A 57,079-nucleotide genomic window follows, 5' to 3' on the forward strand; every position below is an offset into this window, starting at 1 on the left:
TTGCGCGGCGGCGACAATGCCTACGTCCATTTCGAGGTTCGTAAAGGGTTCGAATCTGTCGATCCGGAACCCTATCTGCGGTGAACTGCATCAGACCGGTGTCAGGCGTGAGGGTCGTAATCGCTCAGGCGTTTGCCGGGTTCGTCAGCAAAAACCTCGGGCAGGGGTGATATCGCCTCGATTAGGTCAATGCGAAAAACGCGGAATCCCTGACGCAGTTCGCACCATGATGTCAGCGTCCAGACGCGCCCCCAGTATTCCATATGCAGGGGGCGTACGACCCGTTCGGTCAGAACACCGTCGATCCGGCGATAAGACAGTCGCAGCTTTTGCCGCGATTTGATGGCAGCTCGGATCGGCGCCATATGTGCCAGGCCACGCGCTGCATCGGCAAAAGGGTATACCGCGAACTTCCAACTGTCAGCTTCAGCCACAACCTGCGTTGGCAGCACGGCATCGATCTTGTCGGCAAGAGATTCGGCCGCGGATTTAAGGTCTGGGTCGGCGGCTTCGGCCACGATGGCCATACCAAGGTTCAGGGCCTCAAGCTCGGCCGGGGTCAGGTTCAGCGGGGGCAGGGTGATCTGCTCGCGTACCATGTATCCCACGCCGCGTTCGCCTTCGACCGGGACGCCCGAGGCAACCAGCGTATCCATGTCGCGATAGATCGTACGGACCGACACCTCAAGCCGGTCCGCAATGTCCTGCGCGCGATGCAGTTTACCGTCGCGCAGGATCTGGATGATATCGAATAGCCGGTCACTGCGGCGCATGGGATGTCCTGTGTGTCATGACGCTCCGATGGTCCAATGGATCGCATCATGCCGCATTGTTACGGTGTCCGGCGCGATTGCAGCCATGACCGCGGGAGCGAAATCCTGTTTTGGGAAGGCATCGGCGGCGGCCTGGGCACAATCCATGTCGGCCCAGATGACTGTATCGGTCCAAAGCCCGTCGCCACCTGAACTTAGGCGGCGGAAGACAAAGCCATCTGCGTTCCGAACAAAGGATTCTGTGCCTTTCATGATGTTCACGAAATCCTCTTCTGTTACATCGGCCGCCAGTTTGAACGTTACGGTTTCTGCAATTTGTGTCACGTCATGCTCCTGTATTGATGGGACAGGGTCGTAATATGTGCATCCAACTGACATAAACCTGTCAGTTGAAGAATGCGAGTCCTCAAAAATTGCGTGATCCGTTCAAATTTGGGCGCAGAACAGTGGCGACACGCTTTTGCGATGGTCTGTCCGCGCGTAAACACGGACGCAGATCATATTCCCGGCGCACGTGCGCCGACTTAAAAGGAGAAGAGACATGCTCAACAATATCGGTCTTCCCGGTCTTCTACTGATCGCCGTTGTGGTTCTGGTGCTGTTTGGCCGCGGCAAAATCAGCTCATTGATGGGCGAAGTGGGCAAAGGCATCACATCGTTCAAAAAGGGTGTCAAAGAAGGCGCGGACGAGCTGGAACAGGATGCGTCCGAGATGGCGAAAGACGTCACCCCCGAGACAGACAAAGACAAGGCCTAAGCGCAGATGTTTGATCTGGGCTGGACCGAGCTTCTGGTCATCGGCGTTGTTGCCCTGATCGTTGTGGGGCCAAAGGACCTGCCGGTGCTGTTCCGTAACGTCGGCCGCTGGGTCGGCAAGGCCCGTGGCATGGCACGCGAATTCAGCAGCGCCATGAACGAGGCAGCGGATCAGGCGGGCGTGAACGAGATCAAGAAGGGTCTGAATGCGGCCACCAATCCTGTAAACACCGCCATGGACGGTGTGAAAGAAGCTGCGCAGGACATGGCCAAGAGCATGGATCCGACCAAGTTCGACCCCGACAGCGAAACCGGCAAACTGGCCGCGGAACGTGCAGAGCAGGCCAAGAAGATCCAAGCCTCGACCGCACGTGCTGCTGCTGAGCGCAAGGCCAAGGAAGCTGCGGACGCGCTGGCGAAGGCAGAAGAGGCCGAGGCCGCGCTGAACACTGAAAGCAAGACATGACAAACACCGACGAGATCGAAGACAGCTCGGCCCCGTTGATCGAGCATCTGGCGGAACTGCGCACGCGTCTGATCCACTGCGTCGTGGCGTTCCTGATCGGGATGATAATTTGCTTCACCGTTGCCACGCCGCTGTTCAACTTCCTCACAAACCCATTGTGCGAGGTGCTGGCAGAACGCGGACAGGATTGTGGACTGATTTTCATCTCTCCACAGGAAGGGTTCTTTGTCGCCATTAAGGTCTCGCTTCTGGGCGGGTTCATTCTGGCGTTCCCCTATATCGGAATGCAGATGTGGCGTTTCGTTGCACCGGGTTTGTACCGATCGGAAAAGAACGCGTTCCTTCCGTTCATGCTGGCATCCCCTTTTATGTTCCTGTTGGGGGCTAGCTTTGCCTTCTATGTCGTCACGCCATTGGCTTACGACTTCTTCCTAGGCTTCCAGCAATTCGGTGCCGAAGGCGAAGCTGTGGTAGACGGGACAGCAACCGCGCCGTTGAGCGTTGTGTTCCAGGGCTCAGCCCAGGAATACCTGAACCTGACGATCAAGTTCATTGTGGCCTTTGGCCTATGCTTCCAATTGCCGGTTCTACTGACCCTGATGGGCAAGGCGGGTCTGGTCACTGCCGAAGGCCTTGGTGCCGTGCGGAAATACGCGGTGGTGGCAATTCTGGTTTTGGCCGCGCTGGTGACCCCGCCGGACGTGATCACACAAGTCATCCTGTTCGTAGTGGTTTATGGCCTTTACGAAGTGTCGATCTTCCTGGTCGCACGCGTTGAGAAAAAGCGCGAAGAGCAACTGCGCGCCGACGGCTACTATGACGATGAAGAAGAAGCCGACGAAGAGATCATTCGCGAAGAAGAAAGCAAGTAATCCCTTCAAATAAAAAACGATCGGGCGCGTCCTAACGGGCGCGCCTTTTTTGATGCGTGGCCCTTGTTGCGCCAGTCGGAACGTGATTTGAACCCCGCAAGACCGACCGGAGGAGCCTATGGACGACCAAGCCCTGAAACGCATCGCTGACGCGCTCGAACGTATGGCGCCAGCCCCTCTGGCTGCTCCTGACTTCTCCGCAGCCCCGGCATTTGTCTGGCATGTTGAGCCGGATCGGCTGGAACCGGTCACACAGGTCAACCGCGTCGACCTGGAGCTGCTGGTTGGTATCAATCGATCGCGCGATACGCTATTGGACAACACACGGCGGTTTGCGTCGGGGTACAAGGCCAATAACGCGCTGCTGTGGGGCGCTCGGGGCATGGGGAAATCCAGCCTTGTCAAAGCCGTTCACGGCACGTTGCAAACGGATTTTCCGCAGCTCAAACTGGTCGAGCTTCAGCGCGAAGACATGGGCTCGGTCGCACGTCTGCTCAACCACTTACGCGCTGCTCCGCACCGGTTTATCCTGTTCTGCGATGACCTGTCGTTCAGCCACGATGACCAGCACTACAAATCGCTCAAGGCAGTGCTGGATGGAGGCATCGAGGGTCGCCCCGAAAACGTTGTCTTCTACGCTACCTCGAACCGGCGCCACCTGATGCCTCGGGACATGATCGAGAACGAGCGCTCGAGTGCCATCAACCCGTCTGAAGCGGTTGAAGAGAAAGTCTCGCTATCGGACCGGTTCGGCCTGTGGCTGGGGTTCCATCCGTGCGATCAGGACGAATACCTAGCCATGATCGACCGCTATTGCGCGGCCTATGGCGTTTCTGTCGACGCTGATGTCCTGCGAGCCGAGGCCATCGAATGGCAGGCCACTCGTGGCGGACGCTCGGGTCGTGTGGCGTGGCAATTCTTTGTCGATCTAGCCGGGCGCAATGGCGTGCATATCGCGTAACGCGCCGGCTTTATCTGGTCAAAAATATCCCCGCCGGTGGCATGGCCCAAAGGGCCATTCCTATAACAGTGTCAGAATACGTGCTGCCTCATCCGCAGGGCTGCTCAGCACTTCGCGGTTCTCGCCGGGATGGAATCGTGCGCGCACAGCTGTAGGCATTGGTGCAGGTTCCACGATAGAAACGCGCGGACCCGTTCGCTCTGTTTCCACGGCCCAGCTGCGCGCAAGCGCCAATTGCGCGGCCTTGGTTGCGCCGTAGATGCCATAGAACTTTTCGCCCGCCTTGGGGTCGTCAAAAAACACGGCATGCCCGCTGTCGCCCAGCAGCGGCGCAATATATGGGATCAGAACCGACGTGGCTGTCGCGTTGATGTTGACCGCCTTTGTCCATTCCTTTGGATCCACGAAATGCGCAGGTGTCAGGGCAGAGGTGTGAACGGCAGTATGCATCCACAGATCAACTTTGCCCCACCGGTCATGAATGCCTCGGCACAGCGTCGCCATGGCGTTCGGATCCGCGATGTCCATAGGTGCAAGCGTGGCTGCACCACCCTTGGCCTTGATACGGTCGTCCAGCTCCTCCAGCCCACCAGTGGTGCGGGCGACTGCGACGATGTGATACTCGGGTGCCAATGCTTCGGCCAGGGCAGCACCCAAACCGCGCGAGGCCCCTGTGATGAGGGCAATTTTGGTCTGATCGGTCATAGAGGCGGTTTGAACCCATGCGCGCAGGGCGTCAAGGCAGATTAGCTTCCCGGAATAACGATCCGCCGCGTCTGGCCGCTTTGTCGCAGCATGACACCTTCGTCATCAATGGCAATCACCGTGCCCGAAGAGACCCGACTGCCGGGCTTGACCTCTTTCACCCGGCCTGATGACAGGCGCATCAACGCACGCATGTCAGCTTTTGGACCGAAGACACCCAGAACAGAGACAGAGTTCTTCTTCAACGCACCCTTCTGCGTGGCAGCGCTTTTTACGTTGGCGTTTGACATGAATCCCGGCCCGGCCATGTCGGCCCGACCCCTTGTTTTATGAGTGGTTGGGCTGAGGGGCTATCAAACGAAGTACCGGAACAAAAGAGGCTGGGAACGTGCTTTGGCTCAACAAAATTCGACGTCACCGAAGCCCTTGCGATTGCGGTTTCTTCACCGAAAAGTTGTGCGCGGAAACTGACCGATCAATAGCATTATTGACTGAAAAAAGGCCCGCATCGCCTTTGCGATACGGGCCAAAACTGAAATCTGATTCGCTGTTGAACGCTCTGACAGGGGCTTAGCCGGACGCCAGTTTGGCCGCATTCCAGGACCCGCCGGGCACCTGCATGTCCTGTCTTTTCTTGCTGACCCGGCTGCTGTTCTCGAGGCTGTCCAGATAGTCGCCGCTGACGCTTCCGGTTATATAATTGCCGTCAAAACACGAGCAGTCGAAAGCCTCAATTTCCGGGTTGCCTTCCTTGGCAGACCAAATCAGGTCATCGAGGTCTTGATAGAACAGGGCGTCTGCGCCGAGCTCCTGCCGGATCTCTTCAATCTCTTTGCCGTTGGCGATCAACTCATGCTTGGTGGGCATATCGATGCCGTAAACGTTGGGAAATTTCACTGGCGGCGAAGCGCTGGCGATGAAAACCTTCTTGGCGCCGGCTTCGCGGCACATCTGGACGATCTTTTTGATCGTATTTCCGCGGACGATGGAATCGTCGATCAGCAATACGTTGTGACCTTTGAACTCCAATGGAACAGCGTTCAGCTTTCGGCGTACAGATTTCTGCCGCTCTTCCTGGCCGGGCATGATGAAGGTGCGACCCACGTAGCGGTTCTTGACCAAACCTTCGCGGTAGGGGATTCCGGTAGCCTTCGCGACTTCTAGTGCCACAGGGCGAGCGCTGTCAGGCACAGGGATGATGCGGTCGATCTCAAGACCTGCAGCCTCGATCTGACGCGCCAGCGTCTGTCCCATGCGCATCTGGGTCTTATAAACCGAGACGCCGTCCAGCAACGAATCCGGACGGGCCAGGTAGACATACTCGAAGATACAGGGCGTCAGTTGCCCATCGACGGCCTGGAATGTGTGCATGTTGCCGTCCAGGTCAATCAGAATTGCTTCACCCGGTTTCACATCGCGCAGCTTTTCAAAGCCATTGATGCCGAATGCGACATCCTCGGAAGCAAAGGCATAGTCATCGCCGTCGCCATCCACGTCGCGCTTGGCGACTGACAGGGGGCGAATGCCGAAAGGATCGCGGAATGCCAGCATGCCAACACCGGCAACCAGACATATTACTGAATAGGCACCCTGAACGCGTTCCATTGTCATCTTCACGCCGGCAAAGATGTTGCGAATGGGTTCGGCATTGCCGTTGACCTTGATCGCGTCAGCCACTTTGTCTGCCAGCACGTTCAGAAGAATTTCTGAATCAGAGGTGGTGCGCAAATGGCGGCTGTACTTGGCGGTGACTTTCTCGCGTTGCTCGGCCGTGTTGGTGATGTTGCCGTTGTGGACCAGATAGATGCCATAGGGCGCGTTGACGAAAAATGGCTGCGCCTCGGCAGCGCTGAGCGATCCGGCGGTGGGGTATCGCACATGCCCCATGCCGACCTGTCCCAGTAGGGTCTCGGCGTCACTGGAATTGAACACGTCCTTAACCAACCCATTGGCCTTTTTCTCGCGAAAGAATTCGCCGGTATAGGTCACGATCCCCGAGGCGTCCTGGCCCCGGTGCTGCAACATCAGCAGCCCGTCATAGATTTCCGCAAAGACATCATGCGTCCTGCTTGCGATCCCTAAAATGCCACACATATACGGGCTCCAATTTCCATGACGTGTTTATGTTGATTAGGTTTGCGGGTCAGAAGGCCTGAATGCTTGTATCTTTATGCATTGCCGCCCGACCGGATCGGGGCGCAAACACGCCAGCGTCGCAAGGACGAGCGCATAAGAAAACAGATACAGCAAGATCGGCAGCTCCGATTCCATGTCAGTTCGCCACTCACATAATGCCTCAGCGCGCCTGTGTCATCAAAGGATCACATTCGCGATTTGACGCATGTGGATTTTGCCAAAATCAGCATGAAAAGGTGGAAAGGGGGGGCAGGCATGTGGTGTCATAGTAAACATAACGAGTTTTCGGCAATGACAAAGTTCGATCGGATAACCGCCATGTGGCAGCACAAGCAAGGAAAAAAGAAAGAAGAACCCGTCAAACGTCGGTGCCATCGGTGCAGAGGAGCAGGGCGCGCTCCGTGTCCGATCTGCAATGGAGCGGGCGAAGTCACCAAAAGCCGCGACCTACACGGGAAGCCAATAATGGGCCGATGTGATGGCTGTTTCGGTTTGAAAACAATCCGGTGCACTATGTGCGGAGGTGAGGGGTTCTTGTGACTATAGGTGGAACGACGCACTTTCCTAATCCAAGGATCGTTGTGCGGGACTTGGCCGCCATTCATCGCTTTGACTGATTCCTCTGCGGCTCAAAAACGAAAACCCGCGTTGGCGGTACGCAGATTCTCACGCTTTCTAACATCACTTTAAATCTAGTTTGGATTCTCCATCGATTGCCCAACTGACAATTGATGAGCCATATTCTCGACTTTACTCGTTTCCTTTGGTTCGCAAACGTAAGGACAAGCTTATGATCGGCCCAGATATTTTGGTAAACTCGGCGAACGTCGTTTATCTGTTTTCCTACTCAGTAAGGGACATTCTTAAGTTAAGAATCCTCTCCGTCATAGGAGGCGGACTTTTGCTGCCCTATTTCTACCTTCAGACTTCGACACTGTGGGTGCCAATTGGCTGGAATGTGTTCTTTATCTTTATCAATCTATACTGGATTGCGCGGCTCTTAGCTGAACGAAGACCTGTCCAATTTACCGAAGAGGAGGGGCGCCTCTACGCGCTTGCACTCCAAAATCTCTCAGAAAAAGATGCGTTTAAGCTGTTTCGAATGGCTGAGCGTCGATCGGTCGATGCGGGAACCGACCTCATAACGCAAGGCCGTTTGGTCGCAGAGTTGTCGTTGATTGTCGAAGGCAAGGTTGCTGTTGAAGAGAACGGAACACGTGTTGATACCCTTGGCGAAGGTGGTTTTCTCGGTGCCATAGCGTTTCTGAACCAAGACGGCGAATTCAACACGCCGGTCACGGTTCGTGCATTGGAAGCTACAAAGCTCATGACATGGAAGTTCTCGGAGCTAAACGCCGAGTTCACTCGTAATGCAGACTTGCAGATTTCGTTGGAAGCTCGCCTGGGCATCGAAATCTCCAAGTGGCTCCAGAAGACTCGTCAAGCCCTTCTGAGTGCCTGAATTGCATATCAACTGGACGTAAGTTTGGGGCACAATGCGAAAATTTCTTCGTAGTGCGTCTTCGTCTCGCTTTACCAAAAAAAAGCCCGGCAGATGCCGGGCTTTTGCTTTTTTCTGAAGTCTGTTTATTCCGTTGTCGAAGGGGCTGTCAGCTCTTCGGTAGGTGCGGAACCTTCGGCGCAGCTGGCGACCAGTTCTTCGTATTGGCGTGTCACCCAACCAAGGGCTGCTTCTGGGTTCTGTTCTTCGATCTTGTCGCTGAACTGTTCGAACACCTTGGCCGAACGGCTTTCGTCGACGATTGTGTAGGACTGCCCCGTCATGACCGTGTCGTAGACGAAGAACGCGATGGCAACCAGCAGGATGCCTCGGGCGATGCCGAAGAAGAAACCAAGCGCCTGATCCAAACCGCCCAGTGCAGATCGCTGGACAATTGACGAAAACAAGGGCGTAAAAATGCTGACAATGATAAGGGCGACTGCAAATACCGCAGCAAAGCCCGTGATGACTGACAATTCGCAGCTGTCGCGCAGGAAATCCCCAACGACCGGGATTTCTTTGACTAGCGGTACTGCTTGCGGTGCAAAGATAAAGGCCAGCACTGCAGCTGCGACCCAGCCTGCGATGGCCAGAACCTCACGTAAGAAGCCGCGCGAATAGGCAAGAATGCCTGAAACGACGATGATCAGGGCAACGACCCCGTCAATTATTGTAAAACCTTCCATGGCCCTCGCCTGTTCTTTTTCTGCCCCTCAGGGGGCGACCTTAACCTGCTCCGAAGGTTTCGCCAACAAACCCAACTAAATCAGAGGGTCGGGTGAGTGTCAGACCTGCCACAGTACCGGTTTTGCCGCCCGCCGGAGCGATTGCCGATGTGAAACCAAGTTTTTGGGCTTCTTTCAACCTGTTTTCTGTCTGAGGGGCCGGTCTAAGTGCCCCAGATAACGAGATTTCTCCGAAAACAACGGTATCTGCGGGCAGGGCTGTGTCTTCTCGGGCACTCAGCAGAGCTGCAGCGACCGCCAGATCTGCGGCGGGCTCACCGATTTTCAAGCCACCAGCGACGTTAAGGTACACATCGAGACCCGCAAAAGGGATGCCGCAACGGGCTTCGAGCACGGCAAGGATCATTGCCAGACGCCCACTGTCCCATCCAACAACCGTACGGCGCGGTTGCGAATGTGGAGAAGGGGCCACAAGTGCCTGTAATTCAACCAAAACAGGGCGTGTGCCTTCGATCCCGGCAAAGACTGCCGATCCGGGGCTGGGCGTACCACGTTCGGACAGGAACAGGGCCGATGGATTGGTGACCTGTGCAAGCCCTTTGCCCGTCATCTCGAAGACACCAATCTCGTCTGCAGGCCCAAAACGGTTCTTGACCGCCCGTAGGATCCGGAACTGATGGCCGCGTTCGCCTTCGAAATATAGGACCGTGTCCACCATATGTTCGACTACACGAGGTCCCGCGATCTGACCTTCCTTGGTGACGTGGCCGACCATGATGACCGAAACGCCGTGTCGTTTCGCAAACGTGGTCAATTCATGCGCAGCGGCCCGGACTTGTGACACCGAGCCCGGTGCGCTGTCCACATTGTCTGCCCACATGGTCTGAATCGAGTCGATAATAGCCAGCCCGGGTTTCTCGGCCTCGAGCGTCGTAAGGATGTCCCGCAGGTTGGTTTCGGCAGCAAGCTGAACCGGCGCGTCTTCCAACCCCAGCCGGCGCGCGCGCATTCGTACCTGTGCGCTGGCTTCTTCGCCGGACACATAGACCGTCTTGACGCCAGCACGTGCGAACCGCGCTGCGGCCTGCAACAGCAGCGTCGATTTTCCGATTCCCGGATCCCCTCCGACCAACAGGGCCGATGCCGGGACCAGACCGCCACCCAAAACACGGTCCAGCTCTTCTACGCCGCACAAGGTACGCGGTGGGGGTGTTTCCTCGGTCGACAGGTCCGTGAGTGCTATGGACTGGCCACGTTTGCCGCCGAGGGATTTTTTTGCAGGGCCAGCCGAAAGAGGCACGTCTTGCGTGATTGTGTTCCATTCACCGCAGCCGTCACATCGCCCGGACCACCGGGAATGCGTTGCGCCACAGGCCGAGCAGGAGAAAGTCGTTTTTGCCATGGCGCAATTCGTGCCCGAGGACGGGCGGTTCTTCAAGCCCTTGCAGGGCTTTCATCTTCGCCGGTTGCGCGCCGCGTCCTCAGGCCCAACGGGCCATCGTCCCCGGCTGGCGCTGTCGCGCCTATTCCGCGGCGCGCGGCGGCGACATTGCTATGACGCTCGATTTATTGGGTTCGCGGTCGTCGGCGGGTGATTGCAGCTGTGCAGACAACTCTGGTAGCAGCTCGAACAGTTCGTCCCGCAATCGCGCCAATTGCGACTTTGCGATGGATTCCTCCATCTCGATATCATGGGTCCATTGACGCAATTCATGCTGAATGACCTGCGCTTCCTCGATGCGTTGCTGAAACAACTCGATCTCTTCCTGGCGCTGTTGCAGGAAGGTGCGAGCACGGGACACGCGGGCATCGCCGTAAGTTTCAGCCAGTTCGTGACTTAAATGGCTCATCTGCGCTGCCAACTCGAGGATCTCGGGTTCCAGCGATTGCAGGTCTGGGTGGTGGCGCAGGAAGGCCATTCTTTCCTTGACCGCGTCAAACTCAGACGACAGCAGGAACGTTTCGCCGCGATCTGCGGTATGGGCCAGATGGTAGGCCTGAGCCACGTCGTGCATGTTTAGCGAGAACTTACGATGAGATCTCTCAAGGGCCATCATCCGGGCATTTGCTGGCAGATAAAAGGCCAGCATGAGAATCAGCACCGTCAGACCAATCTGGACATACATACCTGCGTCTACAGCCGGAGCAGTGCCAAAACCGGCCTGCATGGATAGCCAGGGCAAAACCCCCAAAGCGGACAAAAGACACGCGCCGACCGAGAAAAGGGCCGCTATGCAAATGAGGAAAAAAGTCAGTCTTAAAAAGGCATTCTGAAATTGCAATGTGATGTTGTGGAGGGCGGTCATCTTAGACGAACTCCTTTTGAAACCGGAACACACCAGCCCAAAGCGGGGAACATCTAACACACACAGAATGATCCGCTCAGGACCGAAACTACAAAAATTTTCTGCTCGAAATATAAAGATGATACTCAGATAAGCGTTTTCAATCAATTACGTCTGAGGATTTCGTGATCTGCGTGTCATTTCGGTAATGTGACCCAATGCGAGCGAGGCCAGAATGCAGGCTGTAAACAGGTAAAGCCCCCATGCGGTTTCTATGGTCGCATAGGAGATCCCCTTGGCCAGTGTGATGTAGAGCGCGATCAGGAAAATGTCGGCCATGGCCAGTTTGCCGAGGATGTTCAGCGCGGGTTGAACACGTGGGTCCAACAGGTCCCATTGGATAAGCGCTGTGCCGATGGTTTTGATGTAGGGCGCGAATAGGGCGAATATGGTGACGATCAGGGCCAAAAAGACGTCCGATTTCCACAGCGACTGCAGACCGGTGATGACGCTGATTTCGCTAAGGCCAAAGATCGGCAGCAGGCCAGCGCGCATCAGGGGGGCGAACCACGCGATGGGGTAGAGGATCAGGAGCGAGAGGGTGGCGAGGCGGAGGGTCATTGGCATCACTTGCATGTAGTCAATGTCATGAGATTTCGCCATAAACTTAACTAACCGGCGGGACCGCTGTTTTGAGACCCTCGATAAGCGCCCATATCGTAAGAGGGCCGGCGACAATGAATATCAATCCCGCAATCCTTGTTATGGGCTTTAGTTGGAATACTCGACTCGGCAGCAGGACAACGCAAGAAACTGCAACATAACACAGGCCGTTCCCTATCAGGAATGGTGTTTGCGACAAGGTAGAGCTTGGTTGAATTAGGAATAGAATTCCATAGGCGAAGGTAATAGCGATAAACGCCGACAAAAAGCGAAGCTGCGAAAATCCAACAACAGCGAAATAAGCTGCGTAAGCCCAGCAGTATACTAGCCCAATTCCAAGTACGAAGCCCCAGACTGAACTCACTATCGCACCGCCTCAATCGGCCCTTCCGCGCTCCCGCTGATGAACTGCTCCACATAGGGATCACCCGACGCGTCCATCTGGCTGACCGGGCCGGTCCACTGGATGACGCCTCCGTGCAGCATCGCCACGTTGTCGGCAATCGCGCGGACGGAACTCATGTCGTGGGTGATGGTCATCGCGGTGGCGCCCATCTCGGTCACGATCTCGCGGATCAGGTCGTTGATGACGCCGGACATGATCGGATCAAGGCCGGTGGTGGGCTCGTCGAAGAAAATAATCTCGGGTTCGGCGGCGATGGCGCGGGCGAGGCCCACGCGTTTTTGCATCCCGCCTGACAGCTCGGAAGGGAACCGGTCGGCCACGTCGGATTTCAGACCCACGCGGCGTAGCTTCTCGATGGCGATCTCACGCGCGTATTCGGCGGGGCGCTTCAACGGGCCGCGTAGCAAACGGAATGAGACGTTCTGCCAAACGGGTAGGGAATCGAACAGGGCCGCACCCTGAAACAGCATCCCGAAACGGGCCAGAAACTTGTCGCGGTCGCCTTTGGCGGCGTCTTTACCATCGACATAGATCATCCCGCTATCGGGCTTGATCAGGCCCAGAATGCATTTCAAGGCCACGGATTTCCCCGTGCCCGAACCGCCGATGATGACCATCGAGGTGCCTTTGGGGATCTCAAGGCTCATGCCCTGCAGAACCTGATTGTCACCAAAGGCTTTCGTTACGTTCTCCATCCTGATCATACCGAGAAGAACACCCCTGTAAGAATGAAGTTGGCGGCCAGGATCATGATCGCGGCGGATTCGACCGAGGATTTGGTGGCCCGGCCCACACCCTGTGCGCCGCGGCCGGAATTCATTCCGTAGTAACAGCCCATGATGGCCGCAATCAGGCCGAAGGCCGCGCCTTTTACCAAAGATGACACGATGTCCTTGGTCTCGAGAAAATTGACGGTGTTTTGCAGATAAGTCGCTGCGTTGAAACCCAGATTTTGGGTCGCAACGACATAACCGCCTGCTATGCCGATGATATCTCCGATCCCGACCAGCAACGGCACAGTGATCAGAGCGGCCAGAACGCGCGGTGCGGTCAGGTATTTCATTGGGTGGGTCGACAGTGTGACCAGCGCGTCGATTTGCTCTGTCACTTTCATTGTGGCGATTTCGGCCGCGATGGATGAGGTCACACGCGCGGCGATCATCAGGCCGACCAGAACTGGCCCAAGCTCGCGTACCATGCCGATCGCGACGATCTGTGGCACCACGGCTTCAGCGTTAAAGCGCGCGCCGCCCGCATAGATCTGCAACGCCAGCGCGCCACCGGTGAAGATAGCGGTCAAGCCAACGACCGGCAGCGACAGCCAGCCGATATTCATCAGCGCAACAGCAAACTCGCGCGGGTAATAAGGTGGCCGAAAAATGTGTGAGATTGCATCCAGCGCGAAGATCGCCACCTTGCCGAAGTTGGCAAAAAGCGTCAGGACAGCACGGCCCAGCCCACCCAGCGCGACCACAGGGTTCATTCGACGTATCCCCGGGAATAGCGCGCGCCCAGCGACGTAAGGATTTCATAGCCGATGGTGCCTGCGGCCTCGGCCAGATCATCAACAGTTTGGTGGCCGTTCAGAATACGTAGACGTTCGGGATCTTCGGGTAGGTCGGTAACGTCGACCGTGATCAGATCCATCGAGATTCGCCCGACCACAGGGCAGGGTTGACTGCCGGAAAACGCATCGATCCCGCCGCCAATAGCGCGGTGCAGACCGTCTGCGTAACCTGCCGCAACGGTGGCGATGCGCGATGGGCGGCGCGCGACCCAGCTGTTGCCATAGCCGACCGATTCACCGACCTCGACTGGGCGGACCTGGACAACAGGCAGGTCGACCGTCACCACTGGCTTTGCCTCGGCAAAGGGCATGCCGCCGTAAAGACCCACACCCGGGCGGCAGAAGTCAAAGTGGAAATCAGGCCCAAGCAACGTACCGCCGGTGGCCGCCAACGACCGGGGGGCTGCGGTACCATCGGTCATCTCGCGGAAGGTCTTCAACTGCTGACGGTTCATTGGGTGTTCGGGTTCATCCGAACAGGCCAGGTGCGACATCATAACGACCGGGTTCAACGCCTCGGCCTTTGGGCGCAATTCGGCCCAGTCCGCAGGTTCGAGACCCAGCCGGTTCATGCCGCTGTCCAGCTGAATGCCAAAGGGATGATCTGGAAGGGCCTGTTGGTGGCGTTGGAATTGCTCGGGCGCGTTGATCAGCGGCGTCAGGTCGTGATCGCGCAACAGATCTGTGTCACCTTCCATATGACCCGAGAAAACAGCGATCAGCGGGCCGGGACCGATTGCCTTGCGTACGGCCACTCCTTCTTCGGCTACTGCCACAAAGAACTTGCGAACGCCTTCTTCGGCCAAGGTCGCTGAAACTGGCTCGGCCCCAAGGCCGTAAGCGTCGGCTTTGACCACGGCGCCGGTCTCGACATCCGTTTTTGCGTCGAGCGCGCGCCAGTTGCTGGCAAGCGCCTGAAGATTGATCGTCAAACGTGCGGTACTCATGGCACTGTTCATGACATTGGATCACGGCAGGTCAAGGGGGTAGGCGGCGATTATTGCAATCTTGGGCAGGAACTTGGGCAACTTCCGGCCTGTCGTACAAGGCATTGGCGAAAAAGAGGTTGTGTCCACCCGCCCGAATATCGAACTTGGGCGAAAGCGGCCGTGTTGGCGGGCTGCGGAAAGAGGTCAGGATGAAGCTTTCGGCAGAGAAACAGGAATGGTCTAACGCGCTGCCAGAGGTTTTCCGGCAGGTGTTTTCGGATTCAGAGGGTGCTGCGGAAGGCGACGTGATCGGTGCCTTGGTGTCTGATCTGCTGACACAAACACCTGACGATGACCTGCATGCCGCCATCGCACATGATGGTCCCCAAGTGCTGGGCTGCATTCTGTTTTCGCGACTGCGATTTGACCGGGATCCGCGACAGGTGTTTCTGATGTCCCCGGTTGCCGTGCGCACGGATCGCCAGAAAACGGGGATCGGACAACGGTTGATCGCATATGGCTTGGACGGATTGCGCCGCGACAAAGTCGATTTTGTGGTGACATACGGCGATCCGAACTACTATGGCAAAGCCGGGTTTAGGCCGATTTCAGAGGAATTCCTAAAAGCGCCTTTGCCGTTAAGCCATCCGCATGGTTGGTTAGGGAAAGCTTTGACGGCGGCAGAGATGGCGCCGTTCAACGGGCCATCCCACTGCGTGAGTGCTTTCAACAAGCCTGAGCTATGGTAGAGGCTAGTAGCCTTCGATCTCTCCGCCCTGTTGCCAGGGTTTGACCAGATTGCCAAAACGAGTGAATTGCGCCTCAAACGAAAGCTCGACCGTGCCAATGGGGCCGTGACGTTGTTTGCCGACGATGACCTCGGCCTTGGCGTGCAAGCGTTCCATCGCTTGCTTCCATTCTTCCATCTTTTCCAACTCGTGATCGCCGGGTTTTTCACGCTCTTTGTAGTATTCCTCGCGGAACACGAACATCACCACGTCGGCGTCCTGCTCGATCGAGCCCGATTCCCGCAGGTCGGACAGTTGCGGGCGTTTGTCGTCACGGTTTTCGACCTGACGAGACAACTGGGACAGCGCAATGACCGGGATATTCAATTCTTTGGCAATCGCTTTCATGCCCATCGAAATCTCAGCGATCTCGTTTACGCGGTTTTCTGCCATGCCGCGGCATAGCTGCAGATAGTCGATAACCAACAAATCAAGACCATGTGTCCGCTTCAACCGCCGTGCGCGCGCCGCCAACTGCGAGATCGGCAGGGCAGGCGTGTCGTCAATAAACAGGGGGCAGGCTTCCAGTTCTTTGGCCGCGTCCACAAAACGGCGGAACTCGGCCTCGGTCATGTCACCCTGACGTATTTTGTGAGACGAAATCTCGGACGCCTCGGCCAGAACCCTGCCTGCAAGCTGTTCCGCGCTCATCTCGAGCGAGAAAAAGCCAACCACGCCGCCGTCAATCGCGCCCTCGGTGCCATCCGGTTTGAGCCCGCGCTTGTAGGCCTTGGCGACGTTGAAAGCCACGTTGGTCGCCAGCGACGTTTTCCCCATCGACGGACGACCTGCCAGAATGATCAGGTCAGACGGGTGCAATCCGCCGAGCTGTTTGTCCAAGTCGGCCAGACCGGTGGAAATCCCCGCCATGCCACCACCGCGCTGGTACGCTTCGTTGGTGACGTTGACGGCTTCTGTGACCGCCTTGAGGAAGGATTGAAATCCCTGTTCGGTCTGGCCCTGCTCGGATAACTGATAAAGCTGTTGTTCAGCTTCGACGATCTGTTCTTTTGGCTCGCTGCTTACGTCGACCCGTGCCGCCTTGTCCGAAATGTCCCGGCCCAAGCGGATCAACTCGCGCCGGATGGCGAGATCATAGATCATCTGGGCGTAATCATGCACCGCAAAGGCACTGATCGAGGCACCGGCCAGCTTGACCAGATAGGCGGGGCCGCCCAGTTCCTTCAGGCCTTCATCCTCGGCCATGAAGGATTTCAGCGTTACAGGTGAGGCCAGCGCATTCTTGGCGATGCGTGTGGCCGCAACCTCGTAGATGCGAGCATGGACCGGGTCATAGAAATGCTCGGCCCCGATGATCGAGGCAACCCGGTCATACAGGTCGTTGTTGGTCAGAATCGCACCCAGAAGCTGCTGTTCGGCCTCAATGGAATGCGGCATGGTTTCGGCGTTCTGAATCTGCGCCGCTGCCTGCTCGATGCTGCTTATCTCGTTCATACTGTCCCCGCTGCCCACGGTGCTTTCTACACGCTAAATTGGCGCGTCGGCTATCTGGAAATCCCTGTGGCTAACTATGGATAAAGCCTTGGGATAACTTTCCTTACAGTTTGGATGCCTGCGTATACTTAGCTTATTATGTAGGAATTGAGGGAAAAGTCACCAGATATCGTGGCTGGAAAATCGATTCTTCCGGAGTTTTCCCCAATCTGTCCACAAGAGGTTTACGTGGATTTATTTGCTTCCTGCCATCCGCGCGGGTCGTTCAGGAAGGCTTCGACTGCGCTAAGGGTTTCATCATCAAAGGCCTTTTGCGCCTTGGCTTCGGCCAGAACATCCCACCAGGTGCACAGGTGATGCAATTGGACGCCGTGATCGCCCAGCGTCTTTTCGGTCTCTGGGAAGATACCATAGTAGAAGATCACTGCTGTATGCCCGCAAGTGGCCCCCGTTTCGCGGATCGCATCTACGAAGGACAGTTTCGATCCGCCATCGGTGGTCAGATCCTCGACCAGCAGCACGCGCTCACCCTCGCTCATCGCGCCTTCGATACGCGCGTTGCGGCCATAGCCCTTGGGTTTTTTGCGCACATAGGTCATCGGCAGCGCCATGCGTTCGGCCACCATTGCGGCGAATGGGATGCCAGCGGTCTCACCACCGGCGACGTTGTCGAATGCCTCAAAGCCTGCGTCCCGCATCACGGTGACCGTCAGGAAATCCATCAGCGTGGACCGGATGCGCGGATACGAGATCAGCTTGCGGCAGTCGATATAGGTCGGGCTGGGCAGACCGCTGGCCAGAGTGAATGGCTCACGTGAATTGAAATGCACGGCTTTGATCTCCAGCAACATCCGCGCGGTCAGGCGGGCAATTTCGGTGCTGTCGGGAAATGAGCTGGGGATCATAACGGTACCTCTGGGCTGAATGGCATTGCGGGCTGATAGCCTGTCCTCAGACCCAGAGTCGAGAGGGTTGCGCGCAAAAGAAAAGCGGACCTCACGCAGAGGTCCGCTTTTGCCCTTGCGGGCAAGTGGCAGCCAAGGTGGGCTTAGCTGCTCATGTCATAGGCACGTTCGCCGTGTACCGACAGATCGAGCCCGTTTGTCTCGGTTTCTGCATCTACGCGAAGCGGGGTGATCAGCGCAACCACCTTGATCAACACAAATGTGACAACTGCCGTAAAGGCACCCACGATCACTAGCCCGCCCAGCTGCGCGGTCCAGGCACCAAGGCCGAACACGGCGATCATGATGGTGCCAAAGATGCCACCGACACCATGCACCGCGAAAACGTCCAGCGTGTCGTCGATGTTCAGCATGTTGCGAACAACGTTGACGGCCTCTTGGCACAGCACGCCTGCCACGGCACCGATGATCAGTGCCTGAACCGGATCGACATAGCCCGAGGCAGGGGTGATCGAGGCCAGACCGGCAATCGTGCCGGTGACCAAGCCCACCATCGAGGCTTTGCCGTATTTAATACGTTCGTACAGCGCCCAAGTCAGCGATGCGGTTGCGGCCGAAATATGCGTGACGGTCATTGCCATCGCTGCCCCTCCGTCTGCCGCCAATTGCGAGCCGCCGTTGAAGCCAAACCAACCGACCCACAGCATCGCCGCGCCGATCATGACATAGCCGGGGTTATGCGGCGGCGTCGTGCGGTTGCGGCGAGGGCCAAGCACCACGGCGATAATCAGTGCGGCCAGACCTGCGGTTTCATGCACTACGATACCACCGGCAAAGTCACGGACGCCGATCTCACCCAAAATTCCGCCATCGGTCAGAATGCCGCCGCCCCAGATCCAGTGAACAACCGGTGCGTAACACAGCAGCATCCACAGGCCCGAGAAGATCATCACAAAGCCATAGCCCACACGCTCGGCATATGCGCCGATAATCAGAGCCGGGGTGATGATCGCAAAGGTCATTTGGAAAGCAAAGAACAGGACCTCGGGTAGGTTGCCTGACAGGCTGTCGGCATCGACCCCGTTCAGGAAAGTTTTGCCAAGACCGCCCCAAAGGCCCGAACCACCGTCGCCAAATGCGATCGAGTATCCTGCGACCAGCCAAAGTATGCTCATCAAACAGGCGATTGAGAAACAGTGCATAAAAACGCTCAGCACGTTTCGGGCGCGCACGAGGCCGCCATAGAACAGGGCGAGGCCCGGCAATGTCATGAACAGGACCAGTGCAGTTGCAACTATGATCCAGGCGGTATCGGCTCCATTCATCAGCCGGTCTCCTCTGTGGCGTCTTCAGCTTGCGTGGCTGGCGTTGAAACGGAGAGAAGGCGGGGAAAAAAGAGGCAGAGGTGGTTTTGGGTGCCTGTTTTAAGGGCTTTTTATCAACCGATGATTAAATGGGCATCAAAAGGTCAGGAGTGCTTTATTTTTGAGCGAACAGTGAAACGCCGTGCGACAGCAAGTTCAGGGCATGATCGCGCGCCGCAATGCGGACCTTATCACGTCCCAACGCCCCGAATTCGACCGTTTCGGTCTTTGTCTTCTGCGCGTCGGCCGCGAGCCCAAAGCAAACACGGCCTTCCGGCTTGAATTCAGATCCGCCGGGGCCTGCGATGCCGGTGATCGAAACGGTCAGTTGGGCCTGCGAGTTCTTCAATGCACCCTCTGCCATCTCCAGCGCGACTTCTTCGGACACAGCGCCATGGGTTTCCAGAGTCTCGGCTTTTACGCCCAGCATCTGTTGCTTAGCGTCATTGGTGTAAGTGACAAAACCGCGATCCACTACGGCCGAGCTGCCTGGAACATCTGTCAGTGCAGCGGCGACCATACCGCCAGTGCAGCTTTCGGCTGTGGCGATCATCACGCCTTGCGTCTTGGCGCGATCTAGCAGATCGGCGACCGTCATAGACCCAGAACTCCGTGCGAGATGCCGGCTAGGATCAACACGCCGATCCCGGCAAAGGCGCCGGCGATGACGTCGTCTAGCATCACCCCCATCGCATCACCCTTGCGGTCCGCCCAACCGACAGGGCCGGGTTTGGTGATATCGAACAAGCGAAACAGAAGGAAACCCGCGATCCAGCCGGGCCAAAGGGCGGTGATATCAATTCCATGTGCCCAAGATGGGTAGGAAATAGCCCAAAGCGCAATGAATTGCCCTGCAACCTCGTCAATGACGATTTCGGACGGGTCGTGATCGTCCTGTCCCGCAGTCATCACCTGCGTGGCCCACAGGCCGCCGACGAAAACAGCGACAGTGGCGAGGACCAGCAATGGAAAGCCGCCAAGCGTATGAAGGACCCAAGCCAGGGGCAGGGCGGCCAGAGATCCCCATGTTCCGGGTGCAGGGCGCATATATCCAACGCCGCAAACAGTCCCGATCAATCGCGCGGCGTTCATGACTTCACCAGACAAGCTGTGGCCAGCGAGGCGATGCCTTCGCTTCGCCCGGTAAAGCCAAGGCGTTCGGATGTGGTCGCCTTGACCGAGATCTGATCACCGCGCAACCCCATGATGCGCGCCATTTCTTCACGCATCGCGGGTGCGTGCGGACCGATCTTGGGGTATTCACAGACCAGCGTGCAATCGACATTTGAGATGCTGTAACCCATCTGCTCTGCCAGCTCGACCGCGTGGCGGAGGAATATCTCGCTCGCCGCGCCCTTCCATTGGGGGTCTGAGGGTGGAAAGTGCTGACCAATATCGCCCTGCGCCAGCGCGCCATAGATTGCGTCAGTAACCGCATGCATGCCGACATCCGCATCCGAATGGCCCTGCAGCCCTCGGTCATGCGGAATCCTCACCCCGCACAGGATCACGTGATCTCCGTCACCGAACCGATGCACGTCGTATCCGTTGCCCAGTCTCACATCCATGTCCGTCCCCATTACGCGTTCCGCCCGGGCAAAATCCTCGGGTCTTGTGATTTTGATGTTATCGGCATCGCCTGGCACGATCACCACGTTCATACCTGCGGCACGGGCGACCTCGACGTCGTCCGCCGCGCCGCCAGAATGGGCCGCGTGCGCCGCGACAATCGCGTCATAGCGAAAACCCTGTGGGGTCTGGGCTGCGAAAAGACCCGTCCGGTCCTGCGTTCCAGTCACAACGGCTTCGTCACCGGTCCAAAGCGCATCTGTAACGGCCAGACCGGGTGCTGCAGCCTCATGCTTGGTCAGGGCGGTCAGGACACCTGTAATGGTCTGGCTGCTCACGCAGGGGCGGGCGACATCGTGAATCAGGACATGTTCGATCCCCAGCCCATCTAATGCATCCAGCCCGTTCCGTACCGACCCGGCGCGATCGCTGCCACCTTTTGCCAGCAGCAGATCAGAGCCTAAAAACTCGTCCCAAGCGGTCTGATCATCCACGGACAGCACCAGAACAATATGGTCGACCTGATGGCGAAACCGGTCGATGGTCCAATCCGCAACTCTGCGTCCGGCCAATGGTCGCCATTGCTTGGGAATGCCGCCTCCGGCGCGCAACCCGCGTCCTGCGGCGACGATGATGGCGGCGGTGGTCATAGGGGTGAATTCTCCGGTGATTTTGCAGCGTTGTTTAAGCTGCGGTGAATGTAGAGGCAATCACCCGCGTCAAGGTGCTTAAAAATTAAGCAGATGATGATTTTGCAAGCTTGTTTTCGGCCGTTTTGTTGTTCATATGCGCGGAATTCGATATCAAAGCCGCAACTGCCCAAGGATTAAGCACGTTGACCCTCCAACTCGCTGACAAAACCCTGAACCCGCCAGTGATGCTGGCCCCGATGGCCGGGATTACTGATCGACCGTTCCGTGATCTGGTGATGCGCTTCGGCGCGGGTATGGTCGTAAGCGAGATGGTTGCCAGCCAGGAAATGGTGCAAGCCAAACCGGGCGTGCGTGAACGGGCCGAGCTGTCTGCTGACGTGGAAAACACCGCCGTTCAACTGGCCGGACGCGAAGCGCATTGGATGGCCGAAGCCGCGCGCCAGGTGGCCGATCGCGGGGCGCGTGTGATCGACATCAACATGGGTTGCCCGGCGAAGAAGGTGACCAATGGCTATTCCGGTTCAGCGCTGCTTAAAACGCCGGATCACGCACTGACGCTGATCGAAGCGGTGGTCGCGGCAGTTGATATCCCGGTCACTTTGAAAACCCGTCTGGGCTGGGATGACAACCTGCTGAATGCGCCGGACGTGGCGCGCCGGGCGCAGGATGCGGGTATCCGAATGGTGACGATCCATGGACGAACACGGTGCCAGTTCTACAAGGGCCATGCAAACTGGCAAGCAATCCGGGCGGTGAAAGAGGCGGTGTCGATTCCCGTCATTGCCAACGGGGATATCGTGAATTCGAACGCAGCGCGCACGGCTTTAGATCACTCAGGTGCCGATGGTGTCATGGTCGGGCGCGGAGCGCAGGGCAAGCCGTGGTTGCTGGCCCAGATCTGCCACGATTTGTATGGCGCGCCAGCGCCGGTCGTTCCTGCCAATGCAGACCTGATTGGCATGGTGCGCGGCCACTATGAGGCGATGCTGGCCTTTTACGGCACTGATCTGGGTCTGCGCGTCGCGCGCAAACATCTGGGCTGGTACATGGATGAGGCCGGCACTCCGGCCACATTGCGCCGGGTGGTGCTAACCTCGCGGGATACAGCAGAGGTGCTGCACCTTTTGGGGGATGCCCTGACCAGCGGCGCGGAGGCGGCAGCATGACCTCGGATCAGAGCATCTGGACCTCGCTTCCAGTTCCGGCCTTCATTATTGATGCAGATGACCGGATTGCGGATGTGAATTCCGCCGGAGAAGGGTTTCTGAACGCATCCCGCAATGCTGTCATAGGTCACCCGGTTTGGGATCAGATTGCTGTGGATGCCCCACTGGAAGAGGCGTTTTTGCGCGCGCGCCAACAGGGCACTCCGCTGTTCGTAAATGACGTGGATGTGGGATCGGGCAATCGGGCTCCGTTGCAGTGCGCTTTGCAAATTGCACCGCTGCTTGGGCATCCTGGTTCAATGATCATGACCATGTCCCCGCGTGAACTGGCTGGGCGGATGACACGGGGCAACACAGTAAAGTCGGCTGCCCAATCCGCAATTGGAATGGCAGAGATGCTTGCGCATGAAATCAAGAACCCGCTGGCGGGAATTACCGGGGCCGCGCAGCTGCTTAGCATGAATATCAATCAGGAAGATATTGAACTTACAGACCTTATTGTTGCCGAAAGTCGCCGTATCGTGAAGTTGTTAGAGCAGGTCGAACAGTTTGGCAACCTGACCCAGCCGGACTTTAAGCCGGTCAATATTCATGACGTTCTGGACCGCGCGCGGCGGTCAGCACTGTTGGGTTTTGGCGCGCATATGACGATTATCGAGGATTACGACCCTTCGTTGCCGCTGGCCTATGGTGACCCGGATCAACTTTTGCAGGTGGTGCTGAACCTGCTCAAGAATGCATCCGAGGCGTCTCCCAAAGGTGGCACCATTCGTCTGCGGACATACTTCGAACACTCGTTCCGCCTGCGTCGCAGCGACGGGTCGGGGCATTCCTTGCCGCTGCAGATCGAAATCATCGATGACGGCCCAGGACTACCGGACAAGATCCGCAGCGACATTTTCGATCCGTTCGTGTCGGGCAAGGAAAACGGCACCGGCCTTGGACTGGCGCTGGTCAGCAAAATCATCTCGGACCACGACGGCTGGATATTGGCCGAGTCGGTTCCCGGACACACCGTATTTCGACTGTCGCTCAGGCGCGCACCGCGCGACGAAACCTGAGACGCACAGCTGCGCAGAATAAGTAAGGAGAGCACCCGATGGATGGCACAGTACTGGTCGCAGACGACGATCGCACAATCCGAACCGTACTGACTCAGGCGCTGACACGGGCCGGGTGCAAGGTGCATGCGACATCCTCGCTGACAACTCTGATGCGCTGGGTCGGCGAGGGCAAAGGGGATGTCGTTATTTCGGACGTAGTCATGCCGGATGGTAACGGGCTCGAGATGCTGCCCAAGATCGCGCAGGACCGTCCGGGGCTTCCGGTCATTGTGATCTCGGCGCAGAACACGATTATGACGGCGATTCAGGCGGCCGAGGCAGATGCGTATGACTATCTGCCGAAGCCCTTTGATTTGCCTGATTTGATGAAGCGGACTGCACGTGCGCTGGAGCAAAAGCAGCGCATTCAGGCGGATGCGATCGTACCTGTTGATGAACGCCCTGAGGAATTGCCGCTAGTCGGGCGCACTCCGGGCATGCAGGCACTGTATCGCCTTGTGGCGCGGGTGATGAACACCGATCTGTCGGTGATGATTTCTGGTGAAAGTGGGACCGGTAAGTCATTAATTGCACGGGCTATTCACGATTTTTCGGATCGTCGTACGTTGCCCTTTGTCACTGCAACCGCCGGTAACTTGCGTGATCTTGAAGGACCTGCGCGCATAATGGCCCGGGTGCGCGGTGGCACTCTGCTGATTGATGAGATTGCCGATATCGAGGATGAGGTTCAGGCGCGCATTGTCCGAATGATGGACACACCCGGTGACCATCTTCCGCGGTTCATGGCGACCAGCCAGTCGAACCTGACCGAAGCAATGGAAAGTGGGCGCGTGCGTCAGGATCTTTACTATCGGCTGTGCGGGGCGACAATTCATGTGCCAGCGCTGCGCGAGCGCGTCGACGATATAACACTATTGGCCGATCACTTTCTTGCGCGCGAAGAGCGGGAACATGGCACAAAGCGCTGGCTCAGCGCAGAAGCAGTGGAAATGGTGCGGCGGTATTCCTGGCCCGGCAACGTTCGACAGTTGGAAAACGCGATCCGGCGTCTGAGCCTGACCAGCAGAGCCGAAGAAATCTCGAAATCCGAGGTTGAGATGGTTCTTGGCAGCCAACCCGAAGCGGAACCGATTCTGGGCGACGGAGAAAGGGAAAAATTATCGGCCTCTGTGGCTCGTCATTTGCGCCGCTACTTCGATCTGCACGGCAATTTATTGCCGCCTCCCGGCCTATATCAACGTATCTTGCGCGAAGTTGAGGCCCCCTTGATCGAGCAGGCGTTGGACGCAACTGGCGGAAATCAGGCGAAATGTGCGGATTTGTTGGGGATCAACAGGAATACGCTGCGCAAAAAAATCACCGATCTCGATATTCAGGTGACACGCAGACGCAAACTGATGTAATATCGCCACACAAAGCGTGGCATCCGGGTACAGGCCCGGCAAGGACCACGAGATATGGCGGTAAGCCGCGAAAGCGGCACATCAGGATGAGGGCAGACGGTGGCAACCCGAGCACAGAGCGGGCTGATCCTATCGATTGATCGGTGGCGGAAATCCCGAAAACTGCGCAATTTTAGCACCTTGGGGCTAGTCCTTTTGGGGCCGCTTTTGGCGTTGGCTACCTATCTGGTCATCGGCCCGTTCGATTTGGGGTCCGCGGCGCCGACACTACGGCTGATTCTGCTGGCCGATCTGGTTTATGTGCTGGTCGTCGCAGCGCTGGTGTTGGGGCAGGTATTCAGTCTGATCGCTGCGCGCCGGGCAAAATCTGCTGGTTCTCGCCTGCACTTGCGGCTGATTGGTGCGTTCACCTTGCTGGCCCTTGTGCCGACGGTGACCGTCGCGATCTTTGCCGGCCTGACGGTGAATATCGGGCTTGAGGGCTGGTTCTCGGACCGGGTCCGTCAAGTTGTCGGATCATCCCTGTCGGCCGCAGAAGCCTATGAGCTTGAGCATCGCAGCGGTCTGACGCAGGACGCAGTCGTTCTTTCCCGCTTCCTCGACAATGCGCGCACGGTGGACTTCTACATCTCGGACGCCGAATTGCGCGAGGTTTTGGCTCAGGGTCAATCGCAGATTCAGAGAGGCCTGCGCGAGGCCTATGTCATTGATGGCAGTGGCGAAATCAAATCCCGCGGCGACCGGTCCTATCTGTTCAACTATGAGCCGCCGACGCCTGAGCAGATAGTCGAGGCCACCGACAATGGCCTGATGATCATCGCCGATTGGCAAAACAATGAGTTCCGCGCGCTAGTGCCGTTGCAGGCTTATCTGGACCGTTACCTGTATGTTAGCCGCGAAGTAGATGGCGAACTGTTGAAACTGCTGGATGACACCAAGGAAACGGTTCAATTCTACCAACAGCTTGAAAGCGAAAGGGGACGGGTTCTTTTCGAATTCGGGCTTTTGTACCTGGGCTTTGCGGTCATCCTGATCCTTGCCGCAATGTCGTTGGGCATGTGGTTCGCCGAACGGCTGTCGCGCCCGGTTGGCCGTTTAACCACCGCTGCGCAAAGAGTCGGAGCCGGGGACCTCAGCGTTCAGGTCATCGAAGAAGCCAGCGATGACGAGATCGCAATGTTAGGCCGTTATTTCAATCAGATGACGCGACAACTTAAAGGGCAGCGTGACACGTTGCTGGAAAACACACGACAGATCGAGCGCCGTCGCCGGCTGTTCGACTCCGTGCTCAGTTCGGTGACTTCAGGTGTGGTTGGCGTTGACTCGGATGGATGTGTCACCTTTGTGAACCGCTCGGCAGAACGTCTTTTGGATTGGTCTCGCGGCGAGGAACACTTGGCCATCGGCATCGCAGTTCCCGAATTTCTTCCCCTGTTCGAAAGTCTGAAAGACAGTGGTCAAGAAGCTGTGCAGGGCGAGATTAAGGTTACACGAAAGGGTCGACTGGAAAACCTGCTGGTTCGGATGGCGATCCGGCGCGGCGAAGATGGCGGTCTGGAAGGGTACGTGGTGGCCTTCGATGATGTGACAGATCTGGTCAGCGCGCAGCGTATGGCGGCTTGGGGTGATGTGGCCCGCCGAATTGCGCACGAGATAAAGAATCCTCTGACGCCCATCCAGCTCAGCGCAGAGCGGATAAAGCGCAAATTCTCGCGTAAACTGGACGAAGAAGATTGCGACAGCCTAGTTTCAATGACCGATGTGATTGTGCGGCAAACCAACGATTTGCGGCGCATCGTGGACGAATTCTCGAAGTTCGCGCGGATGCCAGAGCCGGATCGGCGTGAGGAAGATATCGTTGGCTTGGTCCGAGAAGCCGTTTTATTGCAGCGGGCCGGACAGCCAGATGTGCAGATTGACGCGACCCTGCCAGAGCAGCCTATCCTGGCCGATGTGGACGCGACTATGTTGAATCAAGCGTTGACGAACTTGATAAAGAACGCGGGAGAAGCAATTGAAACGTTGAAGAAAAAAGGCCCGCCGGAAAACCTGAAACCCCAGATTAAGGTGGGCATTTCCAACGATGACGCGGGTACGGTCATTACAATTGCGGACAATGGCATAGGGCTGCCCGAAGATCGGGCACGGTTGTTTGAACCTTATGTCACTACGCGCGACGAGGGTACGGGTTTGGGCCTGCCTATCGTCAAGAAAATAATAGAAGAACACGGCGGAGCGCTGACTCTTGAGGATGCGCCCGTATTTGACGGACAGGACCATTTCGGTGCGATGGCCATGATCCGTTTGCCGGGGGGCAAATTTTCCCAAACTGCAGCGCCACAAAAGCAGGCAATTCATACTAACAAACTGAAAGCAGGCCAAAGATGAGCGACATTCTGATCGTAGATGACGAACGCGATATTCGCGAGCTGGTGTCCGACATTCTGGAGGACGAAGGCTATTCAACCCGACTGGCGGCAAACTCTGACGAGTGTATGTCGTCGATCAATTCCGAACCGCCGGGTCTTTTGATCCTTGATATCTGGCTGAAGGATAGCCGGATGGACGGGATTGATATCCTGAAAGCGGTCAAACGGGACAATCCCGATGTGCCGGTGGTGATTATTTCTGGCCACGGCAACATTGAGATTGCCGTGGCGGCTATTAAGCAGGGCGCTTATGACTTTATTGAAAAGCCGTTTAACATAGACCAGTTGATGGTGGTGATACGCCGCGCCATGGAAACCTCGCGTTTGCGTCGCGAGAACGCCTCGCTCAAGCGTCGCGAGGTCACCAACTCGGATATGATCGGCAAATCCGCATCGTTTCGGGCAATGCAAAGCCAGCTGGACAAGGTCACCAAGTCAAATGGCCGCGTGATGCTGAGCGGCCCGGCCGGATCGGGTAAAGAAATTGCCGCGCGGTATATTCACGCCCATTCAAATCGCGCCAATGCGCCATTCGTCACTGTCAACTGCGCCGGGATCGAACCCGAGCGCGTCGAGGAGGTGTTGTTTGGACGCGAGTCATCCGAACGCGGAATCGAATCCGGTTTGCTGGAAGAAGCCCATGGCGGCGTGATCTATTTTGACGAAGTGGCAGACATGCCTTTGGGGACGCAGTCCAAGATCCTGCGGGTTCTGGTCGACCAGCAATTTCAAAGGGTAGGTGGGTCTGACAAGGTCCGTGTGGATCTGAGGGTCATCTCGTCGACAAACCGCGATCTGGAGGCCGAGATCGAAGCCGACCGGTTCCGCGAAGAGCTGTATCACCGACTGAACGTTGTTCCGATCGCGGTGCCTTCGATGGAGGATCGGCGCGAGGATATTCCGGTTCTGGCACAGCATTTTATCGAAATGTGCAACGAATCCCAAGGCTTGCCAATTCGGGAGATTTCGGAAGAGGCTGTGGCGTTGTTGCAGACTATGACGTGGCCCGGCAATGTGCGTCAGTTGAAGAACCTGATCGAGCGCGTCTTGATCCTGGGGGACGGAACAGGTCCGATCGAAGCGCGTGAATTGCCGACCGAAGAAGAAAAAACCGACGACTCGGGCCGCGTGGTTTTGTCAGGTGCACTTGCAACGCTGCCGCTGCGCGAAGCGCGTGAGGCATTCGAGCGTGAGTACCTGCTGACCCAGATCAACCGCTTTGGCGGCAATATCAGCCGGACCGCCAGCTTTGTGGGCATGGAACGCAGTGCGCTGCATCGCAAGCTGAAATCGCTTGGTGTTGTGACCTCGAACAAGTCCGGGGCGCGGGTGGCACAAATCGACGAACCAGAACCGGCGGAGTGATCCGCCGGGGCTTTACCCTGCCTGACCCGGGTTGATGATCTGAAACGAGCCGTCGTCGAATTTCACATAGCAGGATTGGGTTCCCAGCGGCGGCAGTTTCGTAGTGCGGGCTTGGGGGACCTGTGACTTTACGCTCTGCTTGCAGGGCGGCAGGCTGACCGGGCGATAGCCCTTTTTCGCCATGCACTGTGCCTCGACCTGATTGCGCAGACCCTCGTTGACGTCGACTGTGTAAACCTGCCCGGGTTGCCACCAACCGGGCGAGCGATAGCAATGTCCCCGGCCATCGCAATAGGTGCGCCCCGGCCAATATGTGGGCGGGCTTTGGCGCACTTGATTGGCGACGGGAACCTGATTTACGGCCTGAACCTGACATTGCGTGGTCTCGGACTGCGCGCGCGATACGCTTTCCCCCTCGCGATAGTATAACGACAACGGCCCGCTGCATGCGGACAGGACAGTCAGTGGAAGAAGCAGGTGAAGCACTGATTTCATAGGGTTATCTTGCCCCAGCTTTGTCTAAATGACAATTCAATTGACCGCTATGGGGGCATCTGTCATTCAAGGATTTCAGGCAGAAGGGCCAGAAACATGAAGGTCATCATATGCGGTGCCGGTCAGGTCGGCTGGCAGATCGCACGGCACTTGTCGGGCGAACTGAATGACGTAACGGTGGTGGACAACAATCCCGATCTGGTGCGCCGGGCAACCGAAACGTTGGATGTTCAGGGGATTGCTGGGTTCGCAAGCTATCCTGACGTGCTTGAGCGTGCAGGCGCGCGTGACGCAGATATGATCATCGCAGCAACCCATTCGGACGAGGTGAACATGGTCACCTGTCAGATGGCACACTCGATCTTTTCCATCCAACGCAAGATCGCGCGTTTGCGTGCGAAATCCTATCTGCAGGCGATCCACTCGGACCTGTTTCGCCGCGACCACCTGCCAATTGACGTGGTGATCAGCCCCGAGCGTGAAGTCGCAGCCGCCGCCATGCGCCGCCTGTCGGCACCGTCGGCTTTTGATACCGAAATGTTCATGGACGGGCAGGCGCAGTTGTTGGGTATTCGCATCGACGAAGACTGTCCCATCGTAAACACCCCGTTGCGCCAACTCACGGACCTGTTTTCCACGCTCAGTTCAATCGTCGTCGGTGTTCGGCGGGATGGAACGCTGTTTGCGCCCGAATCCGAAGATCAGCTGTTTGTCGGCGACGAATGCTATGTCTTTACCAATGTCAAAGACGTGGACCGCACGATGGAGGTTTTCGGCAAGACCCACAAAAAGCAGGACCGCGTGGTAATTGTGGGCGGCGGAAATGTCGGTCTGGAAGTTGCCCGAACGCTGGAAGAACGTGAAAGCCGTGTGCGTGCCAAGGTGATCGAGCGTGATCGCCAAAGCGCTGAAATAGCAGCCGAAACGCTGGAACGGACGATTGTCCTGAATGGCGACGGGCTTGATGCCGCATTGCTGCGCGAGGCCGGGATCGAACGCGCGGACGCGATGTTGGCGGTGACGGATGACGACCGTGCCAACATGCTGGCGGCTGTCCGAGCCAAGGCTGAAGGATGCGCTTTGGCGATTGCGCTGATCAACGATCCCAGCATGGTAGCCCTGATGGGACCGCTGGGGATCGACGCTTATATCAACCCGCGTGCGACCACAGTCAGCTCGATCCTGCGCCATATTCGTCACGGGCGGGTGCGGCAGGTTTATTCCATCGGTGATGCCGAGGCCGAAGTGATCGAGGCCGAGGTGCTGTCGACCTCGCCAATGGCGGGGCAAAAGCTGCGAGACATTGATTTTCCCGAAGGTGTTTTGGTCGGCGCTGTCCGAAAGGGTGATGAGCTTTTACGTCCGACCGGCAGCTTGCGGATTGATGAAAAGGATGTGGTGGCGATCTTTGCCATGGCCAAAGACGTGCCCGAGGTCGAACGCCTGATGCAGGTTTCAATCGATTTCTTCTGATGGCGCGCGCTCGGAGACAACAGATCACATTGATACAGCGGTTGCCGCTGTTTCTTTTGATCTGGGGAATCGCAGCACTGTCGATGTGGGTTCCGGCGGTATATGCGCTGGCGCTGGACGATCATGATACCTCCCGTTCATTTTTCTATTCCGGTTTGTTGGGGCTGTTCGTGGTGTCCACAATCGCTGTGGCTGCATCAAACCGCGTGCCGCGACGTGGGACGCTGGGGCAACTGGCCGTTTTGCTGGGCTGTTTTACGGTTTTGCCGCTGTTTCTGGCAATTCCGCTGCATGATGCCTTGGGTACGACCACTTTTTTGAACGCGTATTTCGATATGGTCAGCGCCGTAACCACGACCGGAGCGGATCTGTTTCCGGACCCCGATCGCCTGACTGCACCGCTGCACCTGTGGCGCGCTTTGGTCGGGTGGATGGGTGGTTTGCTGATGTGGATTGCAGCGGCTGCTATCCTGGCCCCTCTGTCACTGGGCGGGTTCGAGATTACGGCGCGCGGTCAGCCCGGTCGACCCGTTTCGGGCGTGGCGCAAAGCGAAGAGGTTGATCCGCGTGGTCGTCTGATCCGCGTAACGCGAACGTTGACACCAGTTTATGCCGGTCTGACCGCAGTCATATGTATCCTTCTGATGATCGCGGGCGAAAACGGTCTGACAGCTGTGTGTCACGCGATGTCGACAATGGCCACGTCTGGGATTTCTCCGGTCGGCGGGCTGGAGGGCGCGCAAGCTGGAATAACGGGCGAGGCGATCATGTTTCTCTTCCTGTTCTTCGCCTTATCGCGGTTGACCTTTTCCACCGACACGGCGACCACAGGCTATTCCCGGTTGGACAAAGACCCAGAATTCCGCATTGGACTAATGATCGTGTGTTTTGTCGCGGTGTTGTTGTTTGCGCGCGTCTGGGCCGGGGTGCTTGAGATCGGCAATCAGTTGGAACCGCTTCAGGCGCTTGGCGTGATCTGGGGCATGATTTTTACGGCGCTCGCATTCCTGACTACCGCCGGGTTTGAAAGCGCTAACTGGAACGATGCGCAGCAATTGTCTGGTCTGGGCACCCCTGGGCTGATCCTGATGGGCCTCGCACTGATCGGTGGGGGGGTGGCAACGACCGCGGGCGGGGTAAAACTGTTGCGGGTCTTTGCCTTGTATCTAAACGGCGCGCGCGAGATTGATCGGTTGATCTACCCCTCATCTGTCAGCGGTCTTGGAGGCGGTAACCGGCGCATTCAAAGTGACGGGGCCTTTATTGCCTGGATCTTCCTGATGATGTTCGCCCTGACCGCTGCGCTGTTCAATTTGTTGCTGGCTGCGATGGGATCGGGGTTTGAACAGGCCATGGTCCTTAGTGTTGCTGCGCTCAGCACGACCGGGCCATTGATCGAACTGGCCACCGATGTCCCCATCCGTCTGGTCGATTTGCCGTGGGGCGCAAAGCTGACTATGTGCGCGGCAATGGTGATCGGACGACTGGAAACATTGGCGATCATTGCGCTGATTACGCCAACCCTCTGGCGAGACTAAGAATCCTCACCTTTGCTGACTCCTTATTTTTCATCTGGAATATCGGTTAACTCCACTCCATACTCTGCCAGAGGGAGCGCGTTGGTCCGCAGCGCGTAGCAAGAACAATGGCGAGATTATAAAAATATGGCTTCGGACAGACAGAATCTGCAGGACGCGTTCCTGAACAATGTACGGAAAGCAAAGGTCCCGGTCACAATTTTCCTGATCAACGGTGTGAAATTGCAGGGTGTCATCACCTGGTTCGACAATTTCTGCGTATTGTTGCGCCGCGACGGACAGTCGCAGCTGGTCTACAAACACGCGATTTCGACGATCATGCCGTCGCAGCCGATCAGCCTGTATGAGGGCGAAGACGCCTCTTGATGGAACATGACAGGACGCGCACCCGGGCTTGGGTGCTGCATCCGGAAATCAAATCAGATGAACAGCGCCGTGTCCCTGAACCGGCGCTGGAAGAAGCGGTGGCGCTGGCTGCCGCTTTGCCCGATCTTGATGTGATCGGGTCAGATATCGTGCGCCTTCAGCGCGCTCAACCAGGGCTGTTATTCGGCAGCGGCAAGATCGAAGAACTGGGCGAGCAGTTTCATGACGCTGAAGTCGAACTGGTGCTGATTGATGGCCCCGTGACGCCAGTCCAACAGCGCAATCTGGAAAAGGCTTGGAAGGTCAAGATCCTCGACCGCACCGGCTTGATTCTTGAGATTTTTAGCGATCGTGCGCGCACCCGTGAAGGTGTCTTGCAGGTCGAAATGGCTGCGCTCAGCTATCAACGGACGCGTTTGGTCCGCGCCTGGACGCACCTTGAACGGCAGCGGGGCGGATTGGGCTTTGTCGGCGGCCCGGGTGAAACGCAGATTGAGGCTGACCGCCGGGCTATTGACGATCAGCTTGTGCGTCTGCGACGTCAATTGCAGAAGGTGATCAAGACACGAACCCTGCATCGTGCGGCGCGCGCCAAGGTACCGTATCCGATTGTCGCCCTCGTGGGATATACGAACGCCGGTAAATCGACACTGTTCAACCGTCTGACCGGGGCCGAGGTGATGGCCAAGGACATGCTGTTTGCCACGTTGGACCCGACCATGCGGCGGGTCGAATTGCCTGATGGCCCCGAGGTGATCTTGTCAGACACGGTGGGCTTCATCTCGAACCTGCCGACCGAACTTGTGGCCGCCTTTCGCGCCACGCTCGAAGAGGTGCTGGGCGCAGATATCGTCGTGCATGTGCGCGATATCAGCCACGAGGAAACCGAGGCACAGGCGCAGGATGTCGAAACCATTCTGACCTCGTTGGGCGTTGATGACGAACGGCCCCGGCTTGAGGTCTGGAACAAGATCGATCTGCTGAACGATGATGAACGCGAGGCCACTTTTGCTCGCGCCGACCGCGATCCGTCGATCTTCGCCATTTCTGCTGTGACCGGTGAAGGCCTCGAACCGCTTCTGGCCGAGATTGCCGTCAAATTGCAGGGTGTACGTCACCAGACAGTCCTGTCGCTGGGCTTTGCCGAGGGCGACAAGCGCGCGTGGTTGTTCCGTCAGGATGTCATTCGATCCGAAGAGCAGACCGATGATGGGTTTCAGATCACCGTCTTGTGGACTGACAAACAGGCGGCGCAGTACGCCGCGCTTTGATCAATCAGCGAGGTTATCATGACGGAATCTAAGGTTATGCTGACCGGTCATATTTTGGTGCCCGCCGACCGGATCGCACAGGTGCGGGACGCACTACCGGACCACATTGCCCTGACGCGGGCTGAGTCAGGGTGTATTTCGTTCGACGTGACAGAAGACGCCGATATTCCGGGCCGGTTCAACGTGAACGAAGTTTTTGAAAGTCAGGCTGCATTTGACGCGCATCAGGCACGCACCAAGACCTCGACCTGGTTCAAAGTGACCGAAGGTATCCCTCGTGATTATCAAATTACGCTTGGATAGGGGAATTGTCGGCTAGCGACCGTCTATTTGGCGCTGATAGTCTTCGGCATCGAACCAGCCCAGCGACGATTGCACCTTGTTGTCGGCGGTCAGTTCCCATTCTTCCCAGCCACGTGTGACGACGTGGTTGCCGGTTTCAGAATGATGACCTTCTAGCGTCCAGACGAAAATGGCGTGCGTTCCGGCCCAGCGAAGCATGTCGCAGCGAACCTCCAGGTCCGGGAAGTCGGCATAGAACCCGCGCGCCATCTCGGCCACAGCGGCCCGGCCGACGGTTGGTTCACCCCGGTTGATCGTGATCTGCCCGTCGGGTGCGTAAAAGCTGGCGACCGCCTCTGGGTCACCCGAACTCCAAGCGATTGCGTAGTCGCGTGCGAGATTGTTCAGTGTATCCCGAATACTGGCCATCCGTACCCCCAGTTCCAAATAGTCGGCCAACAGATCGTAGGCGAAAACACCGGTGCGCGTCCACGGCGGGTTGAAAAAGGGGCAAGGTCCTGCCGAGGCGGTGGAAATCAGCGCGGTATCAGGTTGGTCACACCGACCGCTGCGGCACGGGCAAGATCCATATCAAGCGACATCGGGATATATTCGCCTCGCCGCCAAAGCTGGGCCTGATCGTCGTAGTACCGCGACAGGAAATGTCCCGACTGACCCGTGGCCGTGATAAAGACTGAGCTGTTGGGATCGGCGAAATCATAGACACCGCGATAGCCCGCACCGTGCACATTCTGGAAAGGGTCGGGGCCTTCGCCCGATGTCCGACCCCGCAGCAGGGTATTGTCGCCGCCGCTGGTGGATTGGCGAATATTGACGAAGAACCGCAGAACCGGAACCGTGCCCAGAACCGGGTGATCATGCGTGGCCTGATGGGCATCGCCCCAGCGCAGCGACTCCAACGAGCCACCATATTTTTCGCTGATCCAGATCAGCGCGTCGTCCAGCGCCAGCCGGGCCATGTCGGTACATGTTTCCACAGGCGCGCTCTGGCGCACGTCGCACCAGACCGAGGCACCGTCAATATCGCGGTAGACCCGTTCGATAAATAACGGCTCAACATGTTTGTATTCAGCAGCCAGCGGCCCCAACTCGTCCGAGATCAAGCGGATCTGCAATGCGCGCAACCATGCGGCATAGATAAGCGGCTCGGGCAGGTGTTCATTCATCTCACCGTTCCATTCAGCCAGCAGGGCCAGCGCGACCTGACGCTGGCGTTCAGGTGTGCCTTCGGGGGCGGATGCACCGGTAAACCAAAGGTCTGCGCCAATCAGTGGCAGAAGGGATCGGGCTGTAAAGCTGACCGTGTCAAGTTGTGCCTCAATAAAGCTGTCGCGAGTGTGAACTTCGCGCGATTGCATCAGGCGCTCCCAACGGTGCACCCTTTGGGTGTCACCCCATTCGTATGAAACGTGGTTGGGAAAGGGGCGGTCGATGATTTTGTTGTTCGTGTTGCCCAGTATTCCCCCGGCGGGTGCCACGAATTCGGGGTTGTTCGCATAGGGCAAACGTCCCTGCCAGAGGTTTTCCGCCAGCCAGCCGGGCGTCGGGATACGGCCACGGCTTTGGTTTCGCAGGTCGCGCTTGGGCATCGCGCCGATCAGCTTCATGCCGATCGTATCCTTGTCGACAAGCGACAGGTTTTGCGAGGGTGCTATGAACAGCTCGGCCACTTCGATGGCATCGCGAACGGTGTCCGAATTCATCAACGCCATCGACGCTGTCATCGACGTGTCGCGCGGGCTAAGCGCCGTCCAAGACAATGACGCAACATGACCAGGTGGAGTGATCGTTTCCAGATCATAATGACTGCCGGGTAGAACGGGCCCGTTTTCAGTCCAGCGCAGGGTCAGGGTGACAGGGGGTTCATCCTTGATCTCGATGATCGAGGGGCGGGACCGGAATTGCTTATAACCGTCGGGCGACAGGTATTCTTCTGGGTTTTCCGGGTTCAACTGCTCGATATGAACATCCTGATCGTCCAGGTAGGACGAGGTCAGTCCCCAGCCCAACCGGTCGCTGCGGCCTGTCATGATCGCGGGAACGCCCGGAATGGTCGCGCCGATGACACCGCCCTTGGCAAGCTCGAGCCGTGCCAGATACCAAATACCAGGTGCGGTCAGGCCCAGATGCGGGTCATTGGCAAGCAAGGTACCTCCGATCGCGGAACGCGAAGGTGCGGCGGACCACGCGTTCGACGCGCCGGCCAAACCGCGTTTGGGGAATGGCGACAGAGGCGTGTCGGGCATTGGCGTGCCTTCTGCATAGCGCGGCAATCCCGGGAAGAGAGCCGCGTATTCCGGCAGCGCAGCGATCCCCGGACCCGGCACATCCGGCAAGATGTCCGACAGGCGATTGGGATCGTTCAGCATAAGGGATGTGCGGGCGCGCAGAACCTCGTCTTTCAAATGGCCGGACAGTTGCAGGCTCATCAGTTTGATGATGGCAATACTGTCACCGGGTTGCCACGGCGAAACGGGCGCGTTGAATAGGAACATTTCCGGTGCACCGCGTCCCAATGCGTTTTCGTTGATCTCTTCCAGACGGGCGTTGACGCCGGCGGAATAGGCGCGCAGCGCGGCTTTGGTGTAGTCGTCCTGCACTTCGACCGAGCGGTGGGCCAGGCTGTAGAGGTCAAAACGGCGCAAGAGTTTGTCTATGCTTACGGTGCGCCTGCCGAAAACTTCAGAGAGGCGCCCCTGCGCTGTGCGGCGCATCACGGTCATTTGCCACAGGCGATCCTGTGCATGGGCGTAGCCAAGGCCAAAGAATACGTCAGGGTCGTTTTCGGCCAGAATATGCGGAACGTTGGCAGTGTCGCGCACGATCTCGACAGGCCCACGCAACCCGGTAACGTCGACGGTCTGGTCATAGTCCGGCAGTGACTGGCTGGCGAGAAAGTAGACAAGACCTACAGCCGCGACGGCCAGCAGGACCAGACCCGTAGCAATCCGAACCAGCCAGCGAAAGACAAGACCCATGAACGCCCCACATCCCCGTAAGAAATTATTGGCTGAACACTACTGGAAGGCCGGGGCAACCGAAAGAGGAACGGCGCGCGAACGTCGGGTTAAGATGTTGAAACGAAAAACCCCGGCACTTGGTTTGAACATGTGCCGGGGTTTGCTGCAAAGGGGTCGTGGTATTCGGATTCAGGGGATGATGCGCGTGTATTTGGTGCCTTCGACGGTAGCGCCGAATTTCAGACCAGCCTGCCCGAAAACAGCGGCAAGTACCGGTTTACGCAATTGGTTCGTGTCGGTTGAAAGCGAGTCACCGGTGGCGTCGACGACGTAGCCGATATCCGCCCCCGCGGTCCAACCGCTGGAACGGCGGAAGTCGTCCAACGCGTCCTGCGTCATGAAAAACAGCACATGCGCATATTGCTGCGCGCCGATCTGCAGGCCGGCGCTGCCAGATACGGCCGAGTAATAGTCGACCGTAGCACCGTTAATGCGCAGCGCGCCCTGGCCATATGCGCCGCCAAAGATGAACCCGGCCTCTGTGATCAGTGGCATCACCAGCATGCCGTCGGCTTTGTTGGCGATCTCGACTGTGTTGGGGTACTTGTTGAACATTTCGTTCAGCGTCACGTTCACACGGGCGTCGATCTGGGCTGCGTTTGAATTGCCTACACCGTTTCCGCATGCTGCGGTCAGCGTAAGACCGGCCATGCCAAGCGCAAAGCCACGACGGTTTAGTCGGGGAGAGTTGGAACTGCTCATGTTTTTTCTCTGTGTTAACTGCCTGAAGTGTCGGGTGTTCCCGATCTTGTGTGCAAGAATACGCCGATTGGGTCCGTGTGTCACGGGAAAGCTGATCCAACAGCCTTCACAATAGGCGAAAAGTCGCGAGCGCCCGGGGATTTAGCCCTGTAGAACGCGCGCGACCTGTGGTGCAAAGTATGTCAGGATTCCGTCGCAACCCGCGCGCTTGAAGGCTAGTAAGCTTTCCAGCATGACTTTTTCGCCATCAATCCAGCCGTTCTGCGCCGCAGCCTGTACCATCGCGTATTCACCGGACACCTGATAGGCGTATGTGGGCGCGCCAAACGTGTCTTTCACGCGGCGACAGATATCCAGATATGGCATCCCGGGCTTGATCATTACCATGTCGGCACCTTCGGTCAGATCTCGTTCGATCAGGCGCAGTGCCTCGTTCGAATTGGCCGGGTCCATCTGGTAGGTCTTCTTATCTCCGGTCAGCGCACCCGACGCGCCTACTGCATCGCGGAAGGGGCCATAGAATGCGCTGGCATATTTGGCTGCATAGCTGAGGATCATCACATTGTGGTGCCCGGCACCCTCAAGCGCGCGACGCATCGCACCAATACGACCATCCATCATGTCCGAAGGGCCAATGATGTCGGCCCCGGCCTCAGCCTGCGCCAGCGTCATCTTGACCAGCGCTTCAACGGTCTGATCATTTACGATCTCGCCGTCGACGACATAACCGTCATGGCCGTTGATGTTATATGGGTCCAGCGCAACGTCGGTCATCACAGCAATATCCGGAGCCGCTGTCTTGATCGCCCGGATCGCCCGGTTCGACAGGTTGTCTGCGTTCCACGCCTCGGCACAGTCTTCGGTTTTCAGGCTGGTATCGGTGTAGGGAAAGATGCAGATCGCCGGGATGCCCAACGCCTGGGCCTCGACTGCGGCCTTGGCGATAAGGTCAACCGAACGACGGACAACGCCGGGCATCGAAGGTACGGGTTCTTCGATACCTTCACCATCGCGCACAAAAACTGGCCAGATCAGATCGTCGGTGGTCAGCGCGTTTTCCCGCACCAGCCCGCGAATGGCGTCGGATTGGCGCGCTCTGCGAAATCGTGTCTGGGGGTAGGGGGCGATAGTCGGTTTCATGTCGCGCTCTCCTTGAATAATCGTGCATTGGGTGGCATGAATTCCCGGTGGTCTCAAGGGTAACATTGGACGCGCTGCGCCAAGAACGCCCCAGAGACAATGAACAAAGGGCTGATGCGTGGATTTGCACTCTTCGATTTTCGAACTCATCGACATGCGCAGCTTTTCGAATCTGTGGTATTGGATCGCCCTGGCGGTGCTTTGGTCCTCGGCCAGCCACTGGGCGATGGGGGTTCCCTTCGATCTGCTAGTGCGTGCGCGCCGTGTTGGAGGGCAATCCGAGCAAGACCTGCTGGATATCGTTAGGATCAACGGGAACAGGTTGCTGTACATCGTTGACATGTCAGGGCTGATTATTCTTGCTTTGAGCTGCTTTTTGTTTACCGGGCTCGCGATGCTTGGTTTCTATTATGGGGTAGAATTCGCCCAGGCCGTGTTTCTGTTGCTGTTTCCTTTGTGTTTGGTGACGCTGATCAATATACGCGCCGCGCGAAAACTGCAGGTCACCGAACCGGTGCTTGAGAGCATATCCAAGATCCTTGTACGCTGCCGGATTTACACCCAGATCATTGGCATGATCTCAATTGTCATTACTTCACTTTGGGGTATGTACCAGAACGTCTCGATCGGTGTTCTCGGGGGATGAAAATCAGAAAGGCAAGGCGATGACGGCTCCGAACCATGTGACGGTTGGCGGCGCTCCTGAAGGGTTTGACGCGCAGCTTGTTCTGAATGAAATCGCGCGCGTTGGCGGGCCGGTCTGTCATGTCGCGCGTGATGACAAACGGATGGAGGCGATGCGCGCCGCATTGGCCTTCTTTGCGCCGGACATGCCGGTCTTCGTGTTTCCCGGGTGGGACTGCTTGCCCTATGATCGGGTATCACCCAATGCTGATATTGCGGCCGCACGCGTGGCGACTTTGGCAGCACTGGTGCATCAGATGCCGGACCGGTTTGTCCTGCTGACCACGTTGAATGCAGCAACCCAGCGGGTGCCCGCGCGAGATGTGTTGCGCGAGGCGGCATTTACCGCCCGCGTGAACCATCGCGTTGATGAAACGGCATTGCGGAAATTCCTCGTTCGAATGGGATTTACCCAAAGCCCCACGGTGATGGAACCCGGCGACTATGCCATCCGAGGCGGCATTATCGACATCTATCCACCGGGTGAATCCGGCCCCGTGCGTCTGGATCTGTTCGGTGACGTGCTGGATGGCGCGCGCCGATTTGATCCGGTCTCGCAGCGCACAACCGAGAAGCTGGACGTGGTCGAATTAGCCCCGGTGTCCGAGGTTATTCTGGATGAGGCCGCCATTACACGGTTCCGCCAGAATTATCGTATCGAGTTTGGCGCGGCAGGCACCGACGATCCGCTGTACGAGGCGATTAGCGCTGGCCGCAAGCACCAGGGCATCGAACACTGGCTGCCCTTTTTCCACGAAAAGCTGGAAAACCTGTTCGATTATCTGCCGGATGCAACGATCACCGTGGATGATCAGGTGACGCCGGCACGGCTGGCCCGTTGGGACACGATTGCCGATCAATATGAAACGCGGCGTCTGGCGTTGGAAAATCGCTCGCGCATGGACACTGTGTATAAGCCGACCCCTCCCGGTTTGCTGTATCTGAACGATGACGCATGGGAGCAAGCCGTCGGGGACCGGCGGGTAATGCAGTTCAGCCCGCTGCCCCAGGCCAGCGGTCCCGGTGTGATTGACGCAGGCGGGCGGATCGGCCGAAATTTCGCGCCCGAAAGACAGCAGGAAAGCGTCAGCTTGTTTGGGGCGTTGGCAAGTCATATCACCGACAAGATGTCCAAGGGTCCGGTTCTGATTGCGTCTTACTCTGAAGGAGCCCGAGAACGCCTGACCGGCTTGATCGAGGATGAAGGCCTGGCCGAAGCCATCCCCGTCACCGATGGAACCCGGATTGGCAAACGCGGGCTGCATTTGGCGGTCTGGGCGCTTGAGCACGGTTTTGAAACGCCCGATCTGACCGTGATCGCCGAGCAGGACGTGCTGGGTGACCGCCTCATCCGCCAGCCCAAGAAGCGCCGCAAGGCCGAGAATTTCCTGACCGAAACCCAGTCGCTCAGCCCCGGCGATCTGGTGGTTCACGTCGACCACGGGATCGGGCGTTACATGGGGATGGAGGTGGTCACGGCCGCCGGTGCCGCGCACGAATGCCTGCTGTTGGAATACGCCGAGCAATCCAAGCTATACCTGCCGGTCGAAAACATCGAGCTGCTTTCGAAATATGGCCATGATGAAGGTTTGCTGGATCGTTTGGGCGGCGGCGCATGGCAGGCAAAGAAAGCCAAGCTGAAAGAGCGAATCCGCGAGATGGCGGACAAGCTGATCCGCATCGCCGCTGAGCGAGCCTTGCGCAAAGCTCCGGTCATGGATCCGCCCCCACACGCGTGGGAGGAGTTCAGCGCCCGCTTTCCATATCAGGAAACCGACGACCAGCTGCGCGCGATTTCCGAAGTGATGGAAGATATGCATTCCGGTGCGCCTATGGATCGGTTGATCTGTGGTGACGTGGGCTTTGGAAAAACCGAGGTTGCCATGCGCGCGGCCTTTGTCGCTGCGATGTCCGGCGTTCAGGTGGCCGTGATCGCACCGACAACCTTGCTGGCCCGTCAGCATGCAGCCAGCTTCAAGGAACGGTTCCGTGGCTTCCCGCTTGAGGTTCGGCAGCTGTCACGGTTTGTGTCCGCGAAAGAAGCGCAGCAGACCCGCGATGGTCTGGCGCGCGGGACCGTGGATATTGTCATCGGCACACATGCCTTGCTGGCCAAAGGTATCCGGTTCAACAATCTGGGCCTGTTGATCATCGACGAAGAACAGCATTTTGGCGTAGGTCACAAGGAGCGCCTGAAACAGCTGCGCAGCGACATTCATGTTCTGACCCTGACCGCCACGCCGATCCCACGGACGCTGCAGCTGTCGCTGACCGGCGTGCGCGATCTGTCGATTATCGGCACGCCGCCCATCGATCGTCTTGCCATTCGCACGTATGTCAGCGAATTCGACGCGGTTACCATTCGCGAGGCGCTGCTGCGTGAACATTATCGAGGCGGACAGAGTTTCTATGTTGTCCCGCGCATCTCGGACCTTCCAGAGATTGAGGAATTCCTGAAAGAACAACTGCCCGAGCTGACCTATATGGTGGCGCATGGGCAAATGGCGGCGGGTGAACTCGACGACCGAATGAACGCCTTTTATGACGGCAAGTACGACGTGCTTCTGGCGACCACGATTGTGGAAAGCGGGCTGGATATTCCAACCGCCAACACGATGGTCGTGCACCGGGCAGATATGTTCGGCCTGGCTCAGCTTTATCAGATCCGGGGTCGGGTGGGACGCTCTAAAACCCGCGCTTATGCGTATTTGACTACCAAGCCGCGCCAGAAGCTAACCGCCACTGCCGAAAAGCGTCTGCGTGTTTTGGGGTCACTCGATACACTCGGAGCAGGCTTCACACTGGCTTCGCAGGATCTCGATATTCGGGGTGCGGGAAACCTGCTGGGTGAAGAACAGTCCGGCCAGATGCGCGACGTCGGCTATGAGCTTTATCAATCCATGCTGGAAGAGGCGATCGCCAAGATCAAAGCAGGCGAGATGGAGGGGCTGTCCGATGCCGACGACCAATGGGCGCCGCAGATCAATCTGGGCGTACCGGTCCTGATCCCCGAAGACTACGTGCCCGATCTGGATGTGCGATTGGGTCTCTATCGTCGCTTGTCGTCGCTTTCGACCAAGGTCGAATTGGAAGGCTTTGCCGCTGAATTGATTGACCGTTTCGGGACGCTACCGAAAGAGGTTAACACGCTGATGCTGGTCGTGCGTATCAAGGCGATGTGCAAACGAGCAGGAATTGCCAAGTTGGATGGCGGACCCAAAGGGGCGACGATACAATTCCACAACGATAAGTTTGCTTCGCCTCAGGGGCTGGTTGAATTCATTCAGAACCAGCGCGGACTGGCCAAGGTCAAGGACAACAAGATTGTTGTAAGGCGCGACTGGAAGAAGGACAGCGACAAGATAAAAGGCGCATTCGCAATCGCCCGCGATCTCGCCGAAAAGGTTATGGCTGAAAAGAAGAAAAAGGCGAAAGCCTAATCTCCGCTGACAAAAGTACATAACTGCCAGTCGCCTGCGTCCGATTTCACGAACGCGGCGCGGTGGCCGGTCATGGGCCACAGAAAATCACGGTGCATGAACCCGCGTGTACCGTCGGTCAGCATGACAGGCTGATAGTCGGTGTCGTCGCGATAGTCTGTGATGATGACGACCTCATGGCTGATTTGGTTCAGTACAGGTGCGCCCGGCTCGGCGGCTTGCCGAAGGGTCACATTCTGACCCGTGACGAAGTAGGTCACAAATGGATCCAGAGACGCGGGGAGGGTGATCTGCCATTGATGTGGCATCCAGAATTCGCCCTCGTCGTCAAAATAGCCCGGCTGGGACAGGGTGGTTTCCAGGTCGTTCCAATAAGTCTCGCGGTTCTGGTCTTCTTGAGCGTCACCGGTTGCCGGGTCGAGGTATTCTAGAAACTCTTCGGGCCCACCAGACCCGCCATGGCTGAGATAGATATCCGGGCAAACGGCCGCGATCACTGCTTTGGTGTCCCGTGCCGCCACGCTTGCCGACAGGCTGTCTCGAAAAGCCACTAAAGTGGGATCGCGTTCTGCCTCGTCGACTGGCGGAAAGGACTGGCGGTCGGCAAGGGCCGGGCTGCCGGCCAGAAGCAATAGCAGCAATGCGCGGGTCATTCGGCTGCCTCCATCGCGGCCTGAGCGCAGAAACACGAGGCTCCGACAGCCCGATCAGCGCGCGCCAGTGCAATATCCAATCGCTGTTTGATCAGTTTGATTTCGACGGTCTCGCCGCGGGCCTTCAGACAATCATGCAGGCCTTTCAGGCTCCAGACGTTATCAGGGTGGATTGAAGCACGGCTGAGGGTGCCACCAAGCCCCAGATCTTCGCGGTAAACCACTTCGGCCTCAGCCACGTGACCTTGTTCAAACAACAGCGCCCCCAGCGCGTGACGGGTGGGTTGCATCCAGCCCCAGGGTTCGTCGTAGGGCAGTGTGTCGTCCAGTTCGACCGAGCGGCGCAGATGGCCGTAGGCTGCGTCATAATTACCTTTGCGATACTCAATCTCTCCGCGCAGCATTTCGCGGGCAATGTCCAACAGGTCGATCACGCGGTTGTTGTGCAGCAGGCGAGTTTCTGGCACCCGATCTTTGGCGGCGAGGAATAGCTTCTCTTCGGCTTCGGCCTCGGCGACCTGATCTGTCGCGGCAAAGGCGATTGCACGGGCGTAATGGGTGGTCGCGGTGACGGTGCGGTAGAGGTCCTGGTCCTCAGGAAGGGAAAGGGCTTTTGCCTCTTCCCACCGACCAAATCGGATCAGGATATGCGGCCCCATCGACATGTAGCTTTCGAAGAAATCCGCCATGGGCGGGCTTTCGGTGCGCAACATCTCTTCCGGCGTGGTGTCCCATATGCCCTGATTGGCGCGCAGGGCAGGTTCCATCTGGCCAAGAAACAGCGCGCCATAGATAGCAAAGTGATAGTCGTGCTGGCGATAGCCTGTGTAGATATTGAACGCGCCTTCGCGCTCATAATACTTCAGATCGGCCTCGGTCGCCTTTTCGTTCCAATGGACGACGTTCTGATAATGCCCGCACAGGACATCGATATGGGTGGGCATGTGCACCAGGTGCCCTGCATCTGGAACCAGTGTGCGCAGGACATCCCCAGCCTTCAGCGCCTTTTCTGGTGTCGGCGACATCTCCATCAGATGAACATAGAGGTGCAGCAAGCCCGGGTGCGACATGGCTGCCGGATCGTCGGCCATTGCGTCTTCCAGGGCTTTTTGCGCCTCCAACGTGGCTGCGCCTTCAGCGGGCTCACCGGTTCTCAAGTTCCACATCTGCCAGGGAGTCAGGTTGAGCAACGCCTCGACATATATAGTGCGCAGATCAAGGTGGTCCGACTGCTCGCCAAACGCCGCCCGCATCGCATCGGCAAAGTCGTGGTCCCAGGTGTGCATGTCGTCGACGGGATCGCGTTGAGGATACCGCGCGGGCAGGGCGCGGATCAGGGCCTGTTCAACCGATGTGCAGTTATCGATCAGAGCCACGGCTTTCTGCGTGGCATCAAAGGCCAGCGCCAGCGCCTTTCGCTGCCCACGGTCATCCAAGAGGTTCCACGGCAGGTTGTAGTTTGGCCCCGCCGCGTAGGCCACGCCCCAGTAGGCCATCGCACAGTCGGGGTCGTATTCAAGCGCGCGCTGAAAGCACACGACCGCTTCGTCGTGATTATAGCCGTAGGTCCAGTTCAATCCCCGGTCGAACCAAAGCTGCGCGTCCGGTGAGGCGGTTGTTATCGGGCAGGAATATGCGCCAAGATTGTAATATTCGCTCACAGAAAATCTCCACTCACATTGAGCAGAGGTTAACCTGAATTTCAGTCCCTGCACAGATCAGGCGGGCAGCCTGTTTTCGATCCGCCCCATGTGCAGCATCAGGCCGAAGCCCAGGATGCTCATGGTCAGGATACCTACGGCCAAAGGAATGATGGAACCGTCGAACAGTTGCCCGATAGGGGCTGCAATGGCGGCTGCAAATACGGTCGAGATCGCCCCAATCACCGAGGCTGCCATGCCCGCGATATGGCCCATCGGCTCCATCGCGATGGCGTTCAGATTGCCCATGGTCATGCCCGCCATGAAGAAGACGGCGGTTTGCCAGCTGACAAAAACCGCAAAGGACATCGTCGGGGAAAGGTGTGTTGCGTTTAGAACAATAACGGCGGTGGTAAAGATGACCTGAGCACCCAACGACCACGTTACGATCCGTCGCATGCCCAATTTTATAACAAGCGCTGCGTTCAACAGGCTGGCTGACCCGGCCATCAATGCCACAACGCCGAACCAGAACGGAAAGCTGTCAGCGCTGTCGTGAACGATGTCATAGACCGGCTGAACCATCGTTAACATGGTGAACAGCATCCCAAGGCACAGCGTTTGTACCATGATCGACAATCGAACGGTTGGGTGCGTGAGCATCTGACGGGCGGCGTCCAGCATCAGGGGCAGGCGCAGCGGGCGACGGTTCTCGATCGACAGAGGTTCCGGAAGGCGCAGACCCATCCAGACGATGGTAATGAGTGAAAACAGGATGAATGAGGCAAAGATGCCCCGCCATCCAGTCAAAGCGATCACTCCGGCGCCCAGCATCGGCGCAATTGCCGGAACTAGGGTGAAGATCATCATGGCAATCGACACGATCCGTGCCATCTCACGACCTGAATACAGGTCACGGATAATCGCCATGGCCACCACTCGCGGGGCAGCACATCCGATCCCCTGGAAGATACGGGCGACCAGCAACACCTCGAGCGAGGAACTGGCCCAAGCAGCCGCTGCTGCGATGATGTACAACGCCGATCCGACGTAGATCACGGGCTTACGGCCAAAGGCGTCGGACAGCGGACCGGTGAAAAACGTGCCTATCCCCATACCCAACACAAACGAGGTCAGGATCAACTGGGCTTTGTTAATGTCGTTGGGGCTAAGCTGCTCACCGATCTTTGGCAGCGCAGGCAGCATGGAATCAATCGAAAACGCGATCGTCGCAAACATCATTGCGACAAGTGCTACGAACTCACCCCGTGACATGCGATTGGCCATAGCGCCCTCCTGACTTGTTCGCGCTATCACGGCAAATCAGTTGACGCTAGGTGTCAATTTGCACAGGGGTCTGTGCTAATTTGCAGGGGAAGCCTCAAGTTGAGACATGATTTCAGCAATTACTTTTTCCCACATTTCAGGGGGTTGCGCCCCGGGGACGGCATGCTGATTGGCGACAATGAAGGTCGGAACCGAGCTCACACCCATCTGCCGTGAATGGCTGTCGCGGTTGCTGATATCCTCGCGGTCGGCGTCGGATTTCAGCAGTTTCAGAACGACCGCTGCGTCCATTCCGGCATTGTCGGCAATATCCGCCAGAACCTCGTGATCGCCGATATCGCGGGCCTGCACGAAATAGGCATCAAACAGTGCATCGACCACTGCATTCTGCTTACCCTCGATTCCGGCCCAGTGGATCAGGCGATGGGCGTCCAGAGTGTTGGGCGTGCGTTCCATGCCTTCAAAATCGATCTTCAGGCCTGCATTCTCGGCATGTTCGACGACCGGAGCATAGGCGCGCACGGCACCTTCCTTGCCGCCAAACTTGCGTTCAAGGTACTCGCGGCGGTCCATGCCCGCGTCCGGCATGTCAGGGTTCAGCTGAAAGGGATGCCATTCGATAACGAAAGGGTGGTCGGGGATTGCGGTCAGCGCCTTGTCCAGATGGGTCTTGCCGATATAGCACCATGGGCAGATCGGATCGGACATGATATCAAGCTTGACGGTCTGGGTCATTCGTTGGTCGCCTTGAAGTAGGCCGGCAGCGCCCGGCGCAGAAGTTTGCCGTTTCCGCCAGTTGGCAGTTCGGCCAGATGGATGAAAGCGCGCGGTTGCTTGTAACGCGCCAGGTTTGCCTCGACATAGGTGCGCAGGGCGTTTTCGTCCAGTTCTTCTGGCCCTGTATAAAAGGCCGCTATCACAAATGTGTCCTGTTTGACTTCGATGGCAGCGGCCCCAACCTGTGCAATGCCGGGGTATCTGGACACAGCGGCCTCAACTTCAACCGGCGACACTCTATAGCCGCCCGCGTTCATCATGTCGTCATCCCGGCCTAGGTAAGTGATTTGTCCGTCCACGGCCATGGCCCCCTGATCGCCGGTCAGGAACCAGTCGCCCTGCATTCTGGCTTCGGCCTCGTCCGGGGCGTTTAGGTAGGTGAGCATCAGGCCGGGGTCGGATTTGTGCACGGCAATCGTACCCTCTTGTCCCTGCATTACCGGCCCATCAGTCCCCAGGATCGCGACGCGGCGTCCGGGCTGAGGTTGCCCCAACGCATCGCCGCGCGCCGGATGGGTCGGGCTGGAGGAAATGAAGGTCGAACACTCGGACATCCCATACGCCTCATACAGCTCGGTGCCAGTTTCCTGTGTCCATTGTTCGTGCAGATGACGCGACAACTTTTCGCCGGCGCACAACCCATGTCGCAGGTCCGGCAGGTGCAGGTTATTCTGCATGCCCAGTATCTTTCTGAACACGCCGGGAGCGGCAGCAAAAATTGTCGCCTGATGGTGACGCAGCAGCCCGGGCAAGTCGGCCAGTTCGGTGCCCGGTTCGGGGATCAAGGCGGTCGCGCCGATTGTCCACGGGTCCATCAGCCCCGTACCCAGAGTATATGTCCAGTTGAAGGCCCCCGCGTGGCACAAACGATCACTCTTACGCAGACCGTACCAGCCATCTACCATCATCTGACGTGCCCAGATGGCGCGGTGGGCGTGGGCTACGGCCCTCGGTTTTCCCGACGTGCCAGATGTATAGACAACGTAGGCCATCCGCTCCGGGTCACCCATTTGATACTCGGCCGCAGGCAGGTCGCGCATTTTGGTCAAGTCGGATAGGTTGATCTGAACCGTGTGGGCGGCGCACGCAACTAGCGGGTCGCGCAGGATTGCAGCGGGGTTAAGATCTTCGATCATGCGTGCTGTTTCTGGTTCAGTCAGTTGCGATGATGTTGGGACCGGGACAATCCCAACGGCAATTGCCCCCAGATAGGCAATCGGGAAGTCGACCGTGTTCCCAAGACGCATCAATGCGATATCACCGGGCTTCAGACCGGCATTCAGCAACCCTGTGCCCGTGCCCAGAATAGCCTGCTGCAACGCCCCATACGTCCAATTCCTGGCGTCTGCGGCACCGACCACAGACAGCGCGGTTTTGTCCGACAGCGTATCCGCATAGCGCAACACATGCGCAGCCAGATTGAACGGGGACGGGCAGGCCGGGGGCGGCCCCTGATCGAATATTGAAAGCATGGCAACTGGCTAGCGCGACCACTGGTGCGTTGCAAGCGCGACGGGCTGGGCCTATAGAATGACGCATGAGCACCCAAGACCAGACATCTCTGATCCGCATTGCCCGGGACTCGGGCGAACATACGGAAGTTGAACCACTGGACCTCGGCGCGCGCGTGCGCGAATTGCGCAAAGCACGAAAGTGGACGTTGGAACAAGCGGCAACCCAGGCTGGTCTGGCGCGGTCAACGCTCAGTAAAATTGAGAACGGTCAGATGTCGCCCACCTATGACGCGCTGAAAAAGCTGGCGACTGGTCTGGAGATCTCGGTGCCGCAGCTGTTTACGCCGCCGCAGCGGGATCAGGTGATTGGCCGGATGGCCGTGACGCGCATGGGCGAAGGGTCTGCGCATCCCACAACCACTTACGAGCATGAACTTCTGGCCGAAACCCTGACAAAAAAGCAAATGCTGCCTTATCGGGCCCGCGTACGCGCGCGGTCAATGGATGAGTTCGACGGCTGGGTTCGTCACGATGGCGAAGAGTTTTTGTATGTGCTGACGGGGGTGGTGCGCCTTTACACCGAGTTTTATGAACCAGTCGAAATGCGCCGCGGCGACAGCGCCTACTACGACGGGAGTATGGGTCACAATGTAATCTCGGTCAGCGACGAAGATGCAATGATCCTGTGGGTGACATCACTTACTTAACGACCGGCTGAATTCGCGATTCAACCCTTCTGTGAACAAAAAATCCTCAAGCTCTTCGTGGGCTTCGTTCATAGTCAGTTGATGGCGTTCGGCCAGGTACGCCTCGAAACGTTTGCGGTCTTGGCTTAACCGCACCATGTCCTGATCCCGCAGGTTCGGAAATCTCCGTTTGGCGCGCGTATACATAGCGTCCAGGTCTTGCGTCAGATCGGTCCATTTCAACATTAGACAGCTTTCCGTTTTAATGGTTTCAAAACCGCTCGCCCTGCAACTCAGCCTACGAACGCAGTTGGTGCGTTCGGGCATGACAAAATGTCGCACCTGAGATCGGGTGATGGTTACTTTTTTGAGGGGGATGAAAGTGCCCGTTGCAGCCATTCCGCAACGGGCAGACGGACCTGATTTTTGAGTGAGTGGAGGCCGGTCCGTAGATTTGTTGTGCAGCGTACCTGACGAAGAGTTACGTTTTGAAATTCAAAGCAATAATCAGTTCGCGCAGTATACTGCAATATATGTACAAGCTATATCGCTAAAGCCCGTTCAGTAAAGCTTTTTGTGTGAGTTTTTTATGTGAACACTTGACGTAGGGTCGGCTACAACATGTTGCCAACATGAAAATTCGACACGCAATATGAGGTGATTGTTGGCAGTGTGCCGATTTCCGCCGACGCTTTGTGGGCAAATCGCACGGCCAGCTACTCTTCGTACCACCAAACCTGCGGCATGTACTCTGGTCCGTCGCCATAGATCGGCAAGCTTTCCGGCTGCTTGAGTTCCTTGGCGTGTGCGATCCGGCCTACATCGAAATTCCATATCGGAATGACGTAACGCCCAGCGGTCAGAACACGATCAAGCGCGCGCGTTGCAGCGACGAAATCCTCATGACTTTCCGAGGCCAGCATGGCGTCAATCATACCGTCCACGGCGGGCGAGGACACACCCATAAGGTTCCGTGTCCCTGGAGTGTCAGCATTTTCGCTGCCCCAGTACAGGCGCTGTTCGTTGCCGGGCGACAGGGATAACGCACGACGGAAATAGGTCATATCGAAATCCAGCTCGGAAGTACGGCTTGTGAACTGGGCACTGTCGACCTGTTCGGTATTCACCTTAATGCCAAGGCGTTCCAGCGCGCGAGAATAGATCTCTATTGCCGTTTCGCTTTCGGTGTCGCCCTGTTGCAGGAGTACAGTCAGGGTAAAAGCATCGCCGTTCGCGTTGCGCAGCTCACCGTCTTGAATGGTCCAGCCTGCTTCGGCCAGCAGCTTGGTGGCCGCGCGGATGTTGGATCGGTTGCGAGCCGATCCATCGCTTTCCGGCAGGGTATAGCCCTCAAGCGTTCCGGGGGGCAGGTCGTCTTTGAACGCCAATAGAAGTTCTTCCACGCGACCTTCTGCTGGTCCGGGCTGCATTGCTAGATCCGAGCCCGAGAAGTAGGACGTGATACGCGGCTGTGCATTGCCGGTAATCGTGTCGTTGATGAATTCGAAATTGAACGCCAGTGTCAGCGCTTCGCGAACACGCCAGTCGTCAAATGGCGCCTTGCGTGTGTTCATTACAAATCCGGTCATGCCCGAAGGCTTGCCGTGGGGGATCTCGGTCTTGACGACATCCCCACGCTGGACGGCCGGGAAATTGTACTGGTTTGCCCATTTGTCGGCATTGAATTCACGCACCGCGGTCAGTTCTCCGGCTTTAAACGCCTCAAACAGAACAGTGCCGTCGCCGTAAAACTCGATCCGCATTTCAGCCAGGTTCATCGTGCCACGTCGAAAGGGGATATCGGCGCCCCAATAGTCCGGGTTCCGTTTCAGGGTCACGTATCGTCCGGCCTCATAGCCGTCGACAACATAGGGGCCTGTGCCGACCGGAATGTCATGCAGCCCGGCATTGGCGAAATCTTTGCCCTCCCACTGAGCCTTCTGCAGGATCGGGCGCAGGCCGGCGATCAGGGCAAGCTCGCGGTCAGCTTCGTTAAAGGTGATACGCACCGAGCGGGGGCCAATCTGTTCAATGCTGTCGATCTTGCCCCATAGTCCGCGATAACGCAGGTGACCTTCGGTGCCCAAAGTCTCATACGACCAGATGACATCATCGACAGTCACCGGCGTACCATCCGAGAATTCGGCATTCTCGCGCAGGGTGAATTCGACCCAAGACCGGTCCGGTGCGGTCTCAACCGATTCGGCTAATAGCCCGTAAAGAGTGAAAGGTTCGTCCCAGGAACGGCCCATCAAGCTCTCATGGGTCCAAAATCGTAACTGCCAGGGCGAGCTGCCTTTTTGCACGAACGGGTTCAAACTGTTATAGCCGCCCGTATTTCCGAAAACGACTTTGCCACCTTTGGGTGCGTCAGGATTTGCATAGGGCAGGGACACAAAATCCGGTGGTAGGGCCGGGTCACCATACATAGCTATGCCATGGGCCGATTCTGCATGAGCAATTGAAGTGCTCAAAAGCACGGTGATTCCCGCAATCAATGGACGAACGGGGCGGAGAAAATCGGGGCTCATTTTGGAAACAATCCTGCTCTGGCCTTATTTTGTTGGGATTCACCGTAGCGATGATTTTTCTTATTTTCAAACTTTTAGCTTGGACGAAGGCGCGGAATTGCTTATAAAGGATGCACTGCTCGATAGGTTTCTTGCCTGTATGAAACCTGCCTCAATAACTTAACGCCCGCTTCGTGCGGGCGTTTTTTTGTGCGCATTACACCTTGGATGCGCAGCCCGGATGTTTCCCCGTTTTCTTTGCACGTGCAGCATGGCAGTGTGTCGCCAAAGTGGATTTTGTGGGAGTTCGGCCATGAGCCTTTCGGGAAAAACAGCCATCATTACGGGATCGAATTCGGGGATCGGGTTGGGCGTCGCGCGCGAGTTGGCGAAGGCCGGGGCCAACGTAGTGCTGAATTCCTTTACAGACCGCGACGAAGATCACGCCCTGGCTGCCGAGATCTCGCAGCAGACCGGTACCAGTGCACGCTACATCAAGGCGGACATGTCCAAAGGTGAGGAATGCCGCGCGCTGGTCGAGCAAGCGGGGGCATGCGACATTCTGGTGAACAACGCGGGTATTCAGCACGTCGCGCCTGTTGATCAGTTTCCGGTTGAAAAATGGGACGCGATCATTGCGATCAACATGAACTCGACCTTTCACACGATGGCCGCTGCGTTGCCAATGATGCGCAATGCTGGGTGGGGGCGTATTGTGAATATCGCGTCGGCCCATGGTCTGACGGCGTCTCCGTTCAAGGCGGCTTATGTCGCGGCCAAGCATGGGGTGGTTGGCATGACTAAGACCGTGGCGCTGGAAACGGCGCAGGAACCGATCACCTGCAATGCGATCTGCCCGGGTTACGTTCTGACGCCATTGGTCGAGGCCCAAATCCCGGACACAATGAAAGAATACGACATGAGCCGTGAAGACGTGATCAAGAATGTCATGCTTGAGCGGCAACCTTCGAAGGAATTCGCTACGGTTGAACAACTGGGCGGTACCGCGATTTTCCTCTGCTCAGATGCAGCTGCGCAGATCACGGGCACGACGATCTCGGTCGATGGTGGCTGGACGGCGTTGTGAGGTTTCACAGGGGCAGTGTCCTCGTACCCCTTGGCATTGGGGAAAAGGTGAAGGGGTAGCAAGTTGAAACGGATCAATCTGGCTTTGCAGGGTGGCGGCGCGCATGGTGCCTTTACTTGGGGTGTTCTCGACAGGCTTCTAGACGAAGAGGACATCGAGGTTGCCGCTATCACCGGGACCTCGGCCGGTGCGCTGAACGGCGCTGCCTTCAAGTCAGGAATGGTCCACAACGGGCGCGATGGCGCGCGCGCCTGTCTGGACGGGTTGTGGGCGCGGATGGGTGCGGTAGGTGATATGCGCCTTGCCAACTGGATGCAGGCGCTGGAGCCCGCGCAGATTGCCCAGACGATGGAGTATTCACTGCCTTTTTCGGTGGGCGATGCGTGGTCTCGGTTGGTATCACCTTATGCCTACGGTCCGTTTTATCGCAATCCTCTGGAACCGGTCGTGGATCGTTTCAACTTTGACGAGATCTGCACAGATCAGGGCCCTCAGTTGTTTGTCTGCGCGACCTGTGTGCGAAGCGGCAAGATCCGGGTGTTTACCGGGGATGAGATTTCGACGGATGCCATCCTTGCGTCGGCCTGTTTGCCGAACCTGTTTCAGGCGGTCGAGATTTTCGACCCTAAATCTGGTCGGACCGAAGCTTACTGGGACGGGGGCTATACCGGCAATCCTGCGCTGTATCCCTTGTTCAACAACGACCTTCCCGACGACGTGGTGATCGTGAACATCAATCCGCTAGAGCGGGAAGAGATACCGAAGACACCACAGCAGATCCAGAACCGCATCAACGAAATCAGCTTCAACTCATCCCTGTTTCGCGAGCTGCGGGCGATCAGCTTTGTTCAGCGCCTGTTGACCGAAGGTAAGCTGAAGGCAGGGGAGATGAACCGGGTTCTCGTGCATATGATCGCGGATGATGAGTTGATGAATGAACTATCTGTGGCGACAAAGACGGTTCCAAACCCTGTTATCTTGCACAAGCTGAAAGCTGCCGGGCGCGCCGCCGCGGATAAGTTCTTGTCGGAAAACAAGGATGACCTCGGCGCACGCAGCACGGTCAACCTGCCAGAGATGTTTGGCTGATCACTCGGGCGGTTGCGTCGGGTCTTTGCCGTTGGGATATACAAGGCCCGCAGAAATCACCAACTTTGCTGCGTCTTCGATGGTCATATCCAACAGGATCACGTCTTCGGCAGGGAAGAACAACAGGAAACCCGAGGTTGGGTTTGGCGTGGTCGGGACGAAAACGCCCAGCAATTCACCCCCCGTTTCCGCCCGTTGACTGACTTCGCCTTTTGCTGCGGTGGAAACAAAACCAATCGCCCAGATGCCTCGGCGTGGGTATTGGATCAGGCAGGCTTTTTCGAACGACCGTTCGGTTTGAGCGAACACAGTCTCCGAGATCTGCTTGATCCCTGAATAGACCGAGCGGACGACAGGCATCCGGCTGACAAGGCTTTCGGCGAAATGGATCAGAGATCGGCCCAGAATGCCTTTGGCTATCCAGCCGACGATGACGGTGAAGATCAGGAATATGACAACGCCGACACCGCGCAGGTTGATGCCCACATATTCCTGCGGTTGGAACCGCTGAGGAATAATGGGCAGCACCGCACTGTCGATCCATCCGACCACGGACCAGATCAGCCAGATGGTCAGCCACACCGGCGCAATCACGACAATACCCGTCAGGAAGGACGCGCGAAGTCGCGAAAACAAACCCGGGCGGCGATGTGGTTCTTCGTCAAATGGCGTTTTCATTGCGGTCCTGAGCGGTTTTCTGCCGAGTTAGTTAAGCAGTCGGGTGCGGTGGTACAATAGGCTTACGTCAATCGGTCCAGGCGGAAAGGGCTCGTGCGATACCAGCCGCCAGGCGCGCGTTGTTGCGAACCAGGGCAATATTGGCTGTTAGCGAACGTCCTTCGGTTTGCTCGTAAATCCGCTGTAGCAGGTACGGCGTGACGCCCTTGCCGCTTATCCGGTGCGCGTCGGCGTCGGCCTGAGCTGACGCAATAATGGGCGCCAGTTCTTCGGCCGGTATCTGATCTGCGGCCGGGATCGGATTGGCAACCAATTGGCCGCCGGGCAGGCCAAGCGCGCGGCGCGTGGCGTGGGCCGTGGCGATATCCTCGGCGCTGTCCATGCGTAGAGGCGCGGCATACGGGGATTTGGCGGACCAAAAGGCCGGGAATTCATCCTGCCCATAGGCGATGACTGGTACGCCTAGTGTTTCAAGGACCTCAAGCGTTTTTGCCAGATCAAGAATGGCTTTTGCGCCTGCGGCTACAACAGTCACCGGGGATTGGGCCAGTTCGTGGAGATCGGCAGAGATGTCAAAGGTCGTTTCGGCCCCCTGATGGACACCGCCGATGCCACCGGTTGCAAATACATCGATGCCCGCATAGTGCGCGGCGATCATAGTTGCCGCTACCGTGGTCGCTCCGGTGCCGCCAGTTGCCATGCAGGCCGCCATATCTGCGCGGGACAGTTTGGCGACGCCCTGCGCCTGACCCAGTGACTTCAGTTCATCAGCCTCAAGGCCAACGTGCAATTTGCCTTTGATCACCGCCATTGTGGCCGGAACCGCGCCGGCGTCGCGGATGTCCTGTTCGACCTGTGCGGCAACCTCGATGTTCTGAGGGTAGGGCATCCCGTGGGTGATGATTGTGCTTTCCAGCGCGACGATGGGTTGGCCTGCGTCCTTGGCGGCGCGGACCTCGGCGGAATATTGAATGTCGATCACAGTGGGGTCTCTCCGGATACGTATGTTGCGGCGGCGTTCAGGGCGCGAGTTAAGGCCTCGGCACTGGATGCTCCGCCGGATTCTGAGGCGATATGGGCCGCCATGAATGTGTCGCCCGCGCCGGTCACGCGCGTGACCAGAACGGATGGTGGTGTTTGGGTGAGGATTTCATCCGCACTACCTACGGTGGCCGAGCTTCCACCGTCCGTGACAAGCACCCGCAGCGCGCCGCGATCCAGCAGGCCCTTGGCTGCGCTCTCGGAATCCGTGAACTCGCGCTGACACAGGATGCCGGCCTCTTCCAGGTTCACATACAGCGTGGCGCGGGCGTGCTTCAAGAATGGCAGCAAGCGTTCGGCCTTGCCGGGTGAGGCTGGAGCCACCCGCAAATCTGCACGCGCAAAAGCAGGGCTTTGTGCGATTTCCTCAAGCAAGTTCAGTGTCAGGTTGCCATCCAAAGCAATGGGGCCTTCGAACGGGTCGTTCTCATACCCCAGCGGACCGTGCATCAGCGGACGCAATATCTTGGCGCCCGCGGCCTCAAGCGAATGCGCGTCGGCGATGGCGGCGATCAGACCGTTAGCCCCTTCGACGGCCATATAGCGGTCAGTCGGCAAATCCTGCGAGCGGTAGATGTGATCCGTAACCATTCCCAACCGCGCACAGGCGTTTGCCAATTCATCACCCTCAGGATCGCGCCCGATGGCAGTCAGCAGAGTGGGGGTCATGCCAAAACGCACAAGGGTCATGGCGATGTTCATGGCCACGCCGCCGGGCAGGCGGGTGATCCGCCCCGGCACGTCCGAGCCCTGCCGCATGGCGCTTGCGGACCGGCCAATCACGTCCCAAAGGACCGAGCCGATGCAGAGAATGTCGCTGTTCTGAGTCATGTCGACGTCATGCCGCAGCCCCGGCGCAGGCGCAAGGGTTAACGCTC

At 57.6% G+C, this 57,079-nt stretch carries 55 protein-coding genes (1 of these 55 cut by a window edge); 22 read left to right on the plus strand and 33 right to left on the minus strand.

Annotated elements, in window-relative coordinates; genetic code table 11:
* Positions 1–84: the end of a peptidoglycan DD-metalloendopeptidase family protein gene (locus ACR0AK_RS06095; RefSeq protein ID WP_480792714.1), read on the plus strand. The gene continues 1,086 nt to the left of window position 1, outside the view; only the last 84 of its 1,170 coding nucleotides appear in the window; its start codon lies beyond the left edge, outside the window; its stop codon occupies positions 82–84.
* Between the two features lie 17 nt (positions 85–101).
* Here ACR0AK_RS06095 and ACR0AK_RS06100 read toward each other — a convergent pair whose 3' ends face one another.
* Both ACR0AK_RS06100 and ACR0AK_RS06105 read right to left on the minus strand, forming a co-directional pair.
* A complete protein-coding gene (locus ACR0AK_RS06100; protein ID WP_480792715.1) occupies positions 102–773 on the minus strand; it encodes a helix-turn-helix transcriptional regulator in 672 nt (223 codons plus the stop codon).
* Between the two features lie 15 nt (positions 774–788).
* Positions 789–1,097: a hypothetical protein gene (locus ACR0AK_RS06105; RefSeq protein WP_170556972.1), complete on the minus strand. Its 309-nt coding sequence runs from the start codon at positions 1,095–1,097 to the stop codon at positions 789–791.
* Between the two features lie 217 nt (positions 1,098–1,314).
* On the opposite strand from ACR0AK_RS06105, the gene ACR0AK_RS06110 reads away from it, so the two are divergent.
* From ACR0AK_RS06110 to ACR0AK_RS06125, 4 genes are all read left to right on the plus strand, one after another.
* Entirely contained in the window at positions 1,315–1,530 is a 216-nt protein-coding gene (locus ACR0AK_RS06110) for a twin-arginine translocase TatA/TatE family subunit (protein WP_170354368.1), read from the plus strand.
* A gap of 6 nt (positions 1,531–1,536) precedes the next feature.
* Positions 1,537–1,995 carry a Sec-independent protein translocase protein TatB gene (gene tatB / locus ACR0AK_RS06115; RefSeq protein WP_170556974.1) on the plus strand — a complete coding sequence of 153 codons (459 nt, stop codon included), beginning with the start codon at positions 1,537–1,539 and terminating at the stop codon, positions 1,993–1,995.
* Entirely contained in the window at positions 1,992–2,867 is an 876-nt protein-coding gene (gene tatC, locus ACR0AK_RS06120) for a twin-arginine translocase subunit TatC (protein ID WP_170556976.1), read from the plus strand. Before tatB ends, tatC begins: the two co-directional genes overlap by 4 nt.
* Positions 2,868–2,985: 118 nt before the next feature.
* Entirely contained in the window at positions 2,986–3,828 is an 843-nt protein-coding gene (locus tag ACR0AK_RS06125; RefSeq protein WP_480792716.1) for an ATP-binding protein, read from the plus strand.
* 60 nt (positions 3,829–3,888) lie between these two features.
* On the opposite strand, the gene ACR0AK_RS06130 is transcribed toward ACR0AK_RS06125, so the two are convergent.
* The 3 genes from ACR0AK_RS06130 to purF all read right to left on the minus strand — a co-directional run bounded on the left by ACR0AK_RS06130 (position 3,889) and on the right by purF (position 6,627).
* Entirely contained in the window at positions 3,889–4,533 is a 645-nt protein-coding gene (locus ACR0AK_RS06130; RefSeq protein ID WP_170556980.1) for an SDR family NAD(P)-dependent oxidoreductase, read from the minus strand.
* A 41-nt stretch (positions 4,534–4,574) separates the two neighbouring features.
* Positions 4,575–4,823 (minus strand): hypothetical protein, encoded by a 249-nt coding sequence (locus tag ACR0AK_RS06135; RefSeq protein WP_480792717.1) that lies wholly within the window; start codon positions 4,821–4,823, stop codon positions 4,575–4,577.
* 280 nt (positions 4,824–5,103) lie between these two features.
* Positions 5,104–6,627 carry an amidophosphoribosyltransferase gene (gene purF / locus ACR0AK_RS06140; protein ID WP_480792718.1) on the minus strand — a complete coding sequence of 508 codons (1,524 nt, stop codon included), beginning with the start codon at positions 6,625–6,627 and terminating at the stop codon, positions 5,104–5,106.
* An 832-nt stretch (positions 6,628–7,459) separates the two neighbouring features.
* Here purF and ACR0AK_RS06145 point away from each other — a divergent pair.
* On the plus strand, positions 7,460–8,131 hold the full coding sequence (locus ACR0AK_RS06145; RefSeq protein WP_480792719.1) for a Crp/Fnr family transcriptional regulator: 672 nt from the start codon (positions 7,460–7,462) through the stop codon (positions 8,129–8,131).
* A gap of 125 nt (positions 8,132–8,256) precedes the next feature.
* Here the strand turns inward: ACR0AK_RS06145 and ACR0AK_RS06150 are convergent, their stop codons facing one another.
* The 7 genes from ACR0AK_RS06150 to alr form a co-directional block, all read right to left on the minus strand.
* The gene (locus tag ACR0AK_RS06150) at positions 8,257–8,856 is read right to left on the minus strand and encodes a CvpA family protein (RefSeq protein ID WP_480792720.1); all 600 of its coding nucleotides are present in this window, start codon (positions 8,854–8,856) and stop codon (positions 8,257–8,259) included.
* 40 nt (positions 8,857–8,896) lie between these two features.
* Positions 8,897–10,258 carry a DNA repair protein RadA gene (gene radA, locus ACR0AK_RS06155; RefSeq protein WP_170556990.1) on the minus strand — a complete coding sequence of 454 codons (1,362 nt, stop codon included), beginning with the start codon at positions 10,256–10,258 and terminating at the stop codon, positions 8,897–8,899.
* Positions 10,259–10,379: 121 nt separating this feature from the next.
* The gene (locus ACR0AK_RS06160; RefSeq protein ID WP_170556992.1) at positions 10,380–11,162 is read right to left on the minus strand and encodes a DNA repair protein; all 783 of its coding nucleotides are present in this window, start codon (positions 11,160–11,162) and stop codon (positions 10,380–10,382) included.
* A 147-nt stretch (positions 11,163–11,309) separates the two neighbouring features.
* On the minus strand, positions 11,310–11,762 hold the full coding sequence (locus ACR0AK_RS06165) for a paraquat-inducible protein A (protein WP_480792721.1): 453 nt from the start codon (positions 11,760–11,762) through the stop codon (positions 11,310–11,312).
* Between the two features lie 405 nt (positions 11,763–12,167).
* Positions 12,168–12,914, minus strand: a complete 747-nt coding sequence (locus ACR0AK_RS06170) for an ABC transporter ATP-binding protein (protein ID WP_480792722.1) — start codon at positions 12,912–12,914, stop codon at positions 12,168–12,170.
* Positions 12,911–13,693: an MlaE family ABC transporter permease gene (locus tag ACR0AK_RS06175; RefSeq protein ID WP_170557002.1), complete on the minus strand. Its 783-nt coding sequence runs from the start codon at positions 13,691–13,693 to the stop codon at positions 12,911–12,913. The genes ACR0AK_RS06170 and ACR0AK_RS06175 overlap by 4 nt, the downstream gene beginning before the upstream one ends.
* Positions 13,690–14,724, minus strand: a complete 1,035-nt coding sequence (alr, locus tag ACR0AK_RS06180) for an alanine racemase (RefSeq protein ID WP_480792723.1) — start codon at positions 14,722–14,724, stop codon at positions 13,690–13,692. The genes ACR0AK_RS06175 and alr overlap by 4 nt, the downstream gene beginning before the upstream one ends.
* A 191-nt stretch (positions 14,725–14,915) precedes the next feature.
* On the opposite strand from alr, the gene ACR0AK_RS06185 reads away from it, so the two are divergent.
* The gene (locus ACR0AK_RS06185) at positions 14,916–15,455 is read left to right on the plus strand and encodes a GNAT family N-acetyltransferase (RefSeq protein WP_480792724.1); all 540 of its coding nucleotides are present in this window, start codon (positions 14,916–14,918) and stop codon (positions 15,453–15,455) included.
* A gap of 3 nt (positions 15,456–15,458) precedes the next feature.
* Here ACR0AK_RS06185 and ACR0AK_RS06190 read toward each other — a convergent pair whose 3' ends face one another.
* From ACR0AK_RS06190 to ACR0AK_RS06215, 6 genes are all read right to left on the minus strand, one after another.
* The gene (locus tag ACR0AK_RS06190; protein ID WP_480792725.1) at positions 15,459–16,949 is read right to left on the minus strand and encodes a replicative DNA helicase; all 1,491 of its coding nucleotides are present in this window, start codon (positions 16,947–16,949) and stop codon (positions 15,459–15,461) included.
* A 224-nt stretch (positions 16,950–17,173) separates the two neighbouring features.
* The gene (locus tag ACR0AK_RS06195; protein WP_480792726.1) at positions 17,174–17,854 is read right to left on the minus strand and encodes an orotate phosphoribosyltransferase; all 681 of its coding nucleotides are present in this window, start codon (positions 17,852–17,854) and stop codon (positions 17,174–17,176) included.
* A 143-nt stretch (positions 17,855–17,997) separates the two neighbouring features.
* Positions 17,998–19,179 (minus strand): ammonium transporter, encoded by a 1,182-nt coding sequence (locus ACR0AK_RS06200; protein WP_480792727.1) that lies wholly within the window; start codon positions 19,177–19,179, stop codon positions 17,998–18,000.
* A gap of 154 nt (positions 19,180–19,333) precedes the next feature.
* The gene (locus ACR0AK_RS06205; protein WP_480792728.1) at positions 19,334–19,816 is read right to left on the minus strand and encodes a CinA family protein; all 483 of its coding nucleotides are present in this window, start codon (positions 19,814–19,816) and stop codon (positions 19,334–19,336) included.
* On the minus strand, positions 19,813–20,310 hold the full coding sequence (locus tag ACR0AK_RS06210; RefSeq protein ID WP_480792729.1) for a phosphatidylglycerophosphatase A family protein: 498 nt from the start codon (positions 20,308–20,310) through the stop codon (positions 19,813–19,815). Before ACR0AK_RS06210 ends, ACR0AK_RS06205 begins: the two co-directional genes overlap by 4 nt.
* On the minus strand, positions 20,307–21,437 hold the full coding sequence (locus ACR0AK_RS06215) for a bifunctional 2-C-methyl-D-erythritol 4-phosphate cytidylyltransferase/2-C-methyl-D-erythritol 2,4-cyclodiphosphate synthase (RefSeq protein WP_480792730.1): 1,131 nt from the start codon (positions 21,435–21,437) through the stop codon (positions 20,307–20,309). The genes ACR0AK_RS06210 and ACR0AK_RS06215 overlap by 4 nt, the downstream gene beginning before the upstream one ends.
* Positions 21,438–21,676: 239 nt before the next feature.
* Between ACR0AK_RS06215 and dusB the strand changes: the two genes are divergently transcribed.
* The 5 genes from dusB (at position 21,677) to ntrX (ending at position 28,867) form a co-directional block, all read left to right on the plus strand.
* Positions 21,677–22,606, plus strand: a complete 930-nt coding sequence (gene dusB / locus ACR0AK_RS06220) for a tRNA dihydrouridine synthase DusB (protein WP_480793641.1) — start codon at positions 21,677–21,679, stop codon at positions 22,604–22,606.
* A complete protein-coding gene (locus ACR0AK_RS06225; protein WP_170557021.1) occupies positions 22,603–23,667 on the plus strand; it encodes a two-component system sensor histidine kinase NtrB in 1,065 nt (354 codons plus the stop codon). Before dusB ends, ACR0AK_RS06225 begins: the two co-directional genes overlap by 4 nt.
* Positions 23,668–23,705: 38 nt before the next feature.
* Positions 23,706–25,073 (plus strand): response regulator, encoded by a 1,368-nt coding sequence (locus tag ACR0AK_RS06230; protein ID WP_480792731.1) that lies wholly within the window; start codon positions 23,706–23,708, stop codon positions 25,071–25,073.
* Positions 25,074–25,172: 99 nt separating this feature from the next.
* Positions 25,173–27,461, plus strand: coding sequence for a sensor histidine kinase NtrY-like (locus tag ACR0AK_RS06235; RefSeq protein ID WP_480792732.1), 2,289 nt, complete (start codon positions 25,173–25,175; stop codon positions 27,459–27,461).
* On the plus strand, positions 27,458–28,867 hold the full coding sequence (gene ntrX / locus ACR0AK_RS06240; RefSeq protein WP_170557027.1) for a nitrogen assimilation response regulator NtrX: 1,410 nt from the start codon (positions 27,458–27,460) through the stop codon (positions 28,865–28,867). The genes ACR0AK_RS06235 and ntrX overlap by 4 nt, the downstream gene beginning before the upstream one ends.
* Before the next feature lie 12 nt (positions 28,868–28,879).
* On the opposite strand, the gene ACR0AK_RS06245 is transcribed toward ntrX, so the two are convergent.
* Positions 28,880–29,362: a hypothetical protein gene (locus tag ACR0AK_RS06245; protein ID WP_170557029.1), complete on the minus strand. Its 483-nt coding sequence runs from the start codon at positions 29,360–29,362 to the stop codon at positions 28,880–28,882.
* Between the two features lie 96 nt (positions 29,363–29,458).
* Between ACR0AK_RS06245 and trkA the strand changes: the two genes are divergently transcribed.
* The 5 genes from trkA to ACR0AK_RS06270 all read left to right on the plus strand — a co-directional run bounded on the left by trkA (position 29,459) and on the right by ACR0AK_RS06270 (position 34,313).
* Positions 29,459–30,835, plus strand: a complete 1,377-nt coding sequence (gene trkA / locus ACR0AK_RS06250; RefSeq protein ID WP_109311769.1) for a Trk system potassium transporter TrkA — start codon at positions 29,459–29,461, stop codon at positions 30,833–30,835.
* A complete protein-coding gene (locus ACR0AK_RS06255) occupies positions 30,835–32,373 on the plus strand; it encodes a TrkH family potassium uptake protein (protein ID WP_170557030.1) in 1,539 nt (512 codons plus the stop codon). The genes trkA and ACR0AK_RS06255 overlap by 1 nt, the downstream gene beginning before the upstream one ends.
* 126 nt (positions 32,374–32,499) lie before the next feature.
* Positions 32,500–32,739 carry an RNA chaperone Hfq gene (gene hfq, locus ACR0AK_RS06260; RefSeq protein WP_010440340.1) on the plus strand — a complete coding sequence of 80 codons (240 nt, stop codon included), beginning with the start codon at positions 32,500–32,502 and terminating at the stop codon, positions 32,737–32,739.
* Positions 32,739–34,010, plus strand: a complete 1,272-nt coding sequence (gene hflX, locus ACR0AK_RS06265; protein WP_480792733.1) for a GTPase HflX — start codon at positions 32,739–32,741, stop codon at positions 34,008–34,010. The genes hfq and hflX overlap by 1 nt, the downstream gene beginning before the upstream one ends.
* A gap of 18 nt (positions 34,011–34,028) precedes the next feature.
* On the plus strand, positions 34,029–34,313 hold the full coding sequence (locus ACR0AK_RS06270; protein ID WP_480792734.1) for a putative quinol monooxygenase: 285 nt from the start codon (positions 34,029–34,031) through the stop codon (positions 34,311–34,313).
* A 12-nt stretch (positions 34,314–34,325) separates the two neighbouring features.
* Here the strand turns inward: ACR0AK_RS06270 and ACR0AK_RS06275 are convergent, their stop codons facing one another.
* The 4 genes from ACR0AK_RS06275 to hemB all read right to left on the minus strand — a co-directional run bounded on the left by ACR0AK_RS06275 (position 34,326) and on the right by hemB (position 39,175).
* A complete protein-coding gene (locus ACR0AK_RS06275; protein ID WP_170557036.1) occupies positions 34,326–34,721 on the minus strand; it encodes an ester cyclase in 396 nt (131 codons plus the stop codon).
* A gap of 107 nt (positions 34,722–34,828) precedes the next feature.
* A complete protein-coding gene (locus tag ACR0AK_RS06280; RefSeq protein ID WP_480792735.1) occupies positions 34,829–37,291 on the minus strand; it encodes a penicillin acylase family protein in 2,463 nt (820 codons plus the stop codon).
* 171 nt (positions 37,292–37,462) lie between these two features.
* Complete coding sequence (locus ACR0AK_RS06285; RefSeq protein ID WP_170557040.1) at positions 37,463–38,035, minus strand: lipid-binding SYLF domain-containing protein; 573 nt, start codon at positions 38,033–38,035, stop codon at positions 37,463–37,465.
* 141 nt (positions 38,036–38,176) lie between these two features.
* A complete protein-coding gene (gene hemB / locus ACR0AK_RS06290; RefSeq protein ID WP_170557042.1) occupies positions 38,177–39,175 on the minus strand; it encodes a porphobilinogen synthase in 999 nt (332 codons plus the stop codon).
* 118 nt (positions 39,176–39,293) lie between these two features.
* Here hemB and ACR0AK_RS06295 point away from each other — a divergent pair, with 118 nt between their 5' ends.
* Positions 39,294–39,821, plus strand: a complete 528-nt coding sequence (locus ACR0AK_RS06295; RefSeq protein ID WP_170557044.1) for a component of SufBCD complex — start codon at positions 39,294–39,296, stop codon at positions 39,819–39,821.
* Between the two features lie 19 nt (positions 39,822–39,840).
* On the plus strand, positions 39,841–43,299 hold the full coding sequence (mfd, locus tag ACR0AK_RS06300; RefSeq protein ID WP_480792736.1) for a transcription-repair coupling factor: 3,459 nt from the start codon (positions 39,841–39,843) through the stop codon (positions 43,297–43,299).
* Here the strand turns inward: mfd and ACR0AK_RS06305 are convergent.
* From ACR0AK_RS06305 to ACR0AK_RS06325, 5 genes are all read right to left on the minus strand, one after another.
* Positions 43,296–43,952 carry an SH3 domain-containing protein gene (locus ACR0AK_RS06305; RefSeq protein ID WP_480792737.1) on the minus strand — a complete coding sequence of 219 codons (657 nt, stop codon included), beginning with the start codon at positions 43,950–43,952 and terminating at the stop codon, positions 43,296–43,298. The genes mfd and ACR0AK_RS06305 overlap by 4 nt on opposite strands.
* Positions 43,949–45,613, minus strand: a complete 1,665-nt coding sequence (locus ACR0AK_RS06310) for a hypothetical protein (protein WP_480792738.1) — start codon at positions 45,611–45,613, stop codon at positions 43,949–43,951. Before ACR0AK_RS06310 ends, ACR0AK_RS06305 begins: the two co-directional genes overlap by 4 nt.
* Before the next feature lie 57 nt (positions 45,614–45,670).
* Positions 45,671–46,879, minus strand: coding sequence for a multidrug effflux MFS transporter (locus ACR0AK_RS06315; protein WP_480792739.1), 1,209 nt, complete (start codon positions 46,877–46,879; stop codon positions 45,671–45,673).
* A 75-nt stretch (positions 46,880–46,954) separates the two neighbouring features.
* On the minus strand, positions 46,955–47,614 hold the full coding sequence (locus ACR0AK_RS06320; protein ID WP_480792740.1) for a DsbA family oxidoreductase: 660 nt from the start codon (positions 47,612–47,614) through the stop codon (positions 46,955–46,957).
* Complete coding sequence (locus ACR0AK_RS06325) at positions 47,611–49,128, minus strand: class I adenylate-forming enzyme family protein (protein WP_480792741.1); 1,518 nt, start codon at positions 49,126–49,128, stop codon at positions 47,611–47,613. Before ACR0AK_RS06325 ends, ACR0AK_RS06320 begins: the two co-directional genes overlap by 4 nt.
* A gap of 65 nt (positions 49,129–49,193) precedes the next feature.
* Between ACR0AK_RS06325 and ACR0AK_RS06330 the strand changes: the two genes are divergently transcribed.
* A complete protein-coding gene (locus ACR0AK_RS06330; RefSeq protein ID WP_108858481.1) occupies positions 49,194–49,817 on the plus strand; it encodes a helix-turn-helix domain-containing protein in 624 nt (207 codons plus the stop codon).
* On the opposite strand, the gene ACR0AK_RS06335 is transcribed toward ACR0AK_RS06330, so the two are convergent.
* The gene (locus ACR0AK_RS06335; protein ID WP_170557058.1) at positions 49,806–50,042 is read right to left on the minus strand and encodes a hypothetical protein; all 237 of its coding nucleotides are present in this window, start codon (positions 50,040–50,042) and stop codon (positions 49,806–49,808) included. The genes ACR0AK_RS06330 and ACR0AK_RS06335 overlap by 12 nt on opposite strands.
* A gap of 470 nt (positions 50,043–50,512) precedes the next feature.
* Positions 50,513–52,327 carry an extracellular solute-binding protein gene (locus ACR0AK_RS06340; RefSeq protein WP_480792742.1) on the minus strand — a complete coding sequence of 605 codons (1,815 nt, stop codon included), beginning with the start codon at positions 52,325–52,327 and terminating at the stop codon, positions 50,513–50,515.
* 292 nt (positions 52,328–52,619) lie between these two features.
* Here ACR0AK_RS06340 and ACR0AK_RS06345 point away from each other — a divergent pair, with 292 nt between their 5' ends.
* Both ACR0AK_RS06345 and ACR0AK_RS06350 read left to right on the plus strand, forming a co-directional pair.
* Entirely contained in the window at positions 52,620–53,393 is a 774-nt protein-coding gene (locus ACR0AK_RS06345; RefSeq protein ID WP_170557062.1) for a 3-hydroxybutyrate dehydrogenase, read from the plus strand.
* A 63-nt stretch (positions 53,394–53,456) separates the two neighbouring features.
* Complete coding sequence (locus ACR0AK_RS06350; protein ID WP_480792743.1) at positions 53,457–54,482, plus strand: patatin-like phospholipase family protein; 1,026 nt, start codon at positions 53,457–53,459, stop codon at positions 54,480–54,482.
* Here ACR0AK_RS06350 and ACR0AK_RS06355 read toward each other — a convergent pair whose 3' ends face one another.
* From ACR0AK_RS06355 to ACR0AK_RS06365, 3 genes are all read right to left on the minus strand, one after another.
* The gene (locus ACR0AK_RS06355) at positions 54,483–55,160 is read right to left on the minus strand and encodes a DUF502 domain-containing protein (protein ID WP_480792744.1); all 678 of its coding nucleotides are present in this window, start codon (positions 55,158–55,160) and stop codon (positions 54,483–54,485) included.
* A gap of 67 nt (positions 55,161–55,227) precedes the next feature.
* Positions 55,228–56,142, minus strand: coding sequence for a pseudouridine-5'-phosphate glycosidase (locus ACR0AK_RS06360; RefSeq protein ID WP_170557068.1), 915 nt, complete (start codon positions 56,140–56,142; stop codon positions 55,228–55,230).
* Positions 56,139–57,032 carry a PfkB family carbohydrate kinase gene (locus tag ACR0AK_RS06365; protein ID WP_480792745.1) on the minus strand — a complete coding sequence of 298 codons (894 nt, stop codon included), beginning with the start codon at positions 57,030–57,032 and terminating at the stop codon, positions 56,139–56,141. Before ACR0AK_RS06365 ends, ACR0AK_RS06360 begins: the two co-directional genes overlap by 4 nt.
* Positions 57,033–57,079: the final 47 nt, after the last annotated feature.

The sequence above is a fragment of the Ruegeria sp. BI12 genome, from assembly GCF_056537985.1.

Coding starts and splice junctions, on each gene's coding strand:
- ACR0AK_RS06100 (WP_480792715.1), bottom strand. CDS start 773: ATGCGCCGCAGTGACCGGCTATTCGATATCATCCAGATCCTGCGCGAC.
- ACR0AK_RS06110 (WP_170354368.1), top strand. CDS start 1,315: ATGCTCAACAATATCGGTCTTCCCGGTCTTCTACTGATCGCCGTTGTG.
- tatB (WP_170556974.1), top strand. CDS start 1,537: ATGTTTGATCTGGGCTGGACCGAGCTTCTGGTCATCGGCGTTGTTGCC.
- tatC (WP_170556976.1), top strand. CDS start 1,992: ATGACAAACACCGACGAGATCGAAGACAGCTCGGCCCCGTTGATCGAG.
- ACR0AK_RS06125 (WP_480792716.1), top strand. CDS start 2,986: ATGGACGACCAAGCCCTGAAACGCATCGCTGACGCGCTCGAACGTATG.
- ACR0AK_RS06130 (WP_170556980.1), bottom strand. CDS start 4,533: ATGACCGATCAGACCAAAATTGCCCTCATCACAGGGGCCTCGCGCGGT.
- ACR0AK_RS06135 (WP_480792717.1), bottom strand. CDS start 4,823: ATGTCAAACGCCAACGTAAAAAGCGCTGCCACGCAGAAGGGTGCGTTG.
- purF (WP_480792718.1), bottom strand. CDS start 6,627: ATGTGTGGCATTTTAGGGATCGCAAGCAGGACGCATGATGTCTTTGCG.
- ACR0AK_RS06145 (WP_480792719.1), top strand. CDS start 7,460: ATGATCGGCCCAGATATTTTGGTAAACTCGGCGAACGTCGTTTATCTG.
- ACR0AK_RS06150 (WP_480792720.1), bottom strand. CDS start 8,856: ATGGAAGGTTTTACAATAATTGACGGGGTCGTTGCCCTGATCATCGTC.
- radA (WP_170556990.1), bottom strand. CDS start 10,258: ATGGCAAAAACGACTTTCTCCTGCTCGGCCTGTGGCGCAACGCATTCC.
- ACR0AK_RS06160 (WP_170556992.1), bottom strand. CDS start 11,162: ATGACCGCCCTCCACAACATCACATTGCAATTTCAGAATGCCTTTTTA.
- ACR0AK_RS06165 (WP_480792721.1), bottom strand. CDS start 11,762: ATGACCCTCCGCCTCGCCACCCTCTCGCTCCTGATCCTCTACCCCATC.
- ACR0AK_RS06170 (WP_480792722.1), bottom strand. CDS start 12,914: ATGATCAGGATGGAGAACGTAACGAAAGCCTTTGGTGACAATCAGGTT.
- ACR0AK_RS06175 (WP_170557002.1), bottom strand. CDS start 13,693: ATGAACCCTGTGGTCGCGCTGGGTGGGCTGGGCCGTGCTGTCCTGACG.
- alr (WP_480792723.1), bottom strand. CDS start 14,724: ATGAGTACCGCACGTTTGACGATCAATCTTCAGGCGCTTGCCAGCAAC.
- ACR0AK_RS06185 (WP_480792724.1), top strand. CDS start 14,916: ATGAAGCTTTCGGCAGAGAAACAGGAATGGTCTAACGCGCTGCCAGAG.
- ACR0AK_RS06190 (WP_480792725.1), bottom strand. CDS start 16,949: ATGAACGAGATAAGCAGCATCGAGCAGGCAGCGGCGCAGATTCAGAAC.
- ACR0AK_RS06195 (WP_480792726.1), bottom strand. CDS start 17,854: ATGATCCCCAGCTCATTTCCCGACAGCACCGAAATTGCCCGCCTGACC.
- ACR0AK_RS06200 (WP_480792727.1), bottom strand. CDS start 19,179: ATGAATGGAGCCGATACCGCCTGGATCATAGTTGCAACTGCACTGGTC.
- ACR0AK_RS06205 (WP_480792728.1), bottom strand. CDS start 19,816: ATGACGGTCGCCGATCTGCTAGATCGCGCCAAGACGCAAGGCGTGATG.
- ACR0AK_RS06210 (WP_480792729.1), bottom strand. CDS start 20,310: ATGAACGCCGCGCGATTGATCGGGACTGTTTGCGGCGTTGGATATATG.
- ACR0AK_RS06215 (WP_480792730.1), bottom strand. CDS start 21,437: ATGACCACCGCCGCCATCATCGTCGCCGCAGGACGCGGGTTGCGCGCC.
- dusB (WP_480793641.1), top strand. CDS start 21,677: ATGGCCGGGATTACTGATCGACCGTTCCGTGATCTGGTGATGCGCTTC.
- ACR0AK_RS06225 (WP_170557021.1), top strand. CDS start 22,603: ATGACCTCGGATCAGAGCATCTGGACCTCGCTTCCAGTTCCGGCCTTC.
- ACR0AK_RS06230 (WP_480792731.1), top strand. CDS start 23,706: ATGGATGGCACAGTACTGGTCGCAGACGACGATCGCACAATCCGAACC.
- ntrX (WP_170557027.1), top strand. CDS start 27,458: ATGAGCGACATTCTGATCGTAGATGACGAACGCGATATTCGCGAGCTG.
- ACR0AK_RS06245 (WP_170557029.1), bottom strand. CDS start 29,362: ATGAAATCAGTGCTTCACCTGCTTCTTCCACTGACTGTCCTGTCCGCA.
- trkA (WP_109311769.1), top strand. CDS start 29,459: ATGAAGGTCATCATATGCGGTGCCGGTCAGGTCGGCTGGCAGATCGCA.
- ACR0AK_RS06255 (WP_170557030.1), top strand. CDS start 30,835: ATGGCGCGCGCTCGGAGACAACAGATCACATTGATACAGCGGTTGCCG.
- hfq (WP_010440340.1), top strand. CDS start 32,500: ATGGCTTCGGACAGACAGAATCTGCAGGACGCGTTCCTGAACAATGTA.
- hflX (WP_480792733.1), top strand. CDS start 32,739: ATGGAACATGACAGGACGCGCACCCGGGCTTGGGTGCTGCATCCGGAA.
- ACR0AK_RS06270 (WP_480792734.1), top strand. CDS start 34,029: ATGACGGAATCTAAGGTTATGCTGACCGGTCATATTTTGGTGCCCGCC.
- ACR0AK_RS06275 (WP_170557036.1), bottom strand. CDS start 34,721: ATGGCCAGTATTCGGGATACACTGAACAATCTCGCACGCGACTACGCA.
- ACR0AK_RS06280 (WP_480792735.1), bottom strand. CDS start 37,291: ATGGGTCTTGTCTTTCGCTGGCTGGTTCGGATTGCTACGGGTCTGGTC.
- ACR0AK_RS06285 (WP_170557040.1), bottom strand. CDS start 38,035: ATGAGCAGTTCCAACTCTCCCCGACTAAACCGTCGTGGCTTTGCGCTT.
- hemB (WP_170557042.1), bottom strand. CDS start 39,175: ATGAAACCGACTATCGCCCCCTACCCCCAGACACGATTTCGCAGAGCG.
- mfd (WP_480792736.1), top strand. CDS start 39,841: ATGACGGCTCCGAACCATGTGACGGTTGGCGGCGCTCCTGAAGGGTTT.
- ACR0AK_RS06305 (WP_480792737.1), bottom strand. CDS start 43,952: ATGACCCGCGCATTGCTGCTATTGCTTCTGGCCGGCAGCCCGGCCCTT.
- ACR0AK_RS06315 (WP_480792739.1), bottom strand. CDS start 46,879: ATGGCCAATCGCATGTCACGGGGTGAGTTCGTAGCACTTGTCGCAATG.
- ACR0AK_RS06320 (WP_480792740.1), bottom strand. CDS start 47,614: ATGACCCAGACCGTCAAGCTTGATATCATGTCCGATCCGATCTGCCCA.
- ACR0AK_RS06325 (WP_480792741.1), bottom strand. CDS start 49,128: ATGCTTTCAATATTCGATCAGGGGCCGCCCCCGGCCTGCCCGTCCCCG.
- ACR0AK_RS06330 (WP_108858481.1), top strand. CDS start 49,194: ATGAGCACCCAAGACCAGACATCTCTGATCCGCATTGCCCGGGACTCG.
- ACR0AK_RS06335 (WP_170557058.1), bottom strand. CDS start 50,042: ATGTTGAAATGGACCGATCTGACGCAAGACCTGGACGCTATGTATACG.
- ACR0AK_RS06340 (WP_480792742.1), bottom strand. CDS start 52,327: ATGAGCCCCGATTTTCTCCGCCCCGTTCGTCCATTGATTGCGGGAATC.
- ACR0AK_RS06345 (WP_170557062.1), top strand. CDS start 52,620: ATGAGCCTTTCGGGAAAAACAGCCATCATTACGGGATCGAATTCGGGG.
- ACR0AK_RS06355 (WP_480792744.1), bottom strand. CDS start 55,160: ATGAAAACGCCATTTGACGAAGAACCACATCGCCGCCCGGGTTTGTTT.
- ACR0AK_RS06365 (WP_480792745.1), bottom strand. CDS start 57,032: ATGACTCAGAACAGCGACATTCTCTGCATCGGCTCGGTCCTTTGGGAC.